The following is a 53,697-nucleotide window of genomic DNA, read 5'->3' on the forward strand; positions in this document are numbered from 1 at the left end:
TGCGCGCAACATCACGTCGTACCCGTCGCAGGCGATCTTCCCGGCGGTCGCGTTGTTCCTGATCATGTTCGCGTTCAACTTCCTCGGCGACGGTCTGCGCGACGCGCTCGACCCCGGATGCGCGGCGTGGATTAAGGGCAAACGACTCAACGCAAAGGCGCGAAGTCGCCAAGACGCCAAGGGATAAAATTGAAAGGACGAGCGATCGCTCGTCCTTTTTATTGCGGCTGGACACAAATCTAAGTGTATGCGATCCGCGGACGCGCAGAAGCGCGTCCCTACCCATTCTGACTTTGCGTCTTCGCGTCATTGCGTCTTTGCGTTGAATCTTGGCTTCTTGCTTTAAACCTTGTTCTCTGTGGTTAACTTCGATTTTCCTCTTTCAAGCGATCGGCGAAGACGTCGAGATGCGCGCTGTGTTCGCGTTTGTGCCCGTAGAACGAGTACACGATGAAGTCGTCGAGCGCGTAGTCGGCCCCGTACCACGGCAGCGTCCCCACCTGTGACCAGATCGCCGGATCCACGCCCTGCGCGACCGCCAGCACCCGCTGATGGGCGGCCAGATACTCCTGCTCCACAGCGTCGAGGCTCCACGTTTGCCGCAGCCCCCCCTGGGAGTCGTTGAACGCATACGGACCGCCCGTGCCCAGTTCGGTTGTCAGCGGCACGGGGATCGGGGTATCGGTGAAGCCGCTCAAAATCTCTTCGAGCAGCACTTCGTACGAGGCCAGATGCGCCACAATCTGCTTGACCGACCACCAACCGCACACCCCCTCACGTTCCCGCTCAGCGGGCGGGATGCGTTCGAGCGCGCCCTGCCACGTCGCCTCACCATAGCGCAGTACATCTAACGGATTCATGTTCACACCTTTATATTTTTGTTCACTATAGCATCGAATACCGGTATTCGGGTTGGTTTGTTTTCTGTTACTTGACGCCATCAATGAAGACTAATATCATTAGCTTTATGAAGTCTAATCACGTTAGTCTTGACGAGGGCAATTATGTTTCAACCAGTGAAATCACCACAATCCGCCGTCCGCGCTCCGCTCAGCGGCCCAAATCTGGCGCTGCGGCTAGAAGGCTTGATCGTCTTCATCGGCGCAATCCTGTTGTTCTGGCAGCAGGGAGGGAACGGGCTGATCTTCGTCGCGCTGCTGTTCACGCCGGATCTGTCGATGGTTGGCTATCTCGCTAACCCACGGCTTGGCGCGCTGATCTACAACGCCGTGCACATGTATCTGCTGCCCGCGCTTCTGCTGCTCGTCGGTGTGGCGGTGAGCAACCCGGTGCTGATCCAGCTCGCGGCGATCTGGTTTGCGCACATTGGCATGGATCGCACCGTGGGCTACGGGCTAAAATACGCGTCGGCCTTCAAAGCGACACATTTGCAGCGAGTCTAAGAACATGCCCTATCCCGCCCAGGTACAAGCCATCGAACTCACCGAGAAAGCCCGTGAGCTGATCGAGTCTGAAGGGCTCGACCGGCTCACGCTGGCGTCCCTGGCGGCGGCCTTCGGGATCGCCGCGCCATCGCTGTATCACCATTTCAAGAACAAGACGGCGCTGCTCGTCGCGGTCAACGAGCGCACGGGCGCGCTGCTCGTCGAGCATGTGCAGGCGTCCATCGCGCAGACGGACGACCCGCGCGAACGCATCAGCGTCATGCTGCACGCCTACCGCGTGTTTGCGCTGGCCAATCCATCGACCTATGGCCTTGCCTTCACCAATACGATCCCCGGTCTGCAGCTCGATCCCACCTTCGCCGAAGCACTGGCGCTGCCCCTGCAAGCAACGGTCGCTGAACTGGTGGGCACAGAGGTGGCGCTTCCGGCGCTGCGCGGCGGATGGGCATTGGTGCATGGCTTTGTGATGCTCGAGCTCAGCGGGCAGTTTCGGCGCGGCGGGGATCTCGATGCGGCCTTCGCGCATGCCGTCGAAACGTATATTCGCGGCTTGGCGTAAGTTGGCGAAAATACCCAACCTCACCCCCGGCCCCTCTCCGAAAAGATGCTTCTAGGCCAGTGTCCGAAATACGACAAACCAGGGCAAGGCGCGCCTTGCCCCTACAACGGTGATTTCTGATTGGACTTAATTCGAGAACCTAGTCTAGGCGCCATCTGAAAGCGACTCATCCCCACACCAAATCCTAACCACAAAAGCTTTCCGTTAGCACTCGTATAAGAAATGTGCTAGAAATGCTTGACGCTTTGAGGGTGTTTTGCTATATTTCTGATCGATGGTTTAGCACTCTCACTGACTTAGTGCTAAAACCCTTTCCAGAAGCGTGTTGCAAGAGGAGATTTCATTTATGGCTCTCAACATTCGTCCATTGGCGGATCGTATCATTGTGGAACCCGTCGAACAGGAAGAAACGATTGCAGGCGGTATGCTCGTCCTGCCCGAAACGGCGAAGGAAAAGCCGCAGCAGGGTCTCGTCCTTGCCGCGGGCGCTGGCCGCCGCGATGAAGACGGCGAACGCATCGACATGGATGTGAAGGTCGGCGACCGGGTGCTGTTCGCGAAATATGCTGGCACCGAAATCAAGATGGACGGCAAGAAGCTGTTGATCATGAAGGAAAGCGACATTCTCGGCATCGTCGAGTAACTGTCGTTTTTGTTTGCCACTAAATAATCAAGCATCTAGTTAACGTCAACAATCAGGAGATATAAACCAATGCCTGCTAAGCAGTTGCTTTTCCGCGAAGAAGCGCGTCGCGGTCTTCAGCGTGGTGTCGATAAAGTTGCCGAAGCCGTCTCGACGACGCTCGGCCCCAAAGGTCGCAATGTGGCGCTCGACAAGAAGTTCGGCGCGCCGACCGTCACGCACGACGGTGTGACCGTGGCCAAGGAAATTGAACTCGAAGATCCGTATGAAAACATGGGCGCGCAGCTTCTGAAGGAAGCCGCGACCAAGACCAACGACATCGCCGGTGACGGCACGACGACCGCGACCGTTCTGGCGCAGGCCATCGTCAACGAAGGTCTGAAGAACGTGGCCGCGGGCGCGAACCCGATGCTGCTCAAGCGCGGCATCATGGCGGCGGCGGAAGCCATCGCGGCGAACCTGAAGACGCAGGCTACCCAGATCAGCACCAAGGAAGAAATTGCCAACGTCGCCAGCGTTTCGGCGCAGGACTTCGAAATCGGTAACCTGATTGCGGAAGTCATGGATAAGGTTGGTAAGGACGGCGTCGTCACCGTTGAAGAATCACGCGGTCTCGAATTCGAAACCGAATACGTCGAAGGTATGCAGTTCGACCGTGGTTACATCAGCGCGTACTTCGTCACCAACACCGACTCGATGGAAGCGATTGTCGAAGAACCGTACATCCTGATCTACGACAAGAAGATCAGCGCGGCGCAGGACATCGTGCCCCTGCTCGAAAAGCTCGTGCAGATCGGCAAGCGGGATGTGGTCATCATCGCGGAAGATGTCGACGGCGAAGCGCTCGCGACCCTCGTGCTGAACAAGCTGCGCGGCATGCTCAACGTGCTCGCGATCAAGGCCCCCGGCTTCGGTGATCGCCGCAAGGCCATGCTGCGTGACATCGCCATCCTGACGGGTGGCACGGTCATCAGCGAAGAAACCGGCCGCAAGCTGGAAACCGTCACGCTGCAGGACCTCGGTCGCGCGGCGAAGGTGCAGGCGACCAAGGACGACACGACCGTCGTCGACGGCGCGGGCGATGAAAAGGCCATCAAGGGCCGTATCGAAGAAATCCGCAAGGAAATCGAACTCAGCACCAGCGACTATGACAAGGAAAAGCTGCAGGAACGTCTGGCCAAGCTGTCAGGCGGCGTCGCAGTCATCCGCGTCGGCGCGGCGACTGAAACCGAACTGAAGGAAAAGAAGCACCGCGTGGAAGACGCCCTGAGCGCCACCCGTGCCGCGGTTGAAGAAGGTATCGTCCCTGGTGGTGGTGTCGCGCTCGTGAACGCGATCCCCGCGCTGGATGCCGTCCGCTTCGACACCGAAGATGAAAACACCGGCGTGCAGATTGTCCGCCGTTCGCTGGAAGTGCCCATGAAGAAGATCGCTGCGAACGCCGGGATCGACGGCGCGGTGGTTATTCAGGAAGTGCGCCGCCAGCAGAAGGAACAGGGCAACCACAACATCGGTTACAACGTCATGACCAATGAATATGGTGACATGATCAAGGCGGGCATCCCCGACCCGGCGAAGGTCACCCGTGGCGCGGTCGAAAACGCAGCGTCCATCGCCTCGATGATCCTCACCACCGAAGTTCTGATCACCGACGTGCCGGTTAAGGAATCCTCTGCGCCTGCTCCGCAGATGCCGGAATACTAAAGAGATAACCTCACCCCCAACCCCTCTCCCAAGGGAGAGGGGAGTTGTGTGGGCGGGTTCAAAAGGGCGATCCCAGACGGGGTCGCCCTTTTTGATTCTTGCACGACTTGAACCGGGCGCAAAGGGCGCAGAGAACAGGCTTGGACAAGTGGGCAGCCGACTCACGGCTGCGCGCTGGACACTTCACCGACCAGCAACCGCCCACACGGAAGGAACCCGGCTTTTTCGAGCGTGCGGCGGGAGGCGAGGTTATCCGGGTTACAGCGGGCGGCGGGCTTCTTCCCGGCTTCGTAGCAGATCCGTTTCAACTCTTGCACCAGATAACTGCCAACCCCCTGCCGCCGCGCCGCCGGGGAGACTTCCATGAAAATGTCGGCATAGGGCGGGTTATAGTGCGTCAGGAAGCAGCCGGTCGCGACAATGCCGCTGTCCGTTTCGATCACCCACTCGCCAACCGGTTCGTGCGTATGCGTGAAAATCGACGGTTGATCTGCCGCTGTCGCCCGCCGAAACCTCCCCTCTGGACACTCCAGCCGAGTCGTCGCGGCATCTGCAAACAAGATTGCCTCGCTGGTGATGTGCTGCGCGCAGTCATAGAGCAGCTGCAGCATGAGCGGTATGTTGGTCTGCGCCTGAATATGCGTCGCCTGACTGACAGCGAGCAGTTCGCGAAAGATCGGCAGGGCGTGGCGGCGTAAATGGGGTACGACATAAAATTCGAGCACATGATCGGTGTTGTACTGCGTGCCGACCGCGCCGTACCCCGCTAAGCGCCCATCAAGCCACAGGTGGTAGGCTTGCGCAAAGCCGCGCACCAACGCCGAGTCGCGCACAATCTGCACGTTGGCCTCCTGACGATAGAGTTCGCGCAAGTCTCGCACATCAGCATAGGCGACAGGATGAACGTCGATAGTGGTCATGGCATCCCCGGGTAAGTCGACACTAGAAATGATTATAGTTCTGGAAAACCGCAGAGCGCCGAGAAAATGCTATGATAGTAGGTGAGAGTGGAAAGGTTGGAGACGATGGTCGTGAATGTGGCCGAAACTGTCACCGTGCCGCTGCGTGTGCAGAACGACATCATCTATATGGCGAACACCCGCATCCCCATTGATACGGTGATTGCGCGCTGGCAGCAGGGATACAACCCAGAACAGATTCATGAAGGTTTTCCTACGCTGCGCACTGCCGACATCTATGCTGCGATTAGCTACTATCTGGAGCATCAAGCCGAGCTTGACGCGTATTTGCGGACGCGCGAAGCTCAAGCTGATAGACAGCGTGAAGAAGACGAACGGCGCAATCCAACCAATGGCTTGCGGGAAAAACTCATGAAACGGCTTGAGGACAAAAAGCGGCTGTCAGAATGATTCGCTTCCTTGCCGATGAAAACTTCGACAACACGATTCTGCGCGGAGTCCAGCGCCGACTCGCGGAATTCTCTGTCCTACGTGTCCAAGATACCGTGATGTACGAAGCAGCTGATCCACTGGTTTTGGAATGGGCGGCAGCACATGGCTATGTTCTGCTAACTCATGACACAGCCACCATGATTGGCTTCGCGTATGACCGTATCAATGCTGGACTGCCGATGGCGGGTGTCATTCGCGTCCCGAAAGACTTGGCGCTTGGCGAAGCAATTGATGATTTGGTTCTCATGGCTGGCGCGAGCGAGCCGGGCGATTGGGAAAACAAGGTCACACATTTACCTTTGCGTTGAAAAGAGACATTGAACATGCAGCAGATTATCACGATGGGCGGCGGCGGCTTTTCGATGGAACCGGACAACCTCGCCTTAGATCGCTATGTCCTCCAGCAGACGACCGTCGAGCGTCCAAAAGTCTGCTTTTTGGGTCAAGCCAGCGGCGAAGCGCGCGACTACATCATCAACTTTTACAAGGCGTTCACCGAACTGAACGCGATTCCGTCACATCTGTCGTTGTTTCAGCCGCACACCGCTGACCTCGAAGGCTTTCTCATGAGCCAGCACGTGATCTACGTGGGCGGCGGCAACACCAAGTCGATGCTGGCGCTGTGGCGCGAGTGGGGGCTGGATCGCATTCTGAAACAGGCGGGCGACGCGGGGATCGTGCTGGCAGGCATCAGCGCGGGGTGCATCTGCTGGTTTGAGCAGGGAAGCACGGACTCGATCCCCGGGGCGCTGACGCTGCTGCCCTGCCTCGGCTACCTCAAGGGCGCATGTTCGCCGCACTATGATGGCGAAGTGAATCGGCGTCCGACCTATCACACGCTGATCGGCTCCGGCACAATGGCCGCGGGCGTCGCCTACGATGACGGCGCGGCGGGGCACTACATTGACGGGGAACTCGTGCGCGTGGTCAGCTCGCGGCCGAATGCGAAGGGTTACAAGGTCGAACGGGCGGAGGACGGCAGCATCCGCGAGACAGTCATGGAGACGCAGTACTTGCTGGCCTAGTCCGCGTTTTCCGACCCCATCCCCGGCCCCACGCCTCCGAATTCAGGGAGGGGAGACAACAGCGCCTCGCCAAACTTACTTCTTTCGCGTAGGGACGCGATTCTTCGCGTCCGCTTGCCCTAAAATCAGCAGATGAGTCAGGCTGAAGCAGAGGCTCGTATGAAGAAATCCAAGTTTTCGCTCGTTCCGCACAAAGCCTACTTTTTGGAGCTGGTCGAACACACCGATCAGAAGATTCTGGCGGCGTGGGCGATTGAATGCGCGGAACGGGTGCTGCCCTACTTTGAACAGCATGATCCGCAGGATCGCCGTCCGCAGATCGCGCTTGAAACGCTGCAAACGTGGATCGATACGGGCGTCTTTAAGATGGCGGTGATCCGCAGCGCGTCACTCGGGTCGCATGCGGCGGCGCGTGAGGTCGGTGAGGATAACCCGGCGCGATCGGCTGCTCGTGCGGCCGGTCAGGCGGTGGCGACCGCCCATGTCCCCGTCCATGCGATCGGCGCGGCGATCTATGCTTTGCAGGCGGTCTACCGAGCCGTCACGGAGGCTGATGCCGATGCTGCGGTCATGCGCGAACGGGACTGGCAGTATCAGCGCCTAGTGGAATTGAGACGGTCATAGGTACATGAAACAACGGGCGATCCAAGGTGGATCGCCTGTTTGATTTTCTCTGCGTTCTTTGCATTCTCTGCGGTTAACCGTCTTTACGCCCAAAAGCCTAACGCCAACTATGGCTGACGATGACGAGCAGCAACACTACAAATTAAACTCACAGGTAAGTTGCTGGCGAAAATCACAAACATAAATACGTTTGGGTCGATTGAACCGAACGGTGTCGAGATGCTTGCGTATCCAGTCACAACCCTAACAATCAAGGCTATCTCGATCATCGCCATCAAGAGTGCCCAACTTCCATAAATCAGGGCAACAGTTCCTTCAAGATAGAAATGTCCTCTAAAACGAATGTTGATCCTGCGCCGAATGACACCGTGATAAGCGAGCAAGAACAGATAGAGGATAGTAAACGCCCACAGGAGAAACTCGATATTCAACATGGTCGCTTTCCTCAATGAACAGGCGATCCACCTTCGGATCGCCCACTTGCGCTTAATTTCTGGAACGGCGGCTCATCGCCTGAAATAACTTCTGAACGAACCGCAACACACTGATTAGCCACAAAACGAGGACAGAACCGATGCTCGCGAGAATGATCCATTCCAACGGGTGTATGCGGCCAAGCGGTGTCTCAATGCGCCGTCCGTTGCTATCGCGTCCGATAAGGATCAACGCAATGCTGAACACAGTGATCAGCAGCGCCCACAGCCCACCAATTACCGCATAGACTCCCTTCGCGTCCTCCGGCTTATAGACTAGGGGAGTCGCCCAACGTCGGTTATAGTGAAAACCCGCATCGATGTGACGCTCAATGATGCCCTGATAAGCAATCCAAAGCATCCAACCGGTGAACAGAAGCACCAGAAAGAGATCGCCAGCGACCATCATTGCTCCCTAGAAAACGGGCGATCCGAAAGCGGATCGCCCGTTACTTTTTTTCTCTGTGCTCTCTGTGTTCTCTGTGGTTAATGCACTTTCTTTACGCCATCGGTTTGCTGTGTTCGAGCAGCAGCAGTTCGCTGCGGCGGCGCAGATAGCTGCGCGGCGTGGGCGGCGGATTCTCCTCGAAGTAGCGGAGAATGCGTTCCAGATACTCGCGCACGGGCGTGTAGGTCATGCCGAGCTCGGTTTTGCTGCGCGTGTTGTCGAGTTCGCTCATCCAGCGTTCGCTGAACGGCGAGCAGTCCGGCAAAAAGCCGTTCGCTTCCAGCAAATCACGCTTGAGGCGCACGACCTGCGGCTGCACGCCCATCAGGTCGCCGACGATGCCGAGGAACTCTTCGAGCGTGAGCGTTTCATCCTGTGAGATATTGTAGACCTGTCCCTTGCCCTTGCCCGTCTCGATCAGCAGCAGCAGGGCGCGGATCACGTCACCGCCGTAGATGTGGCGCAGCGGAAAGTTCGGCGTGGAGGGCGCGAGGATCGGGTCGCCATCGTTGAGGCGCAGCACGTAGTTGTACAGGCGGTTGAAGTGGTCGCGCTCGCTGTTGACCATCGGCAGGCGCAGCGATGTATACGGGAACTTGTTGGTCTCCCACGCCTTGTGCAGCGCATCTTCCACGCGGCGCTTATCGACGCCGTACAGCCATTCTTCGTAGCCGTAGGTGTTCGGCTTGGGCGCGGGCATCAGCCGACCCTCGTACTGGTCTTCGGTGAAGGGACGCGCCGCCCCTTCGCGCACGAGATACACCTGCCCGCTGCTCAAAAAGAGGTAATGCCCCACGCGTCCTTTGAGCAGCGCGGCGATCTCTTCGGCTTCTTCCTGCTTGTACAGCGCGTTGTCGATCACCACGTCGAAGGACTTGCCGTCCAGCGCGCGCGCCAACTGATGCTTCTTCGTTCGGTCACCGCGCAGCCGTTCCACCTGATCGGGCAGCTCATCGCGCGTCAGCCCGCGGTTGAACACCGAGACACGGTGTCCCAGCGCGATCAACTGATGCACGAGTAAATGGCCGAGGTTGCGGGTGCCGCCAATCACGAGAATATTCATAGAGGGTGATGGCGCGTAGGCGCGCCGTTTCCTTTCACCAATCGTCAAAATTTGCCCTAACTATACCATTGGACGGAGGTTATCGGCATGGGACTTGCTGTACACTATGCACGACTAGCTACGATGAGGAGAGGGTATGCGCTATCAACTGCTGGGCAAAAGCGGACTTCGCGTCTCTGAACTGTGCCTCGGCACGATGACGTTTGGCGATACGTGGGGCTGGGGCGCGTCGAAAGAGGTCAGCCGCCAGATGTTCGACCTGTTCGCAGAGGCGGGTGGCAACTACATCGACAGTTCGGTCAACTACACCGATGGCACGGCGGAAACGCTGCTCGGCGAGTTCTTGCAGGGGCGGCGCGATCAGTTTGTGGTCACGACCAAGTACACGCTCACCAAACCCGATTCGACCGATCCCAATTCCGGTGGCAACAGCCGCAAAAACATGATGAAGTCGGTCGAGCGCAGCCTCAAGCACCTGCAAACCGAAAGCATCGATGTGTACTACCTGCACATGTGGGACTACATGACGCCCGTCGAAGAAGTCATGCGCGGGCTGGATGATCTCGTGTCGCAGGGCAAAATTCAGTATGTAGCGATCAGCGACTCGCCCGCGTATATCGTATCGGCGGCCAACATGCTGGCGGAACTGCGCGGGTGGGCGCGCTTCGTCGGCCTGCAGGTGCCGTACTCGCTGCTCAGCCGCTCGATTGAGCGCGAACTGCTGCCCATGTCGCGCTACTGGGATATGGCGGTCATGCCGTGGGGCTTGCTCAACGGCGGCGTGCTGACGGGCAAGTTCCTGACCGAAGTCAGCGAGCCGACGCGCGTCAACCCGGAACACCTCAAGCTGAGCGAACAGGCCATGAGCATCGTCAAAGAGGTGCAGGCCATCGCGCAGGAATGCGAGCGCCCGATGTCGCAGGTGGCGATCAACTGGATTCGCCAGCAGACGCACAAGGCGCAGATCATCCCGATCATCGGGGCGCGCAGTGTGACGCAATTGCAGGACAATCTGGCCGTGCTCGACTGGTCGCTGACGCCAGAGCAGTTGGATCGGCTGGAAAAGGTCAGCGCGATTGACATGGGCTTCCCATATGGCTTCAACTACGGCAATCCGTACGCCTATGGCAAAACCTTCGCAAAGATCGATAATCACCATCGGGGACAAATTTTAAAGTACTAGGTTAAGAAATGTTCTCGGGTAGGGGCAGACCGATGGGCCTGTTGCGCATGCACAGGGGGTGATTAAACCCCCCGGGGGAGAGGGAGACGGGGTCTCCCCTCCCGAATGGGAGGGGCGGGGGGGTCAGAATCTGACCTTTTTCATCTCGCTTATACGTGCGCCCCTGCAAGCGTCCGTAATTTTTCTGCCAGCACCACCAACTCGAAAGTGAGGCCGCTCATGGCCGCTGATTTGACGCAGATCGCCGCGTTTTTCGCCGCGCATCCGCAGGGTTTTGCCAACCGCGTCGATTTGCCCTACCGTCTGGCATCATGGTCGCTCGAAGACCCGGCGAACGTGCGCCTGTGGGAAAGTGACGGCGAACTGCAAGCCGTCGCCATGCTGCAACTGCCCTGGTTCACGCTCGACTATACCACTGTGCCGGGAGCCGATCACCTGCTGCCGGAGATCCTCGCGTGGGCGACGGAGCGCATGACGGCTATCGCCCGCGAACGGAACGACGAACTGCCGCTGGTCGTCTACCTGACGCCGGAACGTGCCGCGCACCTCCCGCTGGTCGAAGCGCACGGTTTCCAGCATGACGCCGATTGGGATCTCGTGCATCTCGAGCGCCCACTCGACGAACCGATCGCGCCCGTTCCGCTGCCGGATGGTTTCGCCGTGCGTCCCATGAATGGACAGGTTGAGGCGTATGTCGATCTGCATCAGACGGCGTTCGGCTCAAAGAATATGCGGGAGAGCTGGCGGGCGCGCACGCTGACCATGTCAGCCTATCGCCCCGAGCTCGATGTGTTCATCGTCGATCCGACCGGGCGCCCGGTGGCGTTTTGCATCGGCTGGCTGCAGGGGGACGAGGGTCAGGTCGAACCACTCGGCGTGCATCCCGATTTTCAGCGCTTGGGGTTGGGGCGCGCGGTGCTGCTCGACATGCTGCGGCGCTTTCAGATGCACGGCGCGACCCGCGCGAGCATCCACAGCTACAAGCAGAATGATCCCGCGCTGGCATTGTATCAGCGACCGGATAACGGCGACTTCCGCCCGCAGTATGACGTGACCGCCTACGTGCGGAACTGTCGTTAAGCCGAACCAAAACGCCGTTGTAGGGATAAGGTGGCGTTCACCCCTCACCCCCAACCCCTCTCCCACGCAAGCGGGGAGAGGGGAGAAATTGCAAGCGATGTTTGCTCCCCTCCCTGAATTCGGGGAGGGGCCGGGGGTGGGGTCGGCAATAGGTGATTATGCCTCTTCGCGGAAATACTCGCGCAGCGGGTCGAGCAGCGGCAGGCCGATCAGCAGGATGGCCGCGCCGTACATCACGAACTGGATCGGCGCGAAGGCCGGGTAGAAGATCACCTGATACGTCAGCCAGATCATGAGCACGAAGCCGAGCAGCAGCGACGTATCCCACGCCCAGAATTCATGCGTCCAGTGGCTGAGGAGTATGTCATAGGGCAGGCGCGCCCGCGTCCACAGCCCGTACACGCTGAGCACACCGCCGAAGCCGTACACGAACATCAGGATATAGCCGGGGAGCGTGTAGTCGCGGAACGGGGTGCGTTCCAACGCGCTGAGCGGCATGTTCATGCTGCTGCCTGTGGGGTCATTGATGAGCTGGATACCGCCGAAAATGCCGCCAAAAGCGGTGAAGAGGAGCACTGCGGAGAGCAGCACGAGTAATAAGAACGGTCGCCGTGAACGTTGGGTGGTCATCGCCATCACTCCCGGAAGAACCTATTTTCTATTGATTTTGGCACGCTTCGGCGTGGGGGATGAGTAGCAGCGGTCACATCGGCGGTGGATGAATGTCATGCCTCGCCGCGCTCCTTACGCAATCGCTTGGAAGGTGTATGCTTGCCACCATCTCACTTGTTCACGTTGATTATGACGTACTGCCGAATCCGCAGCGCGCTTGTGGTGTCCTCCCTGAAGAGACAGTGAATTATGCTATGATGAGATGGAGAGAGTGTGAGGTTTGGGCTATGAACGAGCACCCCTTAATCAGCGAAGATCGGGATATTCTTGGCGGACTGCCGGTGTTTTACGGTACGCGCGTCCCCGTCCAAAATCTGGTTGACTATTTGACCACGGGCGAGACGATTGATGCTTTCCTCGATGATTTCCCTGCGGTCACCCGCGAACAGGTCGATTCGCTTTCTTGAGCGAGCAGGTGAACTCGCCATTGCGGATAACCATGCGCATACTGATCGATGAATGTTTACCGCGCAAACTCAAAAGGGAATTTCCAGATCACGACGTAGCCACCGTTCAGGAAATGGGTTGGTCTGGAGTCAAAAATGGCGCACTTCTACGTGCGATGGTGGGACAATTCGATGTGTTTGTGACAGTTGATGGAAATCTGGAATATCAGCAAAACTTAAGCGAAGCAGAAATTGCTGTCATCGTTTTGAAAGCGTTGAATAACAAACTAGAAACATTCCTACCTCTGACCGATTGTCTAACTGTCAAATTGCAGGCAGGCGAAATCTCGATTTGAAGGCTAGGCTGATAAGAGGCGCACAAATGGTCGCCTCGATCTTCACCATCACCTACACTTAGTGTTCTCGTGGCCATCGAAGATCGCAGGTTACCGATTTGCCTCGCAATCCGGTTCGTGAACGACGTACATTTCTCACCGGCAGCTTTGACTAGACAGACTAGTTCCGTGAAGGCAAACACAGCCTCGACTGTCTCTCACTCCATTGAGATTAATCCAGATCGGCATCCGCCTGACTGTTGCGCGCGGCTGGCTGGTGACAGGTCTGCACCTACCGATTCAAGCTCATCGGCATGATGACGCTCACAAAGTCGTCGCGCCCTTCGGGGCGAATGACGCCGGGATGCGCCGCGCCGTTGCTCTCCAGAATTACACGCTCGCTGTCAACCACATTGAGCACGTCGATCAGGTAGCGGATGTTGAAGGCCACTTCCATCGATTCGCCTTCGACCGCCGCGTCGATCATGCCTTCGTTGTCGCCGCGTTCCGCGCTGCGCCCCACGATCATCACTTCGCCGGGTTCGCTGGGGCTGTTGGCGGGCTTGATGAAAATGCGCGCGCTGAAGTTGCTGTCGCGGGCGAAAATCTCGGCGCGTTTGCACTGCTTGAGCAGTTCGTCCGTGTACACCGTCATGGCGGTGCTGTAGGTCTTGGGGATGATCGCGCCAAAATCTGGGAACTTGCCTTCGAGGAGCTGCGATGTAATTACGGTGCTCTCGTAGTAGAACATCACGCCGTCGCGGCCTTCCGGCAGCGTAATGCCGATCTCTTTGTCCTCGTCGGTGATCACGCGGGCCACTTCCGCCATCGTCTTGGCGGGGATGACCATCACGCGATTTTTCGGCACACGCTCGTCGAGGCGCGCTGTGCGCACCGCAAGGCGATAGCCATCCGCGGACGCCATCGTGATCACATCGCCGGAGAATTCGGTATACAGCCCGGTGAGGATCGGGCGGGCTTCTTCGCGCGCCGCCGCGTACACCGTCTGCATGATCATCGATTTGAAGGTCTTGGCGGGCAGCACCACATCCGGGTCCTGGCTTTCCGGCACGGGTGGGGATTCGGTCGCGGCGATGCCCTTGATGTTGGAATTGGTTGTGCCGCAGCGGACATTGACCGTTTGCGTCGCGGTGTCGAGAATGAGATCGACGCGTTCCGGCGACAGGTTGTTGACCAGTTCGGCGAAGGTCTTGGCGGGCAGCGTGATCGCGCCGGGGCGATCCACTTTGGCGCCAATATAGGTGGTGATGCTCATCTCCAGATTGGTCGCGACGAGCTTCAAGCGGGCGTCCTCCGTCATGAGCAGGACGTTCGCCAGAACGGGCAGTGTCGGGCGCGAATCGACCGCCTTGCTAACAATACTTAACCCTCTGGCAAGCTGATCTTGTAAAATCGAAACGCGCATGTGCGCTCTGCTCCGGTCTGTTGAGTTGAAAATTTGTATGAATTATAGCGAAATTACGGGAAATTTGCACGCGCCGTGCCCGCCCGCCGTCAGACGATCTGGCCAACGCGCTGACGGGCAGTCGGTCTAACGATAGCGGCGCGAGTTGTTCCAAAAGATCTATATCCCAATCGTGCATTATGGATTATAGTTTGCGCGGCACAGGGACGGAGATGAGCATGCAGTTCGTCATCGAGGGCGCAGTACGCGATTTTACGCCGATCAAGCAGTTTCGGCAGACCTATGAACTGCCGGAGACCTTCGGCGTCAATCAGTTCGAGCCAAAAGACTTCACCGGGTTGGGCAGCATCGAAAACGCAGGCGCGGAGCTGAATATTTTGCGCGCCGCCCTGCTGGAAGCGATCCGCGCACCCCGTCCGCTCAGCGCGTGGATGACCGAGGTCACCGACCTCGCCACACTCTTTCGCAGTAAGCTGCTCCAGATCAATCCGGTCGTGCATCTCAAAGAGATCGAGATCGACTTCGCGACGGCGGGCATGCACGATATGCTGCAAGCGCTGATCTACGATCTCATCCGCGCGCGGGCGTCCCGGCAAACGCCGCAGCCGTTCGAGGCGATCTACGCGAATTGGCTGCACAGTTCCATCAAATTATCCCAAACCGTGCATTTATATCCCTATGCTGAACGCGAGGTTTGGGAAATCAACCTCCTCACGCACGTCTACGGACGCTTTGGCTTGCAGGTGCGCCTGCGCGACGGCGTGGTCTACGCCTATGACCCGGCGCTGGCTTGCCCCGCGATGGGTTTCATGGCGACCCTGCTCAGCGACATTGCCGCCGCGATCTATCAGGCGGGCTGATCGCCTAGCGGTTCTCCGCATGCTCCGGATTCAGATATTCCCACACCTTGACGATTTGATCGGCAATGGGGCGAATCACGTCCATGTCGCCCCAGTAGCGCAAGTGTGAGATCGGCGTCCACTGTTCCAGTAGATTGCCGACGTTCACCTCGCGGTCTTCGGTCACAACCTGACCGTACTGCTCGTTCAGCGTCTTGAGCGGATAGCCGACCACATCGTCGGGGTCATACAGATTCACCCACTCGTAGGGGATATCGGGGTAATGGATGCTCAGTTCGGGCGGCGGAAACATGATCGGTTTGCCGAATTCCGGGTAGCGCATGCTCCACAGCGCAATCGGACTGCCCATCGTGTACATCAGCGTGAGGGTTTCGCCGCGTTCCAGCGGTGAAACCGCCATTTGCGCGCGCACTTCGTCCGAAATCAGATGCTGGTGCTGCAGGTCGTAGAGGTAGTTGCTGGTGATGATGGTGCCGAGGCTGTGCGCGATGATGCACAGCGGAACTTCCGGTCCGGCTTCGACCGCTAATTCGCGCAGCGTGCGGGCGAAGACCCCATGGATCGAATCATAGACGGTGCGATCAAAGGGCGTGATCTGGTAAGCGATGGCGTCCGCGATGAAGTCGATCATGAAACCGCGCAGCCGCGGAAAGCGCAGCGTCCCCCCTTCGACGACCCGCGAAATCAGGCGCGTTTCCTCGCCTTGCAGCACCGGCGACCAGTGAATCGGGCGAATGATCACATCCGCGCCCGTTTTGGGGCTGCACAGCCGGGTAATCTCGTCGATCAAGGAGTCAGCGAAGTCGGCGGGTGGTTTGCCGATGCCGTGAATGATCACCACTGCGATCTTCTGAGTCATGATTTTCCCCCTAACGTCTTTCCTTCAGTATATGCGGTTATGGGTCGAAAGCGGTATCATCGCACGACGTTGTACGAATTGACGAAGGACATCAACATGGCCAATTTTGACTTGACCCGTAAACTTGCCTTGGACGAGGGCGGCAAAATCCTCCTCCTCGTGATGGATGGTCTCGGCGGTCTGCCGCGCACGGTAGACGGTTTGACTGAACTGGAAACAGCCCACACCCCGAATATGGATAAGCTGGCGCGCGAAGGCAGCACCGGTTTGAGCATCCCGGTCGCGCGCGGCGTCGCGCCCGGCAGCGGCCCGGCGCATCTCGCGCTGTTCGGCTACGACCCGATTGTGTATGACATCGGGCGCGGCGTGCTGGAAGCCATCGGCATCGGCCTGGAAGTCGGCGCGGGCGATGTCGCCGTGCGCGGCAACTTCTGCACCGTCGACGCGAACGGCATCATCACCGACCGCCGCGCGGGACGTATTTCGACCGAAGAAGGCGAAAAGCGCGTCGAACTGCTGAAGACGATCCAGATTCCCGGCGTCGAATGTCAGGTCAAAGCGGGCGAGGGCTATCGTTTCGCGCTCGTGCTGCGTGGGGCTGGCTTGAGCGATGCGGTCGAAGATACCGACCCGCAGGCGACCGGCCTCGCGCCGCTGCCCGCGCGCGCCAGCGCTCCGGAAGGCGAAAAGACCGCGGCCCTGCTCAATCAGTGGCTGGCGGCGGCCAAAGAAGTGCTGCGCGGTCAGGAACCGGCCAACATGTGCACGCTGCGCGGCGTCGCCACCGACCCGAACCTGCCGAAGTACAGCGAAGTCTACAAGCTGAATGCGGCCTGCGTCGCCGTGTACCCGATGTATAAGGGCGTCAGCCGTCTCGTCGGCATGAACATCATCGAGACCGATGCGCACGACACCATCGAAGACGAATTCAACAAGGTCGCGGAAGTGTGGAATCAGCACGACTTTGTGTTCTGCCACGTCAAGTACACCGACAGCCGCGGCGAAGATGGCAACTTTGATGCCAAGGTGCAGATCATCGAAGAAGTTGACCGCCAACTGCCCAAGCTGCTGGCGCTCAACCCGGACGTGATCATCATCACCGGCGATCACTCCACGCCCGCCGCCTACAAGGCGCACAGCTGGCACCCCGTCCCGACGATCCTGTGGGCGCGCACGGCCATGCCCGGTCGCGTGCAGGGCTTCGGCGAACGCGACTGCGTCAACGGCACGCTGGGGCAGTTCCCCGCGGTCGATTTGATGCAGTTGGCGTTGGGTCACGCCAGCCGCTTCCAGAAGTTTGGCGCTTAAAAAGATAGGATTGAGGTGCGAGGACTGAGGACTGAGTGCCAATGGTGCTTGTATTTCTCAGTCCTCAGTCCTTAGTCCTCAGTCCTTGAGGTCTCGGCATGGCAAATGTGGTAATCATCGGCGGTGGGTTGACCGGATTGGCGGCGGCGTGGGAACTGGAACGCCAGCGCATCCCCTACACGCTGATCGAAGTCAAGAAACGCTTCGGCGGGAGCATCGTCACCGAAAAGCGCGACGGCTTCACGCTGGATGGCAGCGCGTTCCTGCTTGAGAAATACGGCGATTGGGATTTCCTGTCGGAACTCGGGCTTGAGGACGCACTCATCGCGTATGGCCGCTACCGCGACGGCGAACTCGTCTACTTCCGCGCTGGCACGCAAACGCTGGTCGACGCGCTCGCCGCGAAACTCACCGCGCCCGTCATGCGGCGCATGGCCGTGAGCAGCCTTGGTCCGCTGGACGCCGACCGTTTCGGCGTGTGTCTCGAAAATGGGCTGATGCTCGACGCCCGCGGCGTGATCGTCACCGCGCCCGCCCGCTTTACCGAACACATGCTGTACTCGCTCGATCCCGAAATTGCGCTGGCGCTGCTGGATTACCGCTACGATCCGGTGGTGCGCGTCTCCCTGGGCTATCGTCAAGCGGATTTACCGACGCTGCCGCCGTTGAATGGCTTCAAATTCGTGGAGTCGTTCACGATGCCGGAACGCGTCCCCGCCGATCACGTGCTGGTGCGCGTCGGTGTGCGCCTGGACGAAGCGATCAAGACGCCGGAAGCCGCGCTCGACCGAGTGAAGGCGGCGATCCCCGCGCCGCCCGTGGTCGAATGGGCGGCGTACTGGCCGGAGGGCGATCCGCTCACGCGTTATTTGCCGGAGCACGGCGCGGTCATGGACATGATTGAAAGCCGCCTGCCCGCAGGCGTGGCCTTAGCGGGCAGCGATTACCGCGCCAAGCGCCTCGACCAGCAGATCGGCGACGGTCGCGCCGCCGCGCAGCAGATCGCCCGCTATATCACTTCGTAGCGTTCCCAGAATTCGCTGTCGGTGGTGGAATACGGTTCGCCGTTCCCGCCCACCAGCACCCACCCGCCCGCTGGCACCGTAATCGCATCGAGGCTCTCATTCGATTTGACCAGCGTCGGCGCGGTGACTCGCTTCGCCCAAACCCCCGCGACTTTGTAGTAGGGGAGGCAGCCGTTGGCGAGTAAGTCTTCTTCCGCGGCGGTGGGCGTCCACTGTTCGTCCCACGGGCGATGCGTACTGTGAAAGACTTCCGGTTCGACCGGGCGCTGCGGGTAATGATCAATCGTCGGACGGACGTTCTCATCGTCGGGGTCGTAGCAGATGATATACCCGGCGGGCGCGATGAGCGTATCATATTCAACATGGATGATCTTCGGCGCTTCGTGTGGGGGCAGTTCGCGCGCGAGGATCACGTTTTTCTTGCGGTGATAGAAGTTAAACCCTTCAGCGCGCAGTTCATCCTGCGTCCAATGGCGCTGCGTATATAGATCCATGATGTCTCTCCGGTTCGCTTGATCATGATCATACGCAACGATCGGGGCGTTGACAAGCAGTCCGCGGGCGTTTTACAATGAACTTGCTAGCGCGCCTTCGTCGCTGGTTGCACCTTTAAAATGGCTACTATAGGGCATTGTCACACAGGGTCTTCTATGGATCGCGCTGAATATGCAGCAAACCCTAAACACTGTGTATCATGTAATGAGCCGCTACCATTCGAAAAACGAATGAACACGTTTTGCGGTAAGGCGTGTGCCGCCAAGGCGAACGGACGTGTTCCGAAGGGTTTAAATCTCAGCCCAAAACACTGTAAGCATTGCGGTGCTTTAGTGGGCGAGCGGCATAACAAGTATTGTGATGACTGTATTGCGCGCCGTGTTTATGATCCCAAAAGTTCTGCAAACATGGCGCTTGCAGAACTCAAGACGGATAGCACGAGGCGCAAATGGTTGTTAGAACGGCGTGAGCACAAGTGTGAACACTGCGGATTGACTCAGTGGCAGGGGCAGCCTATTCCGCTTGAACTCCATCACGCTGATGGCGACACCGACAACAATACGGAAGAAAACCTGAGGTTGATTTGCCCGAATTGTCATGCCTTAACGCATACGCATCGACGGCGCAATATCTTGAAGAATGGCAAGCGTCAGTTAATGCGGCGCAAGCGGTATGCCGATGGCAAGACTTGGTAGCTAATATTATGCGCCACTATAGCTCAATGGCAGAGCAACCGCCTTGTAAGCGGTAGGTTAAGAGTTCGAGTCTCTTTAGTGGCTATTATTATTCTATAACACCATGATGGAGTGCTCACACTCATATCCTCGGTCTCGACAAACAAGAAAAGTCACGTCCCTCAGCGAATTTGGTGTTGACTTTCTGTTTATGGTCACGGATAATCACCTCAAGTGCTTTGCGAGAAGCACGTGTGATTTAGGGTAAGTTGAACCTACACAACCACATAGATTATGGGTCGGTGTCCCGAGCGGCAAAGGGGGAAGACTGTAAATTTTCTGCGCGACGCGCTTCGCAGGTTCGAGTCCTGCCCGGCCCACTAGAAATACCCGCTCACCAGCGGGCATTTGCTCCGATAGCTCAGTCGGTAGAGCGTACCCTTGGTAAGGGTAAGGTCACGAGTTCAAATCTCGTTCGGAGCTTATATACACCTCCATACGGTCAATAACAGTAAACACAGGTAGGGAACGATGGCGAAGAAGGGTAATCGCGTTCTGGTCAAGCTGAAAAGCACCGAAAGCGGCCACATGTATTACACGCAGAAGAACCGCCGCAATGACCAGGGCCGTCTCGAAATGAAGAAGTACGACCCGATTGTGCGGAAGCACGTCCTCTACAAGGAAACCAAGTAGCGGACTTGACCCGCGTCTCTACGCCGTAGTAAAATAACTATGGCGCAAATTAGGAGCATGGTGTAACGGTAACACAACGCTCTCCAAAAGCGTTATTCAGGGTTCGAATCCTTGTGCTCCTGCTCGAACACCCCAAACACCGCCTTTGCTGAGCGGTGTTTTTATAACAGGACGGCGAACTGCCGAGGAGAAAGTATTTCATGTCTGCCGATAAAACTGTAGGGGATCAAAAAGAAGGACGCCAGCCCCGCCGTCTGAGTCTTGGGCTCCAAAGAAAAGCTGACGCCTCCGCTTCAACGGGTAAGGCGCGTGTCATTTCGAACGCCCCCACGAAAAAACCTGTTAAAACTGAAGTCGAAGAACCTGAACAGAAGCCCCGTGAAGGGAATTTTCTGACGCGGCTGCCCGGTGACCTCCGTGAATACATCGAAGGCGTGCGCTCGGAACTGCGCAAGGTGACCTGGCCGACCCGCGAAGAAGCCATCCGCCTGACGCTCATCGTGATTGTGGCGCTTATCGTGACGGCGCTGGTGTTGGGCGCGGTCGTACTGCTGTATACCGAGCTGTTCCGCATTGGGTTGGACAGCCCCGTGGTTTTGATTGCTTTCATGCTGATCGCGGCGGTGGTCGGCGTGGTGATCAACCGCTCCCAGAACCGTCCGACAGGATATAGACGCTAGAGGACGTAATGGCCAAGAAAGACGAGAAGAAGAAGAACCCCTTCGAGGATCCCGGTACGGATTACGATCCGGAGCCGATTTACCTCGACGATCAAGCGTCGGACGACAGCGACGCGCCCATGCTGCTCGATGAGCTGGCGCCGCCCAAAGCCTCGCAAGAGAAGCTGTGGTATGTCGTTCACTGCTATTCCGGCTACGAAAAGAAGGTCTGCCAAGCCATCGAACAGCGCATCAACACCATGGGCATGCGCGATAAAATCTTCGATGTGATTGTGCCGACGGCGGAAGAAATTGAAATCAAGGACGGAAAGCGGCGTACGGTCGAAAAGCGCGTCTTCCCCGGCTACATTCTCGTCGAAATGAAGATGGACGAAGATTCGTGGTATGTGGTGCGCAACACCCCCGGCGTGACCGGCTTCGTCGGCATGGGCAATGACCCCACGCCGCTGCGGCAGGAAGAAGTCAAGCAGATCATGCAGCGCATGTCGGAAGACAGCCCGGTGATCAAGGTGAACTTCAAGGTCGGGCAGAAGGTGCGCATCATCAGCGGGCCGTTCAACGACTTCCCCGGCACGGTGGCCGCCATCGACATGGACAAGTCCAAAGTCCGCGTGATGGTGAACTTCTTCGGGCGTGAAACCCCCGTCGAACTCGACTTCATCGAAGTCGAGAAGATGTAGGCCGAGCCGCCAGCCAGCACTTTTGTAGGGACGAGGCATGCCTCGTCCTTTTTATTTGTTCGGCGTCTAAACCGTGGCTTTATTCTGCCTATTGACTGTTGTAAAATAAGACCCCGCAAGGTCGAAGTAAGGGAAATCACTCATGGCAAAAAAGGTTAAAGCTATCGTGACCCTGCAGATCACCGCAGGGAAAGCGACCCCCGCGCCGCCGATCGGTCCGGCGCTGGCGCAGCACGGCATCAACCTGATGGCGTTCTGCAAGGAATACAATGCGCGCACGTCCGCGCGTATGGGCGAAGTCATTCCGGCGGAAATCACCATTTTCACCGATGGCTCGTTTAAGTTCGATCTCAAGAGCCCGCCGACCACCTTCCTCATCAAGAAGGCTGCTGGCATCGACAAGGGTTCGGCCACCGCGCACACCGTCAAGGTCGGCAAGCTGACCAAGAAGCAGGTGCGTGACATTGCCGAAATCAAGCTGAACGACATGAACACGCGCGACATCGAGTCCGCAATGAAGCAGATCGAAGGATCGGCGCGGCAGATGGGCGTGGAGATTGTCGACTAGTTAAAAGGGTAAAGGGTAAAGTTAAAAGGTGCCGCGCCAGGCGGTGCTGCGCTTTTGACTTTCAACTTTTAACTTTTGACTTTCAACTTTTAACTTTTAGTAGGTGGGAGGGCGCGTGCCCGTCGCACCACCGGGAGACTGAACAATGGCTGAACATGGAAAGCGGTACGAAGCGTCCCTGAAGAGCTTCGATCGCCAGCACTACTACCCCGTCAAAGAAGCGGTCAGCATGGTCAAAACGATGGCGAATGCCAAGTTTGACGAAACGCTGGAAATGCACTTCCGCCTCGGGATTGACCCGCGTCACAGTGACCAGCAGGTCCGCAGCACCGTGCTGCTGCCCGCGGGTCTCGGTAAGACCGTCCGCGTGCTCGTCTTCGTGGAAACCGAAGATGAAGCCCGGATTGCCCAAGAAGCGGGTGCGGACATCATCGGCAACGAAGAGGTCATGAACCGCATTCTCAAAGAAAACTTCCTCGACTTCGACGCGACGCTCGCGATTCCGAGCATCATGCCGAAAGTCGGTCGTCTCGGTCGTATCCTCGGTACGCGCGGTTTGATGCCGAACCCCAAGGCGGGGACGGTCGTCCAGCCCGCGGACCTGGCCACCGCCGTGCAGGAACTCAAGGCTGGTCGTGTGGAATTCCGCAACGACAAGTTCGGTAACCTGCACATCCCCGTCGGCAAGGCGAGCTTCGATCTGGACAAGATTCTGCTCAACGTGAACGCCGTGCTGGATGCGGTCAACCGCGTCAAGCCCTCCGCGGTGAAGGGTATCTATATCCGCCGCGCCGTTCTCACTTCGACCATGAGCCCCGGCGTGCGCCTCGACCTGACCGTCGGCGCGAACGCGTAAGATTTCCCAACAGAACGGGGGCAGATCGTCACGATCTGCCCCCGTTTTTGATTCTCCTGGAGCGGCACGCCTCTTATTTAACGTGCGTTCCCCTCACCCTCAACCCCTCTCCCACGCAAACGGGGAGAGGGGAGAAGCACAGCGTTTTTGCTGGGTCCCCTCCCTGAATTCGGAGGCGTGGGGCCGGGGGGCAGAGAAGCGTGATCCCGAACTGCGCTTATTTGAGCGGCGCGCGCGGCGGTGTGTCGGTCGCGGGATAGAACAGCAGCACGTACTCCCGATGCGCGGGCATGGCGGCGGTCAGGCTGAACTGCGGCGCGGAGATCCCCGGCAGATAGCGCATCAGCAGACGCATCGTGTCCTGATCATCAGCTTCGACGAAAAAGGCATAATTCAACCCCGGCTGCAGTGACATGAGATAGCGTGGGTTGATCTGGTCGGGGCGGAAGCTGAGCAGCGGCGGATGGGTCTCGACTTTGTCGGCGTCATGGCGGAAATAACCGAGCAAGGCGCGCGGCACGCCCGTATCATGCACGGGACGCCCGACGATGATGCTCTGCGTGTTGGAGGGGAACTCGACCGCGCGCAGCGCCACGTCGACGCCGTCGCGGTAGGGCTTGAAATCGCGAATCTGCACGTTGAATTCGGCCAGATGCGGCCCATAGTAGTAATCGACCTGCGCGACCGCGAAGAACCCGACCAGCACCACCGGAATGGCGTAGCGGAGGCGATTTTCAGGCGGGCGCTCGGCTTCGGGCCGCGCCTCGGCGCGGCGCGGCCAGATGAACGGAATGAGATAGCGAATCCCGGCGACGATCGCGATCGCCATGGCGGGCATGACGAGCACATAACGTACCGAAACCATGTTATCGCGCAGCAGACCATTGCCTAACCCGGTGGCGACCAGCCACAGCGGAATCAGGAAGATGGGCGACGGCATACGCCAGAACAGGTAGAAAGCGCCAAACAGAAAGAATGGGATCAGGTAGTCGACGATCAGCGCCTGCGAGCCGCCATAGTACGCGCTCAGGTCACGGTGCGCCACCCACGAGGCGAACGGGCGCGTAAACTGGATCGACAGCGTATGGAAGTCTTCCCAGTCGAAGCCGTCGTTGAATAGGTTATCCCAGTACTCAGGCGACAACCCGGAGTCATTCATGCGCTCGCTCAACCCCTCGTTGTTGTTGAGGATGATGGCGTAGTACAGCCCGGTAACGAGCGCGCTGGTGATGAACATGACGATGATGCCGCGCACGAACGGGCGCATTTTGCCCCGCTGCAGGATGAACAAACCAAACAGCCACGCGATCATCAGCGGGAAGAAGAGCAAGCGCCCCCCTTCGTAGAAGTACTGCGTTAAGCCCAGCCCGATGCCCGCCAGCGCCCAATCGATGCGGCGGTTATAGCGCAGCGCGCGCGCCGCGAACAGCAGCGCCATCATGCCCGCCGCCGGATCGGCGATGTGCAGCAGCGCGGCGCGGCTGTAATGGATGAACGGCGCGAAGCCCGCCAGCATCAGCGCGCACAACAGCGCCGTCTTACGGTCATCGAGCAGCGCGCGCGCCAAGCCATACGTCAGCACGATCACGAGCAGACCCCAGACCACGCTCGGCGCGCGTACCCCGGCGAGCGTCCACCCGGTGAACGGAATCGCCAGATATTCGGTGTAGGCGTACAGCCACGTGAACGGTGCTTGCCCGCTCATCGAGGTGAGCATCGGCAGATCCGGCACCCAGAAGATGCGCTGCACGCCGTCGGTGAAGTGCAGCTCGTCGATGATGCTGCGGATGGTGTCATTCAGCCCGAAGGCGCGCACGAGAAACGCGAAGATCAGAATGGCCAGCAGCGGCAGCACGGCGCGGCGGCTCCAGCGCGGCAGCCGCGGAACGGGCATGCCGCCCATCCCCCAGCCCCACAAGCCGAGCGCGGCGATGAACAGCGCGATCTGCACATTCACGTCGACCGACTGCAGGAAGGGGATGCCGAAGCGCCGCATGTTGATTTCGGCGGTCGCGCCGAGCAGTACCACGCCGAGCAGCGCGGGAATCCACCAGAAGCGGTTCGCCTTCGAGAGCGGTTCGGTGGTGAGCGCGGGCAGCGCCGGTTGGAGCGTCGACAGCTTGACCGCCGCGCCCAACAGCAGCGCCCCGACGATCATTTTGAGCGTGCCGTGGTCGAGATAAGCTAAGCGGTTCTCAAAGTAAAAATCGAGTGTCGCGGCGATCATCAACGCGAAGGCGGTGAGGCCGAGAACGGAAGCCAAGACGTTGCGGCGGGCGAGCAGCCAGTGTGGAAGAGAAATTGCTTTCAAGAGCTTTCCTAGTTTGATCCGTGGTTGTAAGACGACCGCTGCCGAGGCGAAGAGGACGAGCACGAAACCGTAACCGGAGAGCGGCGGCGGGATGAGGATGAGCAGCGCCGCGATCAGCGCGACGAGGCCAGCAAACAGGCCAAGGCGCGCCCGGCGGGACTGCCACGCCGTCCGTTCGTTCTCAGTTCGGGTATGCGTGAGTTGTTCGGGGTGTTCGCCGTGAATTTCCGCCATGCCACGACAGATCCTGCGTCATCCGAGTCCGTTCCCTAGTGTAAACGATCTTTGGTTGGTTGCGCTGAAGGGTTTTGTCAGCAAATTCACACGATTCATTGGAACTGTGCAAGCGCGAGTGTCGTATTATGATGGAGTCACTACAGCAATCGACGTTTCACACCTTTGTGAAAGAGGATCAAGCTGATGAAGAAATTGTTCTTTTTGACCGTGGTTCTGCTGTTGGTCGGCGCATTTGCCCTCCCCGCCGCCGCCGTTCCGGTCGCTGACCTGACCACATTGGCGGGGTATTTCCCCGAAGGCAGCGTCATTTATGCCAGCGTCCGCACCGACGACGATTTTGTCGGTACGCTGGATGGTCTGCTCCAGCGCGTGCCGGAAATCGGGGGACTCTCACTCACCAGTTCGCTCGATACGGTCGCGAGCGGGATCAAGTCCGGGGCGACCTTTCAGGATTTGTTCCGCCCGTGGCTGGGGGATACCGCCGCGTTCGGTCTGCTCCCGTTGACGACGATGGATGAGTTCCGCAACCCGGTCGCGCTGATCGCAATTAGCCTCACCGACCGCGAAGCCGCCGAAGCCTTCTTCCAGAGTGTCACCCGTCCGCGCGACTACGAACAGACGCAGGGCGACGGCTTCACCACCTACGAGAGCACGCGCGATAACACCCACCTCGCCTTCCGTGACGATATGCTGCTGATCGCCAGCAGCTTCGACGCGATTGCGGCGGGCGGAGCGGTCACCGCAGCCTTGAGCGCCGCCGAACCGTTCACTACCGCCGTCAGCCAACTCCCCGGCGATGACTACAACGCGGTGATCTACATCGACTCGCCGACCATCCTCAAATTCACGCAGTCGCAGCTCGAGAATGTCGGCCCTTCCGAGATCGCGATCCTGCAAGCGCTCGACGACGTCTCGCCGCAGGTGTTCGGCTTCACCATCGTCGACGGCAGCTCGCTGACGATTGACGCCGTGACCGCAGCCACGGGCGAAGCGTTGAATGTCACGGGCGGCATGACCACGCCGCTCGATCTCGGCATCGTCAGCCGCCTCCCGGCGGGGACGCCGCTGGTCATCCTCGGCACGAATTTCGCCGATTCCTACACCGCCGCGTTGGCGCAGATCGAACCACTGATGGCGATGCAAGGTACCGACGCCGACATGGCGCAGTTCGAGACCGGGCTGTGGCTGATTGAACTGTTCGTGCGCGGCCTGACCGGGCTGGATTTGCAGCGGGAGCTGTTGCCCGCGCTCAACGGCACGTACGCCATTTACGCGGGTGTCAACCCGGCGGCGGAAGGCGCGGACACGGCTTTTGATCTTGTGTCACCCGAACTGCTGCTCGACTTCGCGCTGACGTTCAACGTGACGGACGCGGCGACCGCGGCGCAGCTCCGCGACAACCTGAACACCATCCTCGGCGATCTGCCCACCGAACGCATCGATAACCTCGACATCGCGTTCGACGAGGTCAACGGCACGCCCGTGATCGTCGTCAGCATAGAGACCGATCCGTTCAGCGGCGATCAGATCGAATTCGTGCTCGCCGTGACTGACGAACTCTTCACGGTCGGCACGCGCCGCTATGTCGAAGCCGCGCTCAACCCCGGCGTCGGGCTGGATCAGGACCCGCAGTGGCAGGCCGCCGCGCAGTATTTCGTAACGGACAGCTACAGCCTGCTCTACCAGTCGAGCGCCAACCTCGTGCCGCTGGTGGGCATCTTCGCGCGCACCGGGTCCAGTGACACGCGTGACATCAGTCAGGTGCTCGGCCTCGTGACCGGGCTGGTCGACAACAGCTCGATCAGCTATGGGCGCTTGGGCGAAACGGGCGTGCAGATGCGCGCCGTGCTCACCCTGAGCGGCGACTAGCCAAACCTCACCTCATGCTTTTCACGGGAAGACACTCTGGCTATTTCGAGACGGTCTTCCCGTCAGCGGCCTGTTCACGAAAGCGCTTCTGCGCATCCGTAGTTAGCGGACGGTCAGAAGACCCTCCCTACAGGGTGTCGCCCGAGGGAAGACGGCCTCGAATTGTTTAATCTGTCCTGCCATGAACCTAATTCAAAGAGGGGAGGCAGCGGCCGGGCGCGAATCAAAAAAAGCCAGCGCGACGGCTGGCTCTCGGCATAGAACGGTTGAAGCGTGCCGTTTACGTGTCGACGAGCGTGCCGTCGTGCCAGATGTGTTCGCCCGCGATGATCGCTTCGAGCTGTGAGCAGATCAGTGCCTCATTGATCGGCTTGCTGATGAAGCCGGAAAAGCCCAGTTCCCGCGCTTTGGGAATGGCGGTCGACGGATCCGACGCGGACACGGCGACGATCGGCACATGATTGTAAGCGGGCAGCGCGCGAATGTCTTTGAACAGGTCAAACCCCGAAATGCCGCCATACAGCATGAGATCGAGGATGATCAGATCCCAGTCGAGGGACATCTGCAATTGCACAATCGCATCGCGTCCCTTCCGGTCGAATACGAGATTCGCGCCCTCAACGCCCAACGTGATTTGATAAACCACCCGGTTGAGCACATTATCTTCGATGATGAGGATGTGTTTACCACGAAGCGACATACCAGACTACCTCTGTCCTAAACGCGTTGCTTGCGCGCGCGTGCTTCCAAGCTTACGATGAATACCACACTTTTTCGCCGTTGAGAATACGCCACAACTGATCCGAGAACGATTCCGAGTTGAGCGGTTTGCCGATGAAGCCATCAAAGCCGAGTTCCATCACGTTGTGGAGCTCGCTGATGTGCACCGAATAGGCGACGATCTTCGCGGAGGCCGTAGCCGCGTGCGCGTGGAGAATTTCGATGGCCTCGTAGCCGTTGACGCCGGGCAGTTCCAGATCAAGGAAGACAATATCGATCCGGGGGAGCATATCGAGCTGGACGAGCAGATTGTTGGCCGTCGGCAGCTTGGCCGAGTCGACGCCTTCAATCGTCAGAAGCTGCTGCAAAACCAGAATGTTATTCGCGTTATCGTCAATGATTAGCGCGTTGAGCTGACTCATCTTGGATTCTTTCTACTTTGGGTTCGTCTACTGTTTAAGTCACCGTGGTGATCTAGGCTTGAAGCGTCAGTTACCAGACGTGCCAGACTCGTTCACCAGTCATAATGCGCTGGATCAGCTCCCCAAAAAGTTCGAGGTGCAGCGGTTTGGAAATGCCGCCCTGAAAACCGGCATCCTGAAGCATGCGCACTTCTTCGTTCATGACGCTCGCCGTCAGCGCGACGACGTACGTGCGGTCGTACTCGGCATGGCTGCGGATCATCTTCAGCATGTCGAAGCCCGTGTAGGGCTTCATGTGAATATCCAGCAGAATCAAGTCTGGCTGTTGCGGGAGCCCGAGCAGCTTTTCCTCAAAATCCCGGCTGTTTTCAAACACGGTCAGGCTGCAGATTTCCGGGCTCATGCGCTGAGCCATCCGCACGACTTCTCGACTGAGAGGATCATCTTCCACGTACAAAACATGCGTCATTATCAGGTACTCCGTTCAGGTTTTAACCCCGACTGCACCGGAAGCTCGACGAAGAAGGTCGTGCCACTTCCGACCACGCTCTCAAACCAGATTCGACCCTGATGGGCTTCGACCAGTTTCTGCGAAATGGGCATCCCTAAGCCGGTGCCGCTGCCGCCCTGGCGTAACCCGCTGGTAGTTTGCTTGAACGCGGTGAAGACGTCTTTGTAGTCTTCCGTCGCAATACCCGGCCCGGTGTCGCTGACGGCGATAACAATCTTCTCGTTCTCGCTGCGCGCGCTGATTTTGACGTGGCCTTGCTCGGTGAACTTATACGCGTTCGACAGAATGTTGAGCAGAATTTGCAGCAGACGCTTGCGGTCGCCGTTCAGTTTGGGCAGGGTTTCCGGTAGTTCCTTTTGCAGTTCCACCGTTTTATCGCCGATCATGGAGCCGGTGTAGCGCAGCGCGGTCTCGATGATGTCGCGCATATCCACCTCCGGTTCAATGTACAGCTTGAGCGAACCGGACTCGATCTTCGACATGTCGAGCACGTCGTTGATCAGGTTGAGCAGGTGCTGGCCGCTGTCGGCGATATTGCCGATGAGCTGATCCTGTTCTTCGGTCAGCGGGCCGGGAATGCCTTTTTTCAGGAACTTGGAGAAGTTGATGATCGCATTGAGCGGCGTCCGCAGCTCGTGCGACATGCTCGCGAGGAAGGCCGATTTCACGTTGTTGGCGCGTTCGACGTCTTTACGCGCCTGTTCGGCTTCGTCGTAGGCGCGCTCGAATTCATCGTTGATCGCTTGCAGTTCGACCATATCGTCGTCGTGCTGCTGTTCAAGCTGCGCAATTTTCTTCTTCAATTCCGCAATCGTCGCTTCATAAGCAGCGGCTTTGTCGGCATCACTCACTGACATAGGTGTTGCAACCGTGGGAAGTGTGGTTGAGTCCATGAGTTGAAATATATACCCTCATGCATACAAATTAACGAGTACGACAATTGTTTAGAACTATATCTCAGGGTGAGAAGGTGTTTGCATAAAGACAATTGGTAAACGAGCTTTTTCTCATGAAATTTACGCTTTGGGGTTAAAATCTATAATGTATATCTCCGCTTCACCTCTATGCTTGTTATAGAGAGTTCGATGACATGAGGCCATAAAAAATGTCTACTCAAACAATCATTGACAATGAATATGTTACGCTGTGGTATCACCCCGAAGCCAAGATCGTCCATCATCAGTTTCATAAGTTCATTCATGGTGAGCGCTTTCGCGCCGTGCTCGACCAGGGGCTGGACGTCTTCAAGCAGTATGGCGCGCACAAGTGGCTCTCCGATGACCGCGCGAATTCTGCCCTACCGAAAGAAGACTCGGAATGGGGGCTGAATGACTGGAACCCGCGCGTCTTCGCCAATGGCTGGAAATACTGGGCCGTCGTGATGCCCGACAAGAAGATCGGCCAGACCAACATCAACTGGTTGATGCGGGAAAACATTGGGCGGGGGTTGGTGGTGCAGGTGTTCGAAGATGCTGATGAAGCCCTGAAGTGGCTGGAATCGGTGGAGTAACGACCAGCCTCCCGTGCTTACCATAATGAGGAACTTTATGACGACGCAGACGCTCATTGAAACGGACTACGCGACGCTCCGCTACTATCCAGACAGCGGGATCGTCCATAGTGAATTCCACAAATACGTTTATGGCCTGCAGTTTCGCAATTTCATCACCGCGGGTCTCACCGTGTTTCAGCAGAATCGACTGAACAAGTGGCTGTCAGATGATCGCAAAACGTCCACGCTGCCACAGGCCGATCTCGACTGGGCGAAGGAACACTGGTTTGTACCTATGATAAATTCCGGGTGGAAGTATTGGGGCATTGTGCTGCCCGAAAAACTAGTCGCTCGCCAGCCGATTCTCCGGGCAATCGAAGACTTTACCAAGTACGGTTTACAGGTTGCGATTTTCGAGGATCCAACCGAAGCGCTGGCCTGGTTGGAGTCCGTGGATCGGTAGGACGGATGCTCGAAGCTGGCGAGGGCGAAATGAATAACTGAGTGCCCTGACCTGAGCGAGATCAAGCGTTAGTTAGAAATTCTTTCTGCTTGAGAACGGCGATTTGTCGGTATTATGCAGATAACGTATGCAACTAACGCTCAAGAGGGGTCTATGGAAACTCAGGTCATCATCGATAACGAATATGCCACACTCTGGTATCGCCCCCAAGGAAAAATCGTCCACCATCAGTTTCACAAGTTCATTCATGGAGATGCTCTTCGTGAAGTGCTCAACTGCGGGCTGGAAGCCTTCACGACGTACGGAGCGCAGAAGTGGTTGTCCGATGATCGGAACAATTCCACGTTGACCAAAGAAGACGGCGAATGGGGCCTCGTCAATTGGAGTCCCCGTGTCTTCGACGCCGGGTGGAAGTATTGGGCGGTAGTGCTGCCGGATCGCAAAATCGGGCAAATCAATCTGAACATGTTTATGCGTGAATACATCGCGCGCGGCCTGGAAGTCCGCGTTTTTGAAGACCCCGACGAGGCGCGGCGCTGGTTAGAATCGGTGGATTAAGCCGAGGGTACCATGTCAGTTGAAATCATTATCGACAACGACTATGCCACACTCTGGTATTACCCGGACGCGGGCATCGTGCATCACCAATTCAAACAGCCCATCTCGGGTGAGCATTTCCGCGAAGTACTGAACCGTGGCGCGGAGATTTTCGAACAGCGCGGTGCGAACAAGTGGCTGTCAGATGATCGACTGAATGCCGCCGTACCGCAGGACGATGGCATCTGGGGGCTCACGGTGTGGAATCCGCGCGTGCGCGCCGCCGGGTGGAAGTACTGGGCGGTCATCTTCTCCGATACCAAAGCGGGACAGGCGAACCTGAACTATTTCCTGCGCGAGGGTAACGGCTATGGGATAACCGTGCAGGTGTTCGAAGAGAGCACAGACGCCCTAAACTGGCTCAAATCCGTCAAGTAGTAGTGGTGAGCACGGACGGGCAGTTCGGGCACTCCCGAGATGACCGTATGACGAGTGGGATAAGCTAATCCTAGGAGAAAACAGATGTCCGTTGAAGTCATCATCGACAACGAATACGCCACGCTCTGGTACTACCCGGACGCGGGGATCGTGCATCACAAGTGGAAAAAGTACATTTATGGTGAGCACTTTCGCGCGGTGTTGAACCGTGGGGCAGAGATTTTCGAACAGCGCGGCGCGACCAAGTGGCTGTCCGATGACCGCCTGAACTCCGCGCTGCCCAAAGACGATGGCATCTGGGCGCTCGGCGTGTGGAATCCGCGGGTACGCGCCGCTGGCTGGAAGTACTGGGCGGTGCTCTTCCCGGATAAGAAAGTCGGGCAGACCAACCTGAATTACTTTATGCGCGAAAGCAACGTTCAAGGCATCACTGCCCAAGCGTTTGATGATCTTGACGAAGCGTTGAACTGGCTCCGCTCGGTGGATGAAGCCGAAAAGCGACCTGAATAGTTGTAGACTTTTCACCTTTGGGGCGCACAAGTGTGCGCCCCGGCACAGGCGCGGCCCCTCCGATTTCCAGGTCACGTCTGAACAGCCTTGGCGGGTAGCTGATGGGCAGCCCCGGCGTCGCTCCCCACGGTCACCCGACAAGCGTACCCAACTAGCAGTTGCCGGGAGAAACACACATGCCACCTGAAGTCATCCTCGATAACGAATATGCCACGGTCTGGTTTTATCCAAAAGATAAGGTCATCCATCACCAGTTTCACAAGTTCATCCACGGCGATAAGTTCCGCGAGGTACTGACACGCGGAGCCGACATTATGGGCGAGCAGGGGGCGGTCAAGTGGCTGTCGGACGACCGCCTGAACTCGGCCGTGCCGAAAGAAGATACGGCCTGGGCGCTCAGTACCTGGATGCCCCGAATTCAGACGATTGGGTGGAAGTATTGGGCGGTGCTCTACCCGGACAAGAAAATTGGTCAAATCAATCTCAGCTACTTCATCCGGGAGCTCAGCCAGCAAGGGGTTACCGCCGAAGTTTTCGACGATGTGGACGAAGCCCTCAACTGGCTGCGCTCCGTGAATTGATCACCCGGTTGGTTGGCCGTCCGCTGACCACCGTCATTCTATCGCCACACACAGTTAGACGGAGCAAAGCCATGACCGCGGAAGTTATCCTCGATAACGAGTACGCCACCTTATGGTATCACCCGGACTCGGGCATCGTGCACCATAAGTTCCATAAGTTCATTTACGGGGAGAAGTTCCGCGAGGTCTTGAACACCGGCTATGAGGTCTTCAAAGCGCGCGGGGCGAGCAAGTGGTTAACCGATGACCGCCTGAACTCTGCCATCCCCAAGGAAGATACCGCCTGGCTGATCACCGACTGGAATCCGCGCGTCATCGCCGCCGGGTGGAAATATTGGGCGGCGGTGCTGCCCGACAAAAAAGTCGGGCAGGTCAACATTAACTGGCTCATGCGCGGTGGTCACCAACAGGGGCTGATCGCGCTGGCTTTTGAAGATCCCGACGAAGCCCTCCACTGGCTGGAAACCGTCGATCAAACTGCACCCGTCGAACCTACAACCTCGAGAGAACAATGACGACACACACACTGCTTGAAAACGATTACGCGACGCTCGTTTATCACCCGGAAAGCGGAATCGTGCACCATGAATTTCGCAAATTCATCTATGGAGACGCGCTGCGCGAAATTCTGGAAGTTGGCTTGACCGCCTTCCAGCAGTACGGCGCCTCGAAATGGCTGTCTGATGATCGCAAGAACTCCGCCGTCCCGCAGGCCGATCTCGAATGGGCAGTTGAATTTTGGGTCATACCTATGATCCAGTCTGGCTGGAAATACTGGGCGGTTGTGTTTTTGGACAAAGCCGTCGGCAAAGCCGCGATGATGCGCATCATCGAAAACTTCACGCAGTATGGCTTGACGATTGAGGTGTTTGACGATCCCGCCGATGCACTCAATTGGCTGAACTCCATGTGACGCCGGTCACCTCAACCATCGGCCACACGAGCCCCTGACCAGAAGCGCACAAACTAGGGCGCACTGTTGTGCGCCTTTTGCATTACGCCATTGCACCCGCGCGCGCTAAACTTGCAATTTTGATTTGGGTTAAGGACGATACCCGTGTCGAGATTACAGGCTTTACCCACCGGGCGCTTGCTGGCGGACTATTCACTCTGGTCAGCCGATCTAGCAAATCTGGCGAACGATGTGCGGCGCACCGAACCGTTCGCCGATGTCTATCATCTGGATGTTGCCGATGGGCAGTTTGTGCCCAGTCTGCTGTTTTTCCCCGATCTCGTGAGCGCGCTGCGACCGCTCACACCCAAGCCGTTTCACGTGCACCTGATGACGCTCAATCCCGCGCGGCTGATCGACGACTTTGCCGAGGCGGGCGCGGATGTCATCACCGTGCACCTTGAAAACCCGGAACTCCCCGCCGCGCTGGAGCAGATCCGCGCGCGTGGTCTGAGCGCGGGGATCGCCATCCAACTGGAAACGCCCGTCGAAGCGGTTCTGCCGTATCTCGACCAGATCGAAGTGATCGTCATGATGGGGACGAAGCTCGGCATCAAGGGCGTGGGGCTGGCTGATGAGGCGTGCCCGCGCATCACCGCCCTGAGCCGTTTGCTCACCGCGCGCGGTCTGCGGGACAAGATCAAAATCTCGGCGGATGGCGGCATTCGCGAGCAGACCGTGCCCAGGCTGCGTGCCGCGGGCGCTGACATGATCACGCCCGGCTCACTGGCATTCAAAAGTCCGAATCTCTTCGAAACGACGCTGTGGCTGCACGCGCTCCCGCGGCAGGAAGGGTAACCGACGCCATGTTGATCGCGATGGCGGGGCTGCCCGCCACTGGCAAAAGCACCATCGCCCGCCCGCTGGCGCAGCGTCTGCCCGCCGTCTTGCTCGACAAAGATGTGATCCGCGCCGCTCTGTTCGCGCCGGAGCATGTCGAGTACGCCTCTGCGCAGAACGACCTGTGCGTCGAGGTCATGTTTCAAGTGGCGGAGTATCACATCCGTAACCACGCGGAGAGGCACGTAATTCTGGATGGGCGGACGTTTTCAAAGCGCTATCAGGTCGACAGTCTGGTGAGTTTCGCGCAGCGCATCGACGTGCCCTTACGCATCATCGAATGCGTGTCGGATGACGCGCAGGTCGCCGCGCGCTTAGCCCGGTCGCAGCACACGCATCTCGCCGCCAACCGCAATCTCGATCTCTATCGTCAGCTTAAGGCGGAGGCCGATCCCATTGATCTGCCCAAATACGTCATCGATACGGGCGCGGTGACTGTGGAGACGGCGGTGGCGCGTGCGCTGGCGTATGTGCTGTCACCCGGCTAGACGCAAGCAGGCTGATTTGACGATCCACCGCACCTGATTAGCTGGGCCAACCGGGTGCGGTGGTTATCTTAACGTCAGTTAGGGATAAGCTGCTTGTCGATCCATCCGCATCTGCGCCCATATTGTGATCACCCGCCAAACCGCTCAGGACGAGGCATGCCTCGTCCCTACGCAGACGCACTTATCTGTCTCCCCTCCCCGAATTCGGGGAGGGGCCGGGGGTGGGGTCGGATACAAAATCATCGCCACTTGGCTGTTTTATCCCTAACTGACGTTATCTTACTTGAGGTTGTATTCCATTTCTTTGCGCACGGTTTCGAGCAGCGTATCTGCGCGCATCTGGGCGAGCGTGTAACACGGCCCGCCGAGACGTTCCGCGAGACGATTCGCCAGCCCTTGATCGAACGCGACATGCTCCATGTTGATCGTCACCGTCTTGATGTCGTCCAGCTTGATCGAGTCGGCGATGCGGTGCGCTTCTTCCTGCGGCGAATCCTTGCCGATGGAGACATTGCCCGCGCCGTCGGTGAGCAGGATGATCAACGGGATGATGTCCGGGTGCAGGTTCTTCTCTTTGCGCACGCACTCGTGCGCCATGAACAACCCGGCGGAGAGCGGCGTCTTGCCGCCGACCGGGATCGTCGTCAGCGCCTGTTTCGCCAGCACGACCGAATTGGTCGGCGGCAGAATCATGTTCGCGCGGTCCTTCTGGAAGACGATCAGGCCGACGCGGTCGCGCCGCTGATAGGCATCCGTCAGCAAGGACATGATCGCGCCTTTGGTGGCGGTCATGCGTTCGCTGACGGCCATACTCCACGAGGCATCGACAACGAATAGGATCAGGTTAGCGGTCTTCTTGACGCGGACTTTGCGCTGGAGGTCGCCTTTGCGCAGCGCGTAGGCCATGCCGGTCGCGGCCTTCTGATCGGCGCGGCCCTTCTGGAACGGGGCGGCGGCGCGCAGCGTGGCGTCGAAGGCGATATCGTCGGTGCGACCGTTGGCCGGGCGAGCTTGCACGTAGCGACCGCGCTTGCGGTCGGTTTTGGTGCGCGACCGACGACCCGACTGGCGGCGGGTCATCTGGTCGAGGTTGGTTTGGAGTTTACGCGTGGTGAATTCCGCGCCGGATTGAACTTTCTTGCCACCCTCCCACCAGTACGCGTCGCGGTTATCGAAGACGTTCTGGGGCTGCGGGTCGGTTTGACCGTAATCCGGCGTATCCTGATCGCTATCCGTTGCTACGGATTGGCTTTTTTTTTGACTGTCTGTTCCGCGCCCTCATCAGTGCTTTCCTGCGATTCATCGCCTTCGCCCCACTCGGACTCGATCTGATCCATCTTCTTTTCGAGTTCCGCCATGTTCATCTGGGCGTCGCTGAACGGGCCGCGCTTCAGGCGGTGCGGAATCGCCAATTCGAGCGCCAGCAGAATATCATGCTGGTTGACTTCGTCGCGCAGGTTGTAGGCGGCGTAAGCGCGCGCCGTCTTGAGGATCACCATATCGGCGCGGTGACCGTCGATGTGGAGACCGCTCGTCAGCGTGGCGATGCTGTACAAATCACGGCGTGTGTAGGTCACGTCATCGACCAGCGCGCGCGCGGCAATGATGCGTTCGGCGAGCTGCTGCTCGCTGGGCTGCCATTCTTCGCGGAAGGCTTCGGCGTCGGATTCGTAGGCGATGTGCCGTTCGACGATTTCCATACGCTTGCCCGCATCGCGGATGCCTTCGACTTCCACCGACAGCGCGAAGCGGTCGAGGAGCTGCGGGCGCAGATCGCCTTCTTCCGGGTTCATCGTGCCGACGAGGATGAAGCGCGCCGGGTGCGCGAAGCTGATGCCTTCGCGTTCGACCACGTTCACGCCCATCGCCGCCGAATCCAACAGCAGGTCGACGACGTGATCGTCGAGCAGGTTGACTTCGTCAATGTACAGGATGCCGCGGTTGGCGTTGGCCAGCACACCGGGGTCAAACTTCTTCACACCCTGCTGAATGGCTTTTTCAATATCGAGCGTCCCCACGACGCGATCTTCGGTCGCGCTCACGGGCAGGTCGATGAAGGGGACATTGCGACGCGAAACGCTCTGATGCCCGTTCTGGTTATCGCGGGCCCAGTCCGACCACGTGTCGGGGCGCGCGGGATCGTCATTAAACGGAGAGTCCGTAAAAACATCAATTTCGGGAAGCAGCGCCGCCAGTGCACGCGCCGCCGTCGATTTACCGGTACCGCGTTCGCCGCGAATCAGCACGCCGCCGATACGCATATCAATCGCGTTCAGGATGAGCGCGATTTTCATCTTCTCCTGACCGACGATGGCGGTAAATGGATAAACAGGGGGTCGCTTGGCCATAAGGGTTCAACTTGCCTTGTGAATGGGAATCAACGTTAAAAATTATAACCCATCCTCACCCTTTGTGACAATTGCCACGAGGTGAGTCCATTGGGGCGGGAGCGGTGCCTCCGCCGACGTTTAGCGCGCGTCGTCGAACAGGATCGCCATGCGATACGAGTCGAGGTAGCCGCCCTCGTTGGCTTTCCAGAAGGCTTCGCGGTCGACGCCTTCATGCTCAAAGCCGAGCTTTTCGTATACGTGAATCGCGCGCGGGTTGTTGGTATACACGCCGAGTTCCAGACGGTGAATGGCAGGACTCTGGCGGCAGTAGTCGATCAATTGGCGGATCATGGCCGTGCCAATGCCGCGATTCCGCCACTCCGGCGCGAGCGCAATCGCGAGGCCGACCGTGCGCTTGCCCGCGCGCGGCCCGCCGCTGATGTTCGCCTGACCGATCAACTGGCCGTCAGGCGTCACGGCGACCAACCAGCAGGCATTGTCAGCGTCATGCCGCTGCCGGATCAAATCGCGTTCTTCATCGACGGTCCGCGTAAATTCGTCAGCCGAAGTGAAGGTCGTGCCGTTGTTCGGCTCGTCGGCGATGCGTTTCATGAAGGCAATCAAGGCTTCGGCATCGTCGGGCGTCGCCTCACGGATGATGTAAGCGTGGGACATCGGTCAACTCCTGGCGGCAAAATGCCCGTGGATTCAGAGATGAGGGCAAGACAGGCGCGCAGCGCCGTAGAGCAGCATGAAACCGTTGCTTTTAGCCTCACCCCCGCCCCTCTCCGAACGGAGAGGGGAGAAACATGCGTTCGTGAAGTCCCCTCTCCCTTGGGAGAGGGGATTTAGGGGTGAGGCTGAAAGGATCCCGTAACACTACCGAGCTACCGGCTTACCGCGCCTGTCAGCAGGAGGGGCGTCCGTACTCACACTGGACAGCCTGACTGTGAGCTGTCCACTGTAAACTGTGAACTCGTCTAGAACTTCTCCGGGAACACTTCGCGGGCGAGGCGTTCTTCTTCTTCGACCATGCCGCGCAGGAAAGCCAGGCCTTCGTTCCAGAAGTTCGGGTCGGTCAAATCCACGCCGACCTTCGCCAGAATGCGATCCGGGTAATCCGAGTCGCCCGCCGCCAGCACGTCGAGGTACTGCGGCACGAAGTCCGCGCCGCGCTTGCGGTACACATTGAACAGCGCCAGCACGAGCAGTTCGCCAAAGGCATAGGCGTACACATAGCCGGGCGTGTGGATGAAGTGACCGATATAGCTCCACCACCAACCGTAGTTGTCCGTGAGCGTGACGCTATCACCGAACATCTTGCGCTGCGTCTCCAGCCAGATCTGGTTGATGCGTTCGGTCGGCAGTTCGCCTTCGCTGCGGCGGGCGGTGTGCATCCCGTCTTCAAAGCGATTCATGGTCACCTGCCGGAAGACAGTCGCGAAGCTGTCTTCGACGCGGTGCGCGAGCGCCTTGAGCCGCACCGCCGGATCGGGCTGGCGGCGCATCAGGTCTTCAAACGTGAGCATTTCGCCGAATACGGACGCCATTTCAGCCGTCGTCAGCGGCGTATACAGGCCAGTCTGACCCTGCGCTTCGCCGGAGAGATACATATGCACGCCGTGCCCGAGTTCGTGCGCCAGCGTCATAATGTCGCGGTCTTTGCCGAGATAGTTGACGAACACAAACGGGTGCGCCGAAGCAACCGTCGGCGCGGCGAACGCGCCGCCGCGCTTGTTGGGCAGCACGGGCGCGTGAATCCAGTTTTCGTCGAAGAAGCGGTTGACGATCTCGCCGAGGCGCGGGCTAAAAGCCGTATACGCGCTGTGGACGACCTGGCGCGCTTCTTCCCATGAGTAGTTGGCTTCCGGCGCGTCGATCTTGAGCGGGGCGTAGCGATCATAGTCACGCAGCTCGTCGAGGCCGAGCAATGCCCGCTTGAGCTGGTAGTGCCGCGCGACGATGTCGTAATTCGACGTCACCGCCTGAATGAGCGCCTCGACCACCGCATCGGGCGCTTTGTTGGACAGGTTGCGCGCCGAAATCCACGTCGGGTAGCCGCGCCGCTGGTCTTCGTTCGCCTTATCGAGCATCAACGTGTTGAAGATGTACGTCAGTTCCATCTGCTTTTCGCGCAGCCCCGCCGTGACCGACTCGGCGGCCTTCTCGCGCACCGCGCGATCTTCGCTGTGCAGCTTGTCGAGAATCTTCGACTGGTTGACCTTTTCGCCTTCCCAGTCAAAGCGCATGGCGCTGGTCAACTGGGTGAAGAAGCGCACCCACGCACCCGCCCCGGTCACATCCTTCTCGACGATCAACTGCTCTTCGATCTCGCTCAGGGTGTACGGCTTGTAGCGGAGATCAGCTTCCAGCGGGTGACGGTACTTGCCGAGCGTGGGATGCGCCAGAAGCTGCGCCGCGACCGCATCGTCGACCGCCTTCCATTCCAGATCGAAGAACAGCAGCGTCTGGGCGAGCTTGGCGCCCTGTTCGCGCACGCGCTGGAGCAGCCGCCCGACCTGCGGGTTCGTCGTGTCCGTGCTGAAGTTCAGCGAGGCATACGAGCCGATGCGCCCGGAAACATCGTAGATGGCTTCCATTTCGACCATCGCGTCGACCATTTCCTCGGGGTCGAGCTGTGCCACGCGCCCGCGATACTTGGCGGCGAAGTCGTTCGCCATGCCCTGCACGCGTTCCATGTCCCGATCAATGGCGGGATCATCCAGCTTCTGATAAAAGATCGACAGATCCCAGATGACGTTTTCCGCGCCAGTCTTCTGTTCCAGTACTACATCCGCCATTCTATCCTCTTTCAGCATTCAACTTTACTCCAATGGTACTGAAAACCGCGGCTGAAAGCAACTGATGCACAGTCGATAGAAGGAGAGTATAGTAAGTAACGTATAACAAATCCGTTATGCTCAGCGCAGTCAACGGAGGACGATCATGCCGTTGCAACCGGGTGTTTTTACTGTGCACCCCGCCGATTATGCGCGGGTCGTCGAAGTCTGGGAAGCGTCCGTCCGCGCGACCCATGATTTTGTCGCCCCCGCCGATATTGAAATCTTCCGACCGCTCGTGCGGCAGGTGCTCCCGCATTTGACGCTCGCCAGCGTCCGTGATGACGCGCAGATCATCGGCGGTTTCGTCGCCATCGACGTGCACAAGGTCGAAATGCTGTTCATCCATCCGGATTATCGCGGGCAGGGTGCCGGACGGCGCTTGATGACGCACGCCGTTGAGGTCTTCGGCGCGACGGAAGTCGACGTGAACGAACAGAACCCGCAGGCGGTCGGCTTCTATCTGCATCTCGGCTTTGAGGTGTTTGCCCGCTCGGAGCGCGACGGGCTCGGCAAACCGTATCCGATTTTGCATTTGCGCCGGCGCGTTCCCTGAAGGCACAGTTCGTTTATGCGCGTTTCAGGTTTCATGGGTAAGCTTGGGGCAGCGATTTTACTGTAACAGGAGATTTGGCTATGGCTGCTGCTTTGACGGAAGCCGACATCACCGCCCGGATCGCCGCGCTGCCCGGGTGGGCGGCAGAGAACGGCGTGATCAGCAAAACGTATGCGCTCGACAGTTACATGGCCGGGCTCGCGCTGGCGAGTGCCATCGGCACGGTGTGCGAAGGGTTGGACCACCACCCGGATCTGTATATCGGGTACAAGAAAGTCCGCGTGAGCTTCACCACGCACAGCGCGGGCAATCAGCTCACGGCGAAAGACTTTGAGGCTGCGGCGGCGATTGAACGCTTAGGATATCCACGAGTCAAATGAACCAGTTAACCCGCATCCTTGGCGTTCCGCATGAACTGCTGCACCTGCTCGCCCTGCGCGTGATTGGTCGCCGCGCCGTGAGTTGGACGCGCACCCATGTCGATATCCCCGATGACCTGACCGATAACCAATATGTGTTCGTCGCCGGACTGCCTGCGCTGGTGTTCGTCATGCTGGCGCTGCTCGGCATGTACGCCATCGCCAACGCGCAGACGTATCCGCAGTCGATTCTCGCCATCGTCGTGATGGTGTTCGGCACGCTGTCGCTCTCGGGCACGGCAGGCGACTTGCAACTCATCGCGGATCGACTGAGCACGAAAAAGTAAAAGAGACTTAACCGCAGAGAACGCCAAGAGCGCAGAGAAGCCGAATTTGTTTTCGTAGGGACTCAATTCATTGCGTCCGCTGACGAAGGGAAAGGCTTTAAGCGCTTTTTAGAAGACATCTGAATATTCGGAAATGTTCTCGTAGGGGCGCACCTACGTGTGCGCCCAATACAGGGCAGACACATCGGTCTGCCCCTACGGAATTCAAGACGATTGATTTTTCAAATGGCCTCTTAAACACCCTTAGGTCTGCCTGTTCCCGTCCACAATACGCTGGCGAAACTCGAAGCCACCGAGCAGCGCCATCACGGACGCGCGATCCTGTTCAAACCGTTCTTCGCTGATGCTGTCGATATCAAACGTATATAACCACACCCCATTCTTCACAAAAATGCTCATCCTATAGCCGCTGTTACCTCCCGCGCTCCCGTTCAAGGTGATGCCTGACAGCACGCGGGCAACGGCTGGTTGACCATCAATCATCAGATCTTCAACGCGAACGAAGCTCACGCTTGGGTTCTGTTCGAGCCACGAGGCGCGGTTAATGGCTTCGATGGTCGCTGCGTCCACTTCTGGGGGAATCTCGGTTTTGAAGCGCGCAATTAACATCTCGGTGTAGGGGCTGGCCAAGGCCGCGTCGCACTCCCAGAATTCGATAACCTCACAGGTGGCCCAGAGTTGCGTGCTGGAAAGGTACCATGGCGCATCGTAGACGATGCGGAAATCTTCAACTTCGAACGTTTTTTGCGCGGGGCGCAGCCAGAAGACGGCGAACCCCACCCCGGCGAGTACGAGGATGACGATGGGCAGCGCCGCGCTACGTTGATGTCGTTTAGGTGCGGTTGCTGTAAGTGCTCGGAGCGGATCGGTCTCCATGCGGGTCTCCTGTCGTCAATAGCGCGTGCTGACTCCACCGGCTGTATTGCCACCATCCACGATGAGCATTTGCCCGGTCATGTAGCTCGATTCGTCGCTGGCGAGGAACAGCACCGCCCGCGCGATCTCCTCCACCTGCCCGACGCGTCCCATGGGCAGCGCCGCGCCCATCTTACGCAAGGCTTCCTCATCCGCCGCGTGCCCGTTAGCGCGCCAGCGTTCGACGAACGTATCGCCGGGGCACACCGCATTCACGCGGATGCCCTGCCGCGCGAAATCGAGCGCCATCGAGCGCGTCATCTGCACAACCGCGCCCTTAGTCGCCGCGTAGCAGGTCGCGTCCTGCCCGCCGACGATGCCCCAATCCGACGCGTTGTTGACAATCACGCCGCCGCCGTGCGCGAGCATGTGGCGCACAGCAGCGCGGCTGATGTAGAACGTGCCGTGAACGTTGGTGGCGAAGGTGTCGAGCCACGTCTCGTCGCTGGTATCGAGGATGCCCGTGTAGGGCACAATCCCCGCGTTGTTGAAGACGATATCCAGCCCGCCAAAGGCGCGGATCGTTTCGGCGACCACGCGTTCGCAGTCGTCGGCCTGGCGCACATCGCACGGCAGCGCCCATGCCGTGCCGCCCTCGTCCGTGATCAGCGCGACAGTGTGCGCGGCCTTCTCCTGATTGCGCGCGGCGATCATGACCTGCGCGCCCTCCTGCGCGAAGAGGCGAGCCGTCGCCTGTCCGATGCCTGAATTACCTCCGGTGATCAACGCGCTTTTGCCCTGTAGTCGTCCCATGATCCGCTGCCTTTCTGCCCACGCGGTGTAGTCCTTATTCTTATTGTCTCTCCGCCCTTAGCCTGATTGCAATGTATCGTATTTGTCGTACAGTTAAGGGAGAGCAGCACTTGGTGGAGTGGAGACATAAACGATGACAATTCGTAAGCTCATAGTAGTTTTCATGTTAATTGTTTTAACCGCGGTGAGCGTCACTGCCCAGGCCGACGTCGTTCCAGTCGGGATTGGCGAGAATGTGACGGGGGAAGTGAGCGCGGCAATCCCAGTCTCGGCGTTTAGCGTGAATGTGCCGACGCCGCAGACGCTGCAAATTCAGGTTTTGACGATTGGCTCCGGGTTAGCACCGGCGTTCCGCGTGTTCGATCCGTCGGGCGTCGTACTGCAAAGCGTTGATAACAGCGCGGGCCGTTCGACGGTAGCGGGCACGGTGCCAATTTCCACGCCCGGCCAGTACCGCATCGAGATCAGCGGCACATTTGGCACGGCGGGCGCGTTCCTGCTGAGCATTCAGGCGGGTGAACCGCTCGAAGCGCCAGAACCGCTCCAACCCGGCGAAGCCATCACCAGCAATGTGAGCGATCAAGCGACGCGCGCGGCCTTCACCGTCGCGGGCAACCCGACTGCGTTCCAACTGCTGACGGCGGAGTCACGTTCGGCGGGCGCGAGCCCGGTCTTCGTCCTGCGCGACTCGGAAACGGGCGAACTGCTCGGTTCGGCGGGCGCGCTGATCGGCGGCGCGCGCTTCCGTTTGCCGCCGGGCAATGTCTCCTTCCTGCTTGAAGTACTCTTCAGCGGCGCAAATTCCGATTTCTTCGTGTGTCTGGAAGTCGAAAACGGCCCGATCCGCTGCCCGGCGACGGGTGGCACAGCGCAAAACGTGCAGCCCACAGCGCTCCCGACCTCGGTGGTGATTGTGGCGACGCCCACGCTGTTCGTGCCCACGCAGATCGCCTTCCCGACGATTAATCCGCTCGGCCCGTGCACGGTCGCGACGGTCGGCGGCACGGCGGTCAATGTCCGCAGCGGCCCCGGCACGAATTTCGGCATTGTGACGCAGCTTTCGCCGTTGGGAACCGCGCTCGTCCTCGGTCGTGTCCCGGATGCCTCGTGGTATCAGGTGACGGTCAATGGCGTGACCGGTTGGGTCTCCGGCACTGTGGTGCGTGTTGGCGGCAACTGCGCGGCAATCTCGATCATCACCCCGCCGACGCTGACGCCGACCAGCACAACGCTGTTCACGCTGACGCCGACCAGCACGAACCCGGCAGTGGCCACCGCCACGCCGACGGCCACGACCGCGGCTCCGGCGGCGACGTTGAACTTCAACCTGCCGCCGAACTACGGGTCGACCCCGTTGACTTCGGGCTTCGTGCCGGATCCGTTCCAAGCAGGCATGACCTCCGGCGGCAGCGTTGACGTCAGCTATCTGGGCGGCGGCTGCACCGGCTTCGCGACCTCCGCGCCCGATTTCAGCGTGAACTACACCGCTGGCGCGTTCCCGACGCTGCGCTTCTACTTCGTGGGCAGCGGCGACTCAACGATGATTATCAACGGCGCCAATGGTCAGTTCGCCTGCAACGACGACAGCTTCGGCACGCTCAACCCGACGATTGATTTCAATTCGCCGGCGAGTGGGCGCTATGACATCTGGATCGGCAGCTTTGCCTCCGGTTCGTTCATCAGCGGCACGCTGTCCGTCACCGAAAACACCGGCAACCACCCGTAAGCAGCCCTTCGCTTCAGAATCACAACGGACGCCTCGCGGGGCGTCCGTTGTGTTTTAACGTCAGTTAGGAATAAACCTCATGCGCGCGTTCCCCTCACCCCACCTGTCAGGGGTAGGTTTTTAATTGTAGGGACGAGGCATGCCTCGTCCTCGGTAGAAAATCGCACCAGAACCGCTCCGCGTAACGCTTTGATTTTCCTCAGTTAGGGAAATAGATGACGGGTGGGTTGCCCTCTCCAGAGAAAGACAGGACGAGGCATGCCTCGTCCCTACAGATTCTTTGGCGAAGGAACCCCAGGTTCCATTGGGAACCATGAAAACCTATCTATGTCACCTCACCCCCAACCCCCGCTCCTACGCAAGCGGGGAGAGGGGCGATGAACAGCGCTTTGGCTGTCTCCCCGCCCTGAATTCGGGGAGGGGCTGGGGGTGAGGTCGGAAGCTGCCCTTATTCAACACCCTCTTGCCTCGACCGCTAACGGGAGGGGCAAGCCATTCTGTCTGTTGCCTCAGATTAAACTATCGCGCTCTCCCCGCTTGCGTGCTAGCAGGGCTGAGGGTCTGTGAATACTTCATTCAATCGGCTTGAGACCGGCTTCGATCTGCGCGCGGTGCGGTTCGAGGAAGGGCGGCAGCGCCAGCCGTTCGCCGAGCGTTTCGAGGCTTTCGTCGGCGGCAAAACCGGGGCCGTCGGTCGCCAATTCGAACAGGATGCCCTCGGACACGCGGAAGTAGAGCGACTTGAAGTAGAAGCGGTCGATTTGGCCGGAGGTGGGCAGGCCGACGCGGGCGAGGCGCTGTTCCCATGCCGCTTGCTCGGCGTCATCCGTCACGCGGAAGGCGACGTGATGCACGCCGCCGCGTCCGAGATTGGCGCGTCCGCCGCTGCGCACTTCGACCACATGCACTTCGCGTCCCGGCCCGCCGCCATCCATGCCGAACACAATCAGCGCTTCGCCCGTGGGCAGCGTCTCCCGACGGAGTTCGGCAAAGTTGAGCACCTGCGTGAGCAGAATCGCCATACGGTCGAGATTAGGGACGTGCAGCACGACGCCGTAGAATCCCCGAATGGCATGGTCGAGCGGCACATCGGCCCCATCCCACACTTCGCCCTCATACGGCGCGCCGCCATCGTCGACCAGCATCAAGCGCTGCCCTTCGGGATCGTCGAAGCGCAGCGCGGCGCGCCCCGCCCAAGTGCTGATTCCCTCGTGCTGCACGTTTTCCGCCATCAAGCGTCCCACCCAGTAATTGAGCGCCGCCGCGCCATTCACGCGGAACTGCGTGGTCGCGATGCTGTCCGTGCCACGCCGATTAGCGCCCAGCATCGACCAGTCGAAGAAGGTCATATCCGTGCCGGGGGAGCCGAGCTTATCCGCGTAAAACAGGTGATACGCCGAGGTATCGTCCTGATTGACCGTCTTTTTGACCAAGCGCAGACCCAGCACGCGCGTATAGAAATCGTGATTCAAGCCAGGATTGCCGGTGACGGCAGTGACATGGTGAAGCCCGTGAAGCTGCATATGCTGTAGCCTTTCGTCTCAGACCTCAGAATGGGAAGTGCTGATGAGTGCGGAGATGATCGGGGCGCAGCACGCCGCGCCCCAATTGAATTATCGGATCGGATGGTGAAAGCAGGATGAGGGTTTAGCGGGGACTGCGTTCAACCTGCACGAGCGCGCCTTCGGTGAGCGACTGCACGTAGATGCACATCGGCCACTCGATGGCGACATCCGCAACGGTGATCTCATCATCGGTGAGTGTGACACCGGTGTTGCGGGCAATGGCGAACGGGGTCGCCTCGTCACGCTCGCCCATGACCAACTGCGCCGCCGCGCAAATCGTGTCGGCGATGCCGCGCCGCGTGACCATCATTGGGTTGCCGAAGAGATCCGGCTTGCCGCGCTCATCCTGCACGGGACGGAAACCCGCCGTAGCCAGCGCGACGCCCGTCGTGCCGATGCGCCCCGGCATCAGCCAACTGTCGGTGAGGATAACGCCGATATCGACGCCGAGGCGCGCCCGCATCGCCGCGCGAATGCGCGCCGCCGTGCGATAGGGATGCTCCGGGAAGACGACCGCGTAGCCATTGGGGATGTTCGAGCGGTCGATGCCCGCATTGGGTGAGAGAATGCCGTCTTTGAAGGTGAGCAAAAAGCCGGGAATACCGCCGAAGATGTGATCCGCCTGCTGCGCGACCAGCGCGGCGATCCCGGGATTCATGCTGTAGCGCTCGGCGAGCATGGCGGCTTGCGGCGTGATCTCGATCTCGTCCAGCTTGACGATCTGGCCCTCGCTGATCGCCGCGTACTTGCTGGACACGGCCAGCACATCACCCGGTTCAAGGGCTGCGCCCGCCGCGGCGATAGCATCGGTCAGCGTGGCGTACAGGTCAAAGGCCGCCTGCTGCACCGGAGCAGGCACCGGGATCACGATTAAGGGGTTACGCACAGTGAAACTCCGGACTCAGTTACGATTTGCGTTCATGCTATCACTGGCATAGGTTGAAAGCTAGTCTGCCTTGGGCATGTGCATCACACACCCGGCGACCGCAACCATATAGCTACGCACGGCTTAAGGCTTCAGTTTGCGATCTGAGAAGGAGAACCCATGCCCCAGGAATATATCGAGATTCGCGGTGCGCGTGAGAACAACCTCAAGAACGTTTCGCTGCGCATTCCCAAACGCCAGATCACCATCTTCACCGGCGTGTCGGGTTCGGGCAAGTCCTCCATCGTCTTCGACACCATCGCCTCTGAAGCGCAACGCCAGCTTTACGAAAACTTCAGCATGTTCATTCGCGCCTTCCTGCCGCGCTACTCCCAGCCGGACGCCGACGCCATTGAGAACCTGAACATGCCAATTGTGGTCGATCAAAAGCGCCTCGGCGGCGGTTCGCATTCGACGATGGGCACCATCACCGACATTTACGCGGTGCTGCGGCGGCTGTTCTCGTATATTGGTCAGCCGCATGTGGGGCACGTCAACCTATTCTCATTCAACGATCCGCAGGGGATGTGCCCGGAATGCAACGGTTTAGGCCGCAAGCTGGGTGTGGATCTCGACCGCTTTCTCGATCCGTCCAAGTCGATCAACGAGGGCGCCATCCTGTTCCCGGAGTATGCCATTGACAGTTGGGGCTGGAATCTCCTCACGCAATCGGGCTTATTCGACACCGACAAGCGGTTGGCCGATTATTCCGACGAGGAAATGAACCGCCTGCTCTACAGCCAGCCCGTCAAGGTCAAAATGATGATCGGCAACAAGTCGATGAACATGACCTTCGACGGCATTGTCGAGAAGTTCACGCAGAAGTACATCACCCGCGACCTGAAAACCCTCTCAGAGCGCACCCAAAAATCCGTTGAGCCATATCTGACGATGCAGCTCTGCCCGCTGTGCCACGGCGCGCGCTTGAGTCCAGCGGCGCTGAGCTGCAAAATCAATGGGCTGAATATCGCCGAGATGTCGGCCATGGAAGTGGGCGATCTGATCAACGTGATCCGCGCAGTCACCGATCCGAAAGGCGCGCCCATCGTCGCGACGCTCGTCCAGCGGCTGCAATATCTGATCGACATTGGGCTGGAATACCTCACGCTGAACCGCGAAACGGACACGCTGTCCGGCGGCGAGTCGCAGCGCGTCAAGATCGTCAAGCATCTCACCAGCAGCCTGAGCGATGTGATGTACGTGTTCGACGAGCCGAGCGTCGGCCTGCACCCGCGCGATGTTCACCGCATGAATGAACTCTTGCAGCAGCTCCGCGACCGGGGCAACACCGTGCTGGTAGTCGAACACGACCCGGATGTGATCAAGGCGGCGGATCACGTGGTGGATGTGGGGCCGCGCGCGGGCAGCAACGGCGGACGGATCGTCTACGAAGGCAGTTTCGACGGGCTCCTGCAGTCGGAGACGCTCACGGGCAAGCACATGCTGCGCCAGATGCCGATCAAGACCAGTTTCCGCGCCGCTAAAGGTCAACTGCGCATCACGAATGCGTGCGTCAACAATTTGCAGAACGTCAGCGTGAACATCCCGCAAGGCGTGCTGACTACTGTGACAGGCGTCGCGGGTTCGGGCAAAAGCTCACTGATTCATCAGGTGTTTCTACACCAGCATACCGACGCGATTGTGATTGATCAGTCGCCCGTCGGCGCGAATACGCGCTCTAACCCGGCCACCTACACCGGCATCATGGACGATGTGCGCAAAGCGTTTGCCAGCGCCAACAACGTCAGCCCGTCCCTGTTCAGCTTCAATTCGGAGGGCGCGTGCGAGAACTGTCAGGGCTTAGGCGTGATCTACACGGAACTGGCGGCGCTGGGCGAGGTTAAATCGCCGTGCGAAATCTGCGAAGGCAAGCGCTTCAAGGACGAGGTGCTCGAATACAAGCTGAACGGCAAGTCGATCAACGATGTGTTGGGGATGACGGTGCAGCAGGCGCTCGAGTTCTTCACCATCAAGAAGATCACCGCTCGGCTGCAGGCGATGAGCGATGTCGGCCTCGACTATCTGACGTTGGGGCAGCCGCTCAGCACGCTCTCCGGCGGCGAGTGCCAGCGCATCAAGCTTGCCAGCGAACTGCACAAGCAGGGCAGCATCTACGTGATGGATGAGCCGACCACCGGGCTGCACATGTCGGATATCACGCACCTGCTGGCGATCATGAATCGGCTGGTGGATGCGGGCAATACGGTGATCGTGATCGAGCACAATCTCGACGTGATCAAAAACGCGGACTGGATCATCGACATGGGGCCAGAAGGCGGTAACAAAGGCGGGCGCGTGCTGTTCGAAGGCACGCCGCGCGACATCGTGCACGCCGAGCAGTCGATCACGGGGCGGTATCTGCGGGGGTAAAATCGGTAACTAGACGGCGTGTGGGATTTCAGTTTAGTCTGCCAATGCGTAGGCCTCACCCCAAGAACCTGACGGTTCTTTGCCCCTCTCCCAAGGGAGAGGGGCGGTTGAGCGCAGCGAAACGGGGTGAGGCCGCTACGGCTTGTAGAACTGGATGAGGCCGTGCTTGCCGTTGAAGCGCCAATCGTTGTGCGCCACATCGAGCTTGTCCGCCAAGCCCGTCGGCAAGCCGACGATGGTATCGCTTTTGCAGGTGCGCAGCGCCAGCAGCGGCGCGGGGAAATAGTTGACCGCTTCGGCGAACGGCGTGTCGGCAGGCCACAAGGCATCGCTGACGATGCGGCGATAGTTGGCATCCCCCTTGAAGATCACCAATTCGGCGTCCTCGAACTGCCACAGCAGGCGCGGCGGCATCTGCGGGCCGAAGTACGGGCTGTTCCACCAGCGATCCGGCGTGATGCGCAGCCGATCATCCATGAGCGCCAACTGCACCCGTTCGCTGATCTCACGCGCCTCTTGACCGAAACCGCGCGTGAGTGAACCACGCAGCGCCATTTCGCTCAGGAAGTCGAGCACATCGCTGCGCGTGGCGTCGCTGACGAAGGTTGGATGATCTTTGACGTGCAGCGTGACGCGATCCACGATATCGAGGAGCGCATCGACGAACAGAATATCCATCGCCAGTTCGGTCCCGGCGTTATCGAGCACGATATGGACGTGCCCCGGTTCGCTCGCCTGCAAGTAATCGATGACCGCCGCGCTGTCATCCGCCAGCAGATCGTCGCTGGTCGCCGCGCCGTGCGTCGTGCCGATGGCATAGCTCAAGTCGACGCGGTTGCCCCACAACGCATGATGCAGCAGGTTTGCGAGTCGTGTGTCGGGTGGCGCCGTCAGCGCATGGCGAATCGCCGCCTGAATCCCACCACCCGTGACCTCTTCTTCCTTCTTGGCGACGAACGGATCCACGCCAGTGGTGTGCCAATCAACTGCGCCGACGATCAGCCGATAGAGATACACCTCTGCGAAGAACCACTCGGTATTCAGCCACGACTCGCCGTCATGCGCGGCGAACGCCTCCAACCACAGGTCGTAGTCGGGCGCGGAATCGGGCAGCGGGTGGATCGGCGCGTCGTTCTCAATCGAGATGCGCAGGCGTTCCAACGCGGTGTGGATGGGCATGGGGAAGTTATTGAGGCGCTGTGTCTCGCGAATGATGTTGGGCACGCGCACACGCATCGTGTTGGCGGCAAACCAGTTGCTGCCATCGGTGCGAATTGGGGGAGGGGTCATGCATTCTTATCCTTTTCCCCGTTCAAAACCTGAAGCTCGGGGATGGGTATTGGGACAACGCCTGTCGTCCGGTTGAGAATAACGAACGGGCTGAGCCAAGTCCCAGGCGGACATTGTGCAGCTCACCCCTTGCTTGACCTAATCGATCGGTTGACTAATTTGAACTTTTGTTCTAGATTAAACCTAATCTTAATTATACCTGAACCAGTGGCTCCATAGCGATCCAGTTCGGGCATATCTGCCAAGTCAGGAGCAATACAGCATGTTCAACCGGGTCAGCGCTATCGTGCTCTTTGTGCAGGATTTCCCCGCTTGCTTGACATTCTATCGGGATACCTTGGGTTTGCCGGTCGCGCAGCTGGAAGCCAAGTTCGTCGCCTTTAAGATGCAGGATCAGGATTTTGCGCTGCAGGAGCTGGGGCAATCGGCGGAGATGGTCGGCGTGGACGTGAGCGCCTTCGAACCGCTGAGCGGGAAACTGGTCCGGTCGATCCTGTGCGCCGATGTCGACGATGTGGATGCGATCTATGCGACGCTCAGCGCGAAGGGCGTGCCGTTCACGCGCCCCCCGCTGACGCAGCCGTGGGGCTACCGGGTAGTGTACTTCAACGACCCGGAAGGTAACCTGTGGGAGCTCCGGCAGAGCGTGTGAGTCAGGCTTTGGGGAAAACGTCGGCGACGGGCACGCTGAAACCGGGCAGCACGTCGCCGCCCGTCAGGAGATCGGTCGCGGTCAGGCGCTGCACACGTTCTGCTACATGCACGGTGATCACTTCGCTGCGCGGTTTGATCACCCAGACCATACTCACGCCAAGCTGTAAATATTCGGCGACCTTGTCGTCAACATCCTCGTAGTTATCGGTCTTCGAAACCACTTCCACACATAAATCAGGAATCAGAGCAAACGGACGTTCGCGCCAGTCCGGTGTGGCGTTTTTGTAGTCCGTCCAACGGGTAACCCGGTAGGCCATGAGATCCGGTACACGCGAACCGCGTACCCGATCCGATTTCTCATCCCGTACGAAGGGTGTATCCGTATAAAAAACGATTCCATTCAGCTTGGCCAACAGCATGACCAAAACGCGAATAATCTCTCCGTGAATCGCTACGGTCGGCACTACGGGAATCCTTTCGCCGTTGACCAGCTCAAAGGGGGCTTTGTCATATTCGCGGATGAACTCGTCCAGCGGCATCCCGATGCGGGTCTGCACATCCATCGGCTTGATCCTTTTGCTTTCGTGATACCCCTATTATACCGGGAACGCCAAGCGTACTGCCGCGCTTGCCTTAAAGCCCCGTGTGTAAGAATCCTTCTGCGCGCAGACTACGTTATAATCACCCTATCAATGAGTGGATAGGGTCTCAACAATGCTGGAGAACGTACTCAAGCGGCGCAAGCTGGAAGAACAGATGCGCAAAGAAGGGCGTTTGCCCCCCGGACAGTCGCTCACGCTCGATTTTCCCGTGCTCCATTATGGCGGCGTCCCGCGCTTCAACGAGGCGACCTGGGATTTGCGCGTCTTCGGTGAAGTCGACAAAGAAATGCGCTGGAACTGGAAAGATTTTCAGGCGCTCCCCACGGTCACGCAGACCTGTGATCTGCACTGCGTGACGCGCTGGAGCAAGTTTGACACGGTGTGGGAAGGCGTGCGCTTTAGCGACTTCGTCAAGCTGTTTGGGGTGCGCCCGACGGCGCGCCACGTCATCGCCCACTGTGACGGCGGCTATACGACCAATGTGCCGCTCGACGTGATGATGGACGACGATGTCATGCTGGCGTACAAGTTCGACGGCCAGCACCTCGATACCGAGCATGGCTATCCGCTGCGCACGCTCGTGCCCAAGCGCTACTTATGGAAGAGCGCCAAATGGCTGCGCGCGCTCGAATTCAGCGCGAATGATCAGCCGGGCTTCTGGGAGGTCAACGGGTATCACAACGAAGGCGAGCCGTTCCAGGAACAGCGGTTCAGCCGCCGCGGCGGGTTCTTCTAAACCGCCACCTCACCCCCATCCCCTCTCCGGAGGGGAGGCAACCTTCCTCGCCGAGCCAATCTTCGTACGGATGCGATTTATCGCGTCCGTTTTTGGCCTCACCCCTCAGTCCCCTCTCCCACGGGAGAGGGGAAGTGGGTTCTGTTTCCCGCTGATCTCAGTCTGCAGTGCTATAATACCTCGCAGGCATTACCCAATCAGATGATGGCGTAGGTTATGGC

At 58.9% G+C, this 53,697-nt stretch carries 65 protein-coding genes and 4 tRNA genes (2 of these 69 only partly in view); 45 read left to right on the forward strand and 24 right to left on the reverse strand.

All coding sequences use genetic code 11. The features are described from left to right. Positions 1-187: the end of an ABC transporter permease gene (locus tag IPK17_RS06445; RefSeq protein ID WP_343416859.1), read on the forward strand. It extends 902 nt beyond the left edge of the window; 187 of the gene's 1,089 nt are visible here — the last part of the coding sequence; its start codon lies beyond the left edge, outside the window; it ends in the stop codon at positions 185-187. A gap of 175 nt (positions 188-362) precedes the next feature. Here the strand turns inward: IPK17_RS06445 and IPK17_RS06450 are convergent, their stop codons facing one another. Continuing rightward, entirely contained in the window at positions 363-860 is a 498-nt protein-coding gene (locus tag IPK17_RS06450; protein WP_343416860.1) for a DinB family protein, read from the reverse strand. 144 nt (positions 861-1,004) lie between these two features. Here IPK17_RS06450 and IPK17_RS06455 point away from each other — a divergent pair, with 144 nt between their 5' ends. The 4 genes from IPK17_RS06455 (at position 1,005) to groL (ending at position 4,312) form a co-directional block, all read left to right on the forward strand. After that, positions 1,005-1,403, forward strand: coding sequence for a DUF4260 domain-containing protein (locus IPK17_RS06455; protein ID WP_343416861.1), 399 nt, complete (start codon positions 1,005-1,007; stop codon positions 1,401-1,403). A 4-nt stretch (positions 1,404-1,407) separates the two neighbouring features. Beyond that, on the forward strand, positions 1,408-1,965 hold the full coding sequence (locus IPK17_RS06460) for a TetR/AcrR family transcriptional regulator (protein WP_343416862.1): 558 nt from the start codon (positions 1,408-1,410) through the stop codon (positions 1,963-1,965). 346 nt (positions 1,966-2,311) lie between these two features. Further along, positions 2,312-2,608, forward strand: a complete 297-nt coding sequence (gene groES / locus IPK17_RS06465; protein ID WP_343416863.1) for a co-chaperone GroES — start codon at positions 2,312-2,314, stop codon at positions 2,606-2,608. A 69-nt stretch (positions 2,609-2,677) separates the two neighbouring features. Further along, positions 2,678-4,312: a chaperonin GroEL gene (gene groL, locus IPK17_RS06470; protein ID WP_343416864.1), complete on the forward strand. Its 1,635-nt coding sequence runs from the start codon at positions 2,678-2,680 to the stop codon at positions 4,310-4,312. Between the two features lie 161 nt (positions 4,313-4,473). On the opposite strand, the gene IPK17_RS06475 is transcribed toward groL, so the two are convergent. Continuing rightward, the gene (locus IPK17_RS06475) at positions 4,474-5,232 is read right to left on the reverse strand and encodes a GNAT family N-acetyltransferase (protein ID WP_343416865.1); all 759 of its coding nucleotides are present in this window, start codon (positions 5,230-5,232) and stop codon (positions 4,474-4,476) included. A 111-nt stretch (positions 5,233-5,343) separates the two neighbouring features. Between IPK17_RS06475 and IPK17_RS06480 the strand changes: the two genes are divergently transcribed. The 4 genes from IPK17_RS06480 (at position 5,344) to IPK17_RS06495 (ending at position 7,373) form a co-directional block, all read left to right on the forward strand. Next, positions 5,344-5,682: a DUF433 domain-containing protein gene (locus IPK17_RS06480; protein ID WP_343416866.1), complete on the forward strand. Its 339-nt coding sequence runs from the start codon at positions 5,344-5,346 to the stop codon at positions 5,680-5,682. Further along, the gene (locus IPK17_RS06485; protein ID WP_343416867.1) at positions 5,679-6,032 is read left to right on the forward strand and encodes a DUF5615 family PIN-like protein; all 354 of its coding nucleotides are present in this window, start codon (positions 5,679-5,681) and stop codon (positions 6,030-6,032) included. Before IPK17_RS06480 ends, IPK17_RS06485 begins: the two co-directional genes overlap by 4 nt. Positions 6,033-6,047: 15 nt before the next feature. Continuing rightward, positions 6,048-6,749 (forward strand): Type 1 glutamine amidotransferase-like domain-containing protein, encoded by a 702-nt coding sequence (locus IPK17_RS06490; RefSeq protein ID WP_343416868.1) that lies wholly within the window; start codon positions 6,048-6,050, stop codon positions 6,747-6,749. A gap of 159 nt (positions 6,750-6,908) precedes the next feature. Further along, entirely contained in the window at positions 6,909-7,373 is a 465-nt protein-coding gene (locus tag IPK17_RS06495) for a putative immunity protein (protein WP_343416869.1), read from the forward strand. Positions 7,374-7,480: 107 nt separating this feature from the next. Here IPK17_RS06495 and IPK17_RS06500 read toward each other — a convergent pair whose 3' ends face one another. The 3 genes from IPK17_RS06500 to IPK17_RS06510 form a co-directional block, all read right to left on the reverse strand. Further along, positions 7,481-7,807 carry a hypothetical protein gene (locus IPK17_RS06500; protein ID WP_343416870.1) on the reverse strand — a complete coding sequence of 109 codons (327 nt, stop codon included), beginning with the start codon at positions 7,805-7,807 and terminating at the stop codon, positions 7,481-7,483. A gap of 52 nt (positions 7,808-7,859) precedes the next feature. Beyond that, entirely contained in the window at positions 7,860-8,255 is a 396-nt protein-coding gene (locus IPK17_RS06505; RefSeq protein WP_343416871.1) for a hypothetical protein, read from the reverse strand. Between the two features lie 91 nt (positions 8,256-8,346). Further along, positions 8,347-9,357 (reverse strand): NAD-dependent epimerase/dehydratase family protein, encoded by a 1,011-nt coding sequence (locus IPK17_RS06510; protein WP_343416872.1) that lies wholly within the window; start codon positions 9,355-9,357, stop codon positions 8,347-8,349. A gap of 136 nt (positions 9,358-9,493) precedes the next feature. On the opposite strand from IPK17_RS06510, the gene IPK17_RS06515 reads away from it, so the two are divergent. Then, the gene (locus IPK17_RS06515) at positions 9,494-10,540 is read left to right on the forward strand and encodes an aldo/keto reductase (protein ID WP_343416873.1); all 1,047 of its coding nucleotides are present in this window, start codon (positions 9,494-9,496) and stop codon (positions 10,538-10,540) included. Between the two features lie 219 nt (positions 10,541-10,759). Further along, positions 10,760-11,620, forward strand: a complete 861-nt coding sequence (locus tag IPK17_RS06520; protein WP_343416874.1) for a GNAT family N-acetyltransferase — start codon at positions 10,760-10,762, stop codon at positions 11,618-11,620. Between the two features lie 156 nt (positions 11,621-11,776). Here IPK17_RS06520 and IPK17_RS06525 read toward each other — a convergent pair whose 3' ends face one another. Beyond that, positions 11,777-12,250: a hypothetical protein gene (locus tag IPK17_RS06525; protein ID WP_343416875.1), complete on the reverse strand. Its 474-nt coding sequence runs from the start codon at positions 12,248-12,250 to the stop codon at positions 11,777-11,779. A gap of 269 nt (positions 12,251-12,519) precedes the next feature. On the opposite strand from IPK17_RS06525, the gene IPK17_RS06530 reads away from it, so the two are divergent. Together IPK17_RS06530 and IPK17_RS06535 are read left to right on the forward strand one after the other, a co-directional pair. Beyond that, a complete protein-coding gene (locus IPK17_RS06530; RefSeq protein WP_343416876.1) occupies positions 12,520-12,699 on the forward strand; it encodes a DUF433 domain-containing protein in 180 nt (59 codons plus the stop codon). A gap of 32 nt (positions 12,700-12,731) precedes the next feature. Then, positions 12,732-13,034, forward strand: a complete 303-nt coding sequence (locus tag IPK17_RS06535; protein ID WP_343416877.1) for a DUF5615 family PIN-like protein — start codon at positions 12,732-12,734, stop codon at positions 13,032-13,034. A 271-nt stretch (positions 13,035-13,305) separates the two neighbouring features. Here IPK17_RS06535 and dnaN read toward each other — a convergent pair whose 3' ends face one another. Beyond that, positions 13,306-14,439, reverse strand: a complete 1,134-nt coding sequence (gene dnaN / locus IPK17_RS06540) for a DNA polymerase III subunit beta (RefSeq protein WP_343416878.1) — start codon at positions 14,437-14,439, stop codon at positions 13,306-13,308. Between the two features lie 179 nt (positions 14,440-14,618). Between dnaN and IPK17_RS06545 the strand changes: the two genes are divergently transcribed. Next, positions 14,619-15,299, forward strand: a complete 681-nt coding sequence (locus IPK17_RS06545; protein WP_343416879.1) for a hypothetical protein — start codon at positions 14,619-14,621, stop codon at positions 15,297-15,299. 4 nt (positions 15,300-15,303) lie between these two features. Here the strand turns inward: IPK17_RS06545 and IPK17_RS06550 are convergent, their stop codons facing one another. Then, positions 15,304-16,158, reverse strand: a complete 855-nt coding sequence (locus IPK17_RS06550; protein ID WP_343416880.1) for a chemotaxis protein — start codon at positions 16,156-16,158, stop codon at positions 15,304-15,306. A 96-nt stretch (positions 16,159-16,254) separates the two neighbouring features. Between IPK17_RS06550 and IPK17_RS06555 the strand changes: the two genes are divergently transcribed. Next, positions 16,255-17,466 (forward strand): 2,3-bisphosphoglycerate-independent phosphoglycerate mutase, encoded by a 1,212-nt coding sequence (locus IPK17_RS06555; RefSeq protein ID WP_343416881.1) that lies wholly within the window; start codon positions 16,255-16,257, stop codon positions 17,464-17,466. Positions 17,467-17,564: 98 nt separating this feature from the next. Further along, positions 17,565-18,491, forward strand: a complete 927-nt coding sequence (locus IPK17_RS06560; RefSeq protein WP_343416882.1) for a protoporphyrinogen/coproporphyrinogen oxidase — start codon at positions 17,565-17,567, stop codon at positions 18,489-18,491. On the opposite strand, the gene IPK17_RS06565 is transcribed toward IPK17_RS06560, so the two are convergent. Further along, entirely contained in the window at positions 18,476-18,985 is a 510-nt protein-coding gene (locus IPK17_RS06565) for a hypothetical protein (protein WP_343416883.1), read from the reverse strand. The two genes, IPK17_RS06560 and IPK17_RS06565, sit on opposite strands and share 16 nt — an antisense overlap. A gap of 156 nt (positions 18,986-19,141) precedes the next feature. Here IPK17_RS06565 and IPK17_RS06570 point away from each other — a divergent pair, with 156 nt between their 5' ends. The 10 genes from IPK17_RS06570 to rplA all read left to right on the forward strand — a co-directional run bounded on the left by IPK17_RS06570 (position 19,142) and on the right by rplA (position 23,137). Beyond that, positions 19,142-19,681: an HNH endonuclease signature motif containing protein gene (locus tag IPK17_RS06570; RefSeq protein ID WP_343416884.1), complete on the forward strand. Its 540-nt coding sequence runs from the start codon at positions 19,142-19,144 to the stop codon at positions 19,679-19,681. A gap of 12 nt (positions 19,682-19,693) precedes the next feature. Continuing rightward, positions 19,694-19,765 (forward strand) — tRNA-Thr (locus IPK17_RS06575). A 191-nt stretch (positions 19,766-19,956) separates the two neighbouring features. Beyond that, positions 19,957-20,040: transfer RNA gene (locus tag IPK17_RS06580), tRNA-Tyr, on the forward strand. 30 nt (positions 20,041-20,070) lie between these two features. Continuing rightward, a tRNA-Thr gene (locus tag IPK17_RS06585) sits at positions 20,071-20,143 on the forward strand. A gap of 48 nt (positions 20,144-20,191) precedes the next feature. Next, complete coding sequence (rpmG, locus tag IPK17_RS06590; protein WP_343416885.1) at positions 20,192-20,353, forward strand: 50S ribosomal protein L33; 162 nt, start codon at positions 20,192-20,194, stop codon at positions 20,351-20,353. A gap of 51 nt (positions 20,354-20,404) precedes the next feature. Continuing rightward, positions 20,405-20,475, forward strand: a tRNA-Trp gene (locus IPK17_RS06595). 78 nt (positions 20,476-20,553) lie between these two features. Continuing rightward, a complete protein-coding gene (secE, locus tag IPK17_RS06600; protein ID WP_343416886.1) occupies positions 20,554-21,033 on the forward strand; it encodes a preprotein translocase subunit SecE in 480 nt (159 codons plus the stop codon). A gap of 8 nt (positions 21,034-21,041) precedes the next feature. Beyond that, entirely contained in the window at positions 21,042-21,713 is a 672-nt protein-coding gene (gene nusG / locus IPK17_RS06605) for a transcription termination/antitermination protein NusG (RefSeq protein WP_502748467.1), read from the forward strand. Positions 21,714-21,855: 142 nt separating this feature from the next. Further along, the gene (rplK, locus tag IPK17_RS06610; RefSeq protein ID WP_343416887.1) at positions 21,856-22,281 is read left to right on the forward strand and encodes a 50S ribosomal protein L11; all 426 of its coding nucleotides are present in this window, start codon (positions 21,856-21,858) and stop codon (positions 22,279-22,281) included. A 145-nt stretch (positions 22,282-22,426) separates the two neighbouring features. Beyond that, positions 22,427-23,137 (forward strand): 50S ribosomal protein L1, encoded by a 711-nt coding sequence (gene rplA / locus IPK17_RS06615; protein ID WP_343416888.1) that lies wholly within the window; start codon positions 22,427-22,429, stop codon positions 23,135-23,137. A gap of 217 nt (positions 23,138-23,354) precedes the next feature. Here rplA and IPK17_RS06620 read toward each other — a convergent pair whose 3' ends face one another. Next, positions 23,355-25,682: an ArnT family glycosyltransferase gene (locus tag IPK17_RS06620; protein WP_343416889.1), complete on the reverse strand. Its 2,328-nt coding sequence runs from the start codon at positions 25,680-25,682 to the stop codon at positions 23,355-23,357. Positions 25,683-25,868: 186 nt separating this feature from the next. On the opposite strand from IPK17_RS06620, the gene IPK17_RS06625 reads away from it, so the two are divergent. Then, positions 25,869-27,554, forward strand: coding sequence for a DUF3352 domain-containing protein (locus IPK17_RS06625; RefSeq protein ID WP_343416890.1), 1,686 nt, complete (start codon positions 25,869-25,871; stop codon positions 27,552-27,554). 280 nt (positions 27,555-27,834) lie between these two features. On the opposite strand, the gene IPK17_RS06630 is transcribed toward IPK17_RS06625, so the two are convergent. The 4 genes from IPK17_RS06630 to IPK17_RS06645 form a co-directional block, all read right to left on the reverse strand. Beyond that, positions 27,835-28,254: a response regulator gene (locus IPK17_RS06630; RefSeq protein ID WP_343416891.1), complete on the reverse strand. Its 420-nt coding sequence runs from the start codon at positions 28,252-28,254 to the stop codon at positions 27,835-27,837. A 52-nt stretch (positions 28,255-28,306) separates the two neighbouring features. Further along, complete coding sequence (locus tag IPK17_RS06635; RefSeq protein WP_343416892.1) at positions 28,307-28,696, reverse strand: response regulator; 390 nt, start codon at positions 28,694-28,696, stop codon at positions 28,307-28,309. A 70-nt stretch (positions 28,697-28,766) separates the two neighbouring features. Further along, on the reverse strand, positions 28,767-29,165 hold the full coding sequence (locus IPK17_RS06640; RefSeq protein WP_343416893.1) for a response regulator: 399 nt from the start codon (positions 29,163-29,165) through the stop codon (positions 28,767-28,769). 2 nt (positions 29,166-29,167) lie between these two features. Further along, the gene (locus IPK17_RS06645) at positions 29,168-30,064 is read right to left on the reverse strand and encodes a sensor histidine kinase (protein ID WP_343416894.1); all 897 of its coding nucleotides are present in this window, start codon (positions 30,062-30,064) and stop codon (positions 29,168-29,170) included. A 248-nt stretch (positions 30,065-30,312) separates the two neighbouring features. On the opposite strand from IPK17_RS06645, the gene IPK17_RS06650 reads away from it, so the two are divergent. From IPK17_RS06650 to IPK17_RS06695, 10 genes are all read left to right on the forward strand, one after another. Continuing rightward, positions 30,313-30,717 carry a hypothetical protein gene (locus tag IPK17_RS06650; protein ID WP_343416895.1) on the forward strand — a complete coding sequence of 135 codons (405 nt, stop codon included), beginning with the start codon at positions 30,313-30,315 and terminating at the stop codon, positions 30,715-30,717. Between the two features lie 37 nt (positions 30,718-30,754). Beyond that, positions 30,755-31,162 carry a hypothetical protein gene (locus IPK17_RS06655; protein ID WP_343416896.1) on the forward strand — a complete coding sequence of 136 codons (408 nt, stop codon included), beginning with the start codon at positions 30,755-30,757 and terminating at the stop codon, positions 31,160-31,162. A 153-nt stretch (positions 31,163-31,315) separates the two neighbouring features. Then, the gene (locus IPK17_RS06660) at positions 31,316-31,720 is read left to right on the forward strand and encodes a hypothetical protein (protein ID WP_343416897.1); all 405 of its coding nucleotides are present in this window, start codon (positions 31,316-31,318) and stop codon (positions 31,718-31,720) included. 12 nt (positions 31,721-31,732) lie between these two features. Beyond that, positions 31,733-32,137, forward strand: coding sequence for a hypothetical protein (locus IPK17_RS06665; RefSeq protein WP_343416898.1), 405 nt, complete (start codon positions 31,733-31,735; stop codon positions 32,135-32,137). Between the two features lie 84 nt (positions 32,138-32,221). Next, positions 32,222-32,647 (forward strand): hypothetical protein, encoded by a 426-nt coding sequence (locus tag IPK17_RS06670; RefSeq protein WP_343416899.1) that lies wholly within the window; start codon positions 32,222-32,224, stop codon positions 32,645-32,647. 176 nt (positions 32,648-32,823) lie between these two features. Further along, positions 32,824-33,228 carry a hypothetical protein gene (locus IPK17_RS06675; protein ID WP_343416900.1) on the forward strand — a complete coding sequence of 135 codons (405 nt, stop codon included), beginning with the start codon at positions 32,824-32,826 and terminating at the stop codon, positions 33,226-33,228. A 71-nt stretch (positions 33,229-33,299) separates the two neighbouring features. After that, positions 33,300-33,743: a hypothetical protein gene (locus tag IPK17_RS06680; protein ID WP_343416901.1), complete on the forward strand. Its 444-nt coding sequence runs from the start codon at positions 33,300-33,302 to the stop codon at positions 33,741-33,743. Next, the gene (locus IPK17_RS06685) at positions 33,740-34,141 is read left to right on the forward strand and encodes a hypothetical protein (RefSeq protein ID WP_343416902.1); all 402 of its coding nucleotides are present in this window, start codon (positions 33,740-33,742) and stop codon (positions 34,139-34,141) included. Before IPK17_RS06680 ends, IPK17_RS06685 begins: the two co-directional genes overlap by 4 nt. 144 nt (positions 34,142-34,285) lie before the next feature. After that, positions 34,286-34,978, forward strand: coding sequence for a ribulose-phosphate 3-epimerase (locus IPK17_RS06690; protein WP_343416903.1), 693 nt, complete (start codon positions 34,286-34,288; stop codon positions 34,976-34,978). An 8-nt stretch (positions 34,979-34,986) separates the two neighbouring features. Next, positions 34,987-35,508 carry a P-loop nucleotide/nucleoside kinase family protein gene (locus IPK17_RS06695; RefSeq protein WP_343416904.1) on the forward strand — a complete coding sequence of 174 codons (522 nt, stop codon included), beginning with the start codon at positions 34,987-34,989 and terminating at the stop codon, positions 35,506-35,508. A 279-nt stretch (positions 35,509-35,787) separates the two neighbouring features. On the opposite strand, the gene IPK17_RS06700 is transcribed toward IPK17_RS06695, so the two are convergent. The 4 genes from IPK17_RS06700 to IPK17_RS06715 all read right to left on the reverse strand — a co-directional run bounded on the left by IPK17_RS06700 (position 35,788) and on the right by IPK17_RS06715 (position 40,639). Further along, a complete protein-coding gene (locus IPK17_RS06700; protein WP_343416905.1) occupies positions 35,788-36,588 on the reverse strand; it encodes a vWA domain-containing protein in 801 nt (266 codons plus the stop codon). Between the two features lie 158 nt (positions 36,589-36,746). After that, positions 36,747-37,856, reverse strand: coding sequence for a magnesium chelatase ATPase subunit I (locus IPK17_RS06705; protein ID WP_343416906.1), 1,110 nt, complete (start codon positions 37,854-37,856; stop codon positions 36,747-36,749). Between the two features lie 120 nt (positions 37,857-37,976). Beyond that, a complete protein-coding gene (locus IPK17_RS06710) occupies positions 37,977-38,513 on the reverse strand; it encodes a GNAT family N-acetyltransferase (protein ID WP_343416907.1) in 537 nt (178 codons plus the stop codon). A gap of 305 nt (positions 38,514-38,818) precedes the next feature. Continuing rightward, positions 38,819-40,639 (reverse strand): M3 family oligoendopeptidase, encoded by a 1,821-nt coding sequence (locus IPK17_RS06715; protein WP_343416908.1) that lies wholly within the window; start codon positions 40,637-40,639, stop codon positions 38,819-38,821. A 145-nt stretch (positions 40,640-40,784) separates the two neighbouring features. On the opposite strand from IPK17_RS06715, the gene IPK17_RS06720 reads away from it, so the two are divergent. From IPK17_RS06720 to IPK17_RS06730, 3 genes are all read left to right on the forward strand, one after another. Continuing rightward, entirely contained in the window at positions 40,785-41,234 is a 450-nt protein-coding gene (locus IPK17_RS06720; protein ID WP_502748474.1) for a GNAT family N-acetyltransferase, read from the forward strand. A gap of 80 nt (positions 41,235-41,314) precedes the next feature. Next, positions 41,315-41,614 carry a 4a-hydroxytetrahydrobiopterin dehydratase gene (locus IPK17_RS06725; protein WP_343416909.1) on the forward strand — a complete coding sequence of 100 codons (300 nt, stop codon included), beginning with the start codon at positions 41,315-41,317 and terminating at the stop codon, positions 41,612-41,614. Beyond that, positions 41,611-41,940, forward strand: a complete 330-nt coding sequence (locus IPK17_RS06730) for a metalloprotease family protein (RefSeq protein WP_343416910.1) — start codon at positions 41,611-41,613, stop codon at positions 41,938-41,940. The genes IPK17_RS06725 and IPK17_RS06730 overlap by 4 nt, the downstream gene beginning before the upstream one ends. Positions 41,941-42,183: 243 nt before the next feature. Here the strand turns inward: IPK17_RS06730 and IPK17_RS06735 are convergent, their stop codons facing one another. Next, positions 42,184-42,816, reverse strand: a complete 633-nt coding sequence (locus tag IPK17_RS06735) for a hypothetical protein (RefSeq protein ID WP_343416911.1) — start codon at positions 42,814-42,816, stop codon at positions 42,184-42,186. Between the two features lie 15 nt (positions 42,817-42,831). Then, positions 42,832-43,608 carry an SDR family NAD(P)-dependent oxidoreductase gene (locus IPK17_RS06740; RefSeq protein ID WP_343416912.1) on the reverse strand — a complete coding sequence of 259 codons (777 nt, stop codon included), beginning with the start codon at positions 43,606-43,608 and terminating at the stop codon, positions 42,832-42,834. 163 nt (positions 43,609-43,771) lie between these two features. Between IPK17_RS06740 and IPK17_RS06745 the strand changes: the two genes are divergently transcribed. After that, positions 43,772-45,334, forward strand: a complete 1,563-nt coding sequence (locus IPK17_RS06745) for an SH3 domain-containing protein (protein ID WP_343416913.1) — start codon at positions 43,772-43,774, stop codon at positions 45,332-45,334. A 572-nt stretch (positions 45,335-45,906) separates the two neighbouring features. Here the strand turns inward: IPK17_RS06745 and IPK17_RS06750 are convergent. After that, positions 45,907-46,857: a ring-cleaving dioxygenase gene (locus tag IPK17_RS06750; protein ID WP_343416914.1), complete on the reverse strand. Its 951-nt coding sequence runs from the start codon at positions 46,855-46,857 to the stop codon at positions 45,907-45,909. A gap of 124 nt (positions 46,858-46,981) precedes the next feature. After that, positions 46,982-47,785, reverse strand: a complete 804-nt coding sequence (locus IPK17_RS06755) for a coenzyme F420-0:L-glutamate ligase (protein ID WP_343416915.1) — start codon at positions 47,783-47,785, stop codon at positions 46,982-46,984. Positions 47,786-47,944: 159 nt separating this feature from the next. Between IPK17_RS06755 and IPK17_RS06760 the strand changes: the two genes are divergently transcribed. Next, positions 47,945-50,194 carry an ATP-binding cassette domain-containing protein gene (locus tag IPK17_RS06760; RefSeq protein ID WP_343416916.1) on the forward strand — a complete coding sequence of 750 codons (2,250 nt, stop codon included), beginning with the start codon at positions 47,945-47,947 and terminating at the stop codon, positions 50,192-50,194. A gap of 135 nt (positions 50,195-50,329) precedes the next feature. Here the strand turns inward: IPK17_RS06760 and IPK17_RS06765 are convergent, their stop codons facing one another. Then, entirely contained in the window at positions 50,330-51,484 is a 1,155-nt protein-coding gene (locus tag IPK17_RS06765; protein WP_343416917.1) for a damage-control phosphatase ARMT1 family protein, read from the reverse strand. Positions 51,485-51,746: 262 nt separating this feature from the next. Between IPK17_RS06765 and IPK17_RS06770 the strand changes: the two genes are divergently transcribed. Further along, positions 51,747-52,136, forward strand: a complete 390-nt coding sequence (locus tag IPK17_RS06770; protein ID WP_343416918.1) for a VOC family protein — start codon at positions 51,747-51,749, stop codon at positions 52,134-52,136. A gap of 1 nt (position 52,137) precedes the next feature. On the opposite strand, the gene IPK17_RS06775 is transcribed toward IPK17_RS06770, so the two are convergent. Beyond that, on the reverse strand, positions 52,138-52,701 hold the full coding sequence (locus IPK17_RS06775; protein ID WP_343416919.1) for a Uma2 family endonuclease: 564 nt from the start codon (positions 52,699-52,701) through the stop codon (positions 52,138-52,140). A 151-nt stretch (positions 52,702-52,852) separates the two neighbouring features. On the opposite strand from IPK17_RS06775, the gene IPK17_RS06780 reads away from it, so the two are divergent. Beyond that, positions 52,853-53,476, forward strand: a complete 624-nt coding sequence (locus IPK17_RS06780; protein ID WP_343416920.1) for a sulfite oxidase-like oxidoreductase — start codon at positions 52,853-52,855, stop codon at positions 53,474-53,476. Between the two features lie 216 nt (positions 53,477-53,692). Then, on the forward strand, positions 53,693-53,697 hold the 5' end (the start) of the coding sequence (locus IPK17_RS06785) for a metallophosphoesterase family protein (RefSeq protein WP_343416921.1). Its footprint extends 1,249 nt past the window's final position; only the first 5 of its 1,254 coding nucleotides appear in the window; the start codon lies at positions 53,693-53,695; its stop codon lies off the right edge, out of view.

This window comes from Candidatus Flexifilum breve, assembly GCF_016713355.1.

Bases quoted from the DNA above. Each gene is read 5' to 3' on its own strand.
- IPK17_RS06450 (WP_343416860.1), bottom strand. From the start codon at position 860: ATGAATCCGTTAGATGTACTGCGCTATGGTGAGGCGACGTGGCAGGGC.
- IPK17_RS06455 (WP_343416861.1), top strand. From the start codon at position 1,005: ATGTTTCAACCAGTGAAATCACCACAATCCGCCGTCCGCGCTCCGCTC.
- IPK17_RS06460 (WP_343416862.1), top strand. From the start codon at position 1,408: ATGCCCTATCCCGCCCAGGTACAAGCCATCGAACTCACCGAGAAAGCC.
- groES (WP_343416863.1), top strand. From the start codon at position 2,312: ATGGCTCTCAACATTCGTCCATTGGCGGATCGTATCATTGTGGAACCC.
- groL (WP_343416864.1), top strand. From the start codon at position 2,678: ATGCCTGCTAAGCAGTTGCTTTTCCGCGAAGAAGCGCGTCGCGGTCTT.
- IPK17_RS06475 (WP_343416865.1), bottom strand. From the start codon at position 5,232: ATGACCACTATCGACGTTCATCCTGTCGCCTATGCTGATGTGCGAGAC.
- IPK17_RS06485 (WP_343416867.1), top strand. From the start codon at position 5,679: ATGATTCGCTTCCTTGCCGATGAAAACTTCGACAACACGATTCTGCGC.
- IPK17_RS06490 (WP_343416868.1), top strand. From the start codon at position 6,048: ATGCAGCAGATTATCACGATGGGCGGCGGCGGCTTTTCGATGGAACCG.
- IPK17_RS06495 (WP_343416869.1), top strand. From the start codon at position 6,909: ATGAAGAAATCCAAGTTTTCGCTCGTTCCGCACAAAGCCTACTTTTTG.
- IPK17_RS06500 (WP_343416870.1), bottom strand. From the start codon at position 7,807: ATGTTGAATATCGAGTTTCTCCTGTGGGCGTTTACTATCCTCTATCTG.
- IPK17_RS06505 (WP_343416871.1), bottom strand. From the start codon at position 8,255: ATGATGGTCGCTGGCGATCTCTTTCTGGTGCTTCTGTTCACCGGTTGG.
- IPK17_RS06510 (WP_343416872.1), bottom strand. From the start codon at position 9,357: ATGAATATTCTCGTGATTGGCGGCACCCGCAACCTCGGCCATTTACTC.
- IPK17_RS06515 (WP_343416873.1), top strand. From the start codon at position 9,494: ATGCGCTATCAACTGCTGGGCAAAAGCGGACTTCGCGTCTCTGAACTG.
- IPK17_RS06520 (WP_343416874.1), top strand. From the start codon at position 10,760: ATGGCCGCTGATTTGACGCAGATCGCCGCGTTTTTCGCCGCGCATCCG.
- IPK17_RS06525 (WP_343416875.1), bottom strand. From the start codon at position 12,250: ATGACCACCCAACGTTCACGGCGACCGTTCTTATTACTCGTGCTGCTC.
- IPK17_RS06530 (WP_343416876.1), top strand. From the start codon at position 12,520: ATGAACGAGCACCCCTTAATCAGCGAAGATCGGGATATTCTTGGCGGA.
- IPK17_RS06535 (WP_343416877.1), top strand. From the start codon at position 12,732: ATGCGCATACTGATCGATGAATGTTTACCGCGCAAACTCAAAAGGGAA.
- dnaN (WP_343416878.1), bottom strand. From the start codon at position 14,439: ATGCGCGTTTCGATTTTACAAGATCAGCTTGCCAGAGGGTTAAGTATT.
- IPK17_RS06545 (WP_343416879.1), top strand. From the start codon at position 14,619: ATGGATTATAGTTTGCGCGGCACAGGGACGGAGATGAGCATGCAGTTC.
- IPK17_RS06550 (WP_343416880.1), bottom strand. From the start codon at position 16,158: ATGACTCAGAAGATCGCAGTGGTGATCATTCACGGCATCGGCAAACCA.
- IPK17_RS06555 (WP_343416881.1), top strand. From the start codon at position 16,255: ATGGCCAATTTTGACTTGACCCGTAAACTTGCCTTGGACGAGGGCGGC.
- IPK17_RS06560 (WP_343416882.1), top strand. From the start codon at position 17,565: ATGGCAAATGTGGTAATCATCGGCGGTGGGTTGACCGGATTGGCGGCG.
- IPK17_RS06565 (WP_343416883.1), bottom strand. From the start codon at position 18,985: ATGGATCTATATACGCAGCGCCATTGGACGCAGGATGAACTGCGCGCT.
- IPK17_RS06570 (WP_343416884.1), top strand. From the start codon at position 19,142: ATGGATCGCGCTGAATATGCAGCAAACCCTAAACACTGTGTATCATGT.
- rpmG (WP_343416885.1), top strand. From the start codon at position 20,192: ATGGCGAAGAAGGGTAATCGCGTTCTGGTCAAGCTGAAAAGCACCGAA.
- secE (WP_343416886.1), top strand. From the start codon at position 20,554: ATGTCTGCCGATAAAACTGTAGGGGATCAAAAAGAAGGACGCCAGCCC.
- nusG (WP_502748467.1), top strand. From the start codon at position 21,042: ATGGCCAAGAAAGACGAGAAGAAGAAGAACCCCTTCGAGGATCCCGGT.
- rplK (WP_343416887.1), top strand. From the start codon at position 21,856: ATGGCAAAAAAGGTTAAAGCTATCGTGACCCTGCAGATCACCGCAGGG.
- rplA (WP_343416888.1), top strand. From the start codon at position 22,427: ATGGCTGAACATGGAAAGCGGTACGAAGCGTCCCTGAAGAGCTTCGAT.
- IPK17_RS06620 (WP_343416889.1), bottom strand. From the start codon at position 25,682: ATGGCGGAAATTCACGGCGAACACCCCGAACAACTCACGCATACCCGA.
- IPK17_RS06625 (WP_343416890.1), top strand. From the start codon at position 25,869: ATGAAGAAATTGTTCTTTTTGACCGTGGTTCTGCTGTTGGTCGGCGCA.
- IPK17_RS06630 (WP_343416891.1), bottom strand. From the start codon at position 28,254: ATGTCGCTTCGTGGTAAACACATCCTCATCATCGAAGATAATGTGCTC.
- IPK17_RS06635 (WP_343416892.1), bottom strand. From the start codon at position 28,696: ATGAGTCAGCTCAACGCGCTAATCATTGACGATAACGCGAATAACATT.
- IPK17_RS06640 (WP_343416893.1), bottom strand. From the start codon at position 29,165: ATGACGCATGTTTTGTACGTGGAAGATGATCCTCTCAGTCGAGAAGTC.
- IPK17_RS06645 (WP_343416894.1), bottom strand. From the start codon at position 30,064: ATGTCAGTGAGTGATGCCGACAAAGCCGCTGCTTATGAAGCGACGATT.
- IPK17_RS06650 (WP_343416895.1), top strand. From the start codon at position 30,313: ATGTCTACTCAAACAATCATTGACAATGAATATGTTACGCTGTGGTAT.
- IPK17_RS06655 (WP_343416896.1), top strand. From the start codon at position 30,755: ATGACGACGCAGACGCTCATTGAAACGGACTACGCGACGCTCCGCTAC.
- IPK17_RS06660 (WP_343416897.1), top strand. From the start codon at position 31,316: ATGGAAACTCAGGTCATCATCGATAACGAATATGCCACACTCTGGTAT.
- IPK17_RS06665 (WP_343416898.1), top strand. From the start codon at position 31,733: ATGTCAGTTGAAATCATTATCGACAACGACTATGCCACACTCTGGTAT.
- IPK17_RS06670 (WP_343416899.1), top strand. From the start codon at position 32,222: ATGTCCGTTGAAGTCATCATCGACAACGAATACGCCACGCTCTGGTAC.
- IPK17_RS06675 (WP_343416900.1), top strand. From the start codon at position 32,824: ATGCCACCTGAAGTCATCCTCGATAACGAATATGCCACGGTCTGGTTT.
- IPK17_RS06680 (WP_343416901.1), top strand. From the start codon at position 33,300: ATGACCGCGGAAGTTATCCTCGATAACGAGTACGCCACCTTATGGTAT.
- IPK17_RS06685 (WP_343416902.1), top strand. From the start codon at position 33,740: ATGACGACACACACACTGCTTGAAAACGATTACGCGACGCTCGTTTAT.
- IPK17_RS06695 (WP_343416904.1), top strand. From the start codon at position 34,987: ATGTTGATCGCGATGGCGGGGCTGCCCGCCACTGGCAAAAGCACCATC.
- IPK17_RS06700 (WP_343416905.1), bottom strand. From the start codon at position 36,588: ATGACCCGCCGCCAGTCGGGTCGTCGGTCGCGCACCAAAACCGACCGC.
- IPK17_RS06705 (WP_343416906.1), bottom strand. From the start codon at position 37,856: ATGGCCAAGCGACCCCCTGTTTATCCATTTACCGCCATCGTCGGTCAG.
- IPK17_RS06710 (WP_343416907.1), bottom strand. From the start codon at position 38,513: ATGTCCCACGCTTACATCATCCGTGAGGCGACGCCCGACGATGCCGAA.
- IPK17_RS06715 (WP_343416908.1), bottom strand. From the start codon at position 40,639: ATGGCGGATGTAGTACTGGAACAGAAGACTGGCGCGGAAAACGTCATC.
- IPK17_RS06720 (WP_502748474.1), top strand. From the start codon at position 40,785: ATGCCGTTGCAACCGGGTGTTTTTACTGTGCACCCCGCCGATTATGCG.
- IPK17_RS06725 (WP_343416909.1), top strand. From the start codon at position 41,315: ATGGCTGCTGCTTTGACGGAAGCCGACATCACCGCCCGGATCGCCGCG.
- IPK17_RS06730 (WP_343416910.1), top strand. From the start codon at position 41,611: ATGAACCAGTTAACCCGCATCCTTGGCGTTCCGCATGAACTGCTGCAC.
- IPK17_RS06735 (WP_343416911.1), bottom strand. From the start codon at position 42,816: ATGGAGACCGATCCGCTCCGAGCACTTACAGCAACCGCACCTAAACGA.
- IPK17_RS06740 (WP_343416912.1), bottom strand. From the start codon at position 43,608: ATGGGACGACTACAGGGCAAAAGCGCGTTGATCACCGGAGGTAATTCA.
- IPK17_RS06745 (WP_343416913.1), top strand. From the start codon at position 43,772: ATGTTAATTGTTTTAACCGCGGTGAGCGTCACTGCCCAGGCCGACGTC.
- IPK17_RS06750 (WP_343416914.1), bottom strand. From the start codon at position 46,857: ATGCAGCTTCACGGGCTTCACCATGTCACTGCCGTCACCGGCAATCCT.
- IPK17_RS06760 (WP_343416916.1), top strand. From the start codon at position 47,945: ATGCCCCAGGAATATATCGAGATTCGCGGTGCGCGTGAGAACAACCTC.
- IPK17_RS06765 (WP_343416917.1), bottom strand. From the start codon at position 51,484: ATGACCCCTCCCCCAATTCGCACCGATGGCAGCAACTGGTTTGCCGCC.
- IPK17_RS06770 (WP_343416918.1), top strand. From the start codon at position 51,747: ATGTTCAACCGGGTCAGCGCTATCGTGCTCTTTGTGCAGGATTTCCCC.
- IPK17_RS06775 (WP_343416919.1), bottom strand. From the start codon at position 52,701: ATGGATGTGCAGACCCGCATCGGGATGCCGCTGGACGAGTTCATCCGC.
- IPK17_RS06780 (WP_343416920.1), top strand. From the start codon at position 52,853: ATGCTGGAGAACGTACTCAAGCGGCGCAAGCTGGAAGAACAGATGCGC.